General features: G+C 68.4%; 52 protein-coding genes and 1 pseudogene (1 of these 53 only partly in view). 28 read left to right on the top strand and 25 right to left on the bottom strand.

Features of this window, described 5'->3' with window-relative positions; translation table 11 throughout:
• Window positions 1-50: 50 nt before the first annotated feature.
• Window positions 51-1,661: an alpha/beta hydrolase gene (locus tag ACIBGM_RS05070; protein WP_396384540.1), complete on the top strand. Its 1,611-nt coding sequence runs from the start codon at window positions 51-53 to the stop codon at window positions 1,659-1,661.
• On the opposite strand, the gene ACIBGM_RS05065 is transcribed toward ACIBGM_RS05070, so the two are convergent.
• The 7 genes from ACIBGM_RS05065 to ACIBGM_RS05035 are packed head-to-tail and all read right to left on the bottom strand — an operon-like array spanning window position 1,658 to window position 11,072.
• Window positions 1,658-2,965, bottom strand: coding sequence for an aspartate aminotransferase family protein (locus ACIBGM_RS05065; protein WP_396384539.1), 1,308 nt, complete (start codon window positions 2,963-2,965; stop codon window positions 1,658-1,660). The genes ACIBGM_RS05070 and ACIBGM_RS05065 overlap by 4 nt on opposite strands.
• Before the next feature lie 19 nt (window positions 2,966-2,984).
• A complete protein-coding gene (locus ACIBGM_RS05060) occupies window positions 2,985-4,343 on the bottom strand; it encodes a hypothetical protein (RefSeq protein ID WP_396384538.1) in 1,359 nt (452 codons plus the stop codon).
• The gene (locus tag ACIBGM_RS05055; RefSeq protein ID WP_396384537.1) at window positions 4,340-5,128 is read right to left on the bottom strand and encodes an amidohydrolase family protein; all 789 of its coding nucleotides are present in this window, start codon (window positions 5,126-5,128) and stop codon (window positions 4,340-4,342) included. Before ACIBGM_RS05055 ends, ACIBGM_RS05060 begins: the two co-directional genes overlap by 4 nt.
• Entirely contained in the window at window positions 5,125-6,258 is a 1,134-nt protein-coding gene (locus ACIBGM_RS05050) for an amidohydrolase family protein (RefSeq protein ID WP_396384536.1), read from the bottom strand. Before ACIBGM_RS05050 ends, ACIBGM_RS05055 begins: the two co-directional genes overlap by 4 nt.
• Window positions 6,251-8,698 (bottom strand): heparinase II/III family protein, encoded by a 2,448-nt coding sequence (locus tag ACIBGM_RS05045; RefSeq protein WP_396384535.1) that lies wholly within the window; start codon window positions 8,696-8,698, stop codon window positions 6,251-6,253. Before ACIBGM_RS05045 ends, ACIBGM_RS05050 begins: the two co-directional genes overlap by 8 nt.
• The gene (locus ACIBGM_RS05040; RefSeq protein ID WP_396384534.1) at window positions 8,695-9,750 is read right to left on the bottom strand and encodes a Gfo/Idh/MocA family protein; all 1,056 of its coding nucleotides are present in this window, start codon (window positions 9,748-9,750) and stop codon (window positions 8,695-8,697) included. The genes ACIBGM_RS05045 and ACIBGM_RS05040 overlap by 4 nt, the downstream gene beginning before the upstream one ends.
• Window positions 9,747-11,072 carry a sugar ABC transporter substrate-binding protein gene (locus ACIBGM_RS05035; protein WP_360519678.1) on the bottom strand — a complete coding sequence of 442 codons (1,326 nt, stop codon included), beginning with the start codon at window positions 11,070-11,072 and terminating at the stop codon, window positions 9,747-9,749. The genes ACIBGM_RS05040 and ACIBGM_RS05035 overlap by 4 nt, the downstream gene beginning before the upstream one ends.
• Before the next feature lie 193 nt (window positions 11,073-11,265).
• On the opposite strand from ACIBGM_RS05035, the gene ACIBGM_RS05030 reads away from it, so the two are divergent.
• From ACIBGM_RS05030 to ACIBGM_RS05000, 7 genes are all read left to right on the top strand, one after another.
• Window positions 11,266-12,153, top strand: coding sequence for a carbohydrate ABC transporter permease (locus tag ACIBGM_RS05030; protein WP_396384533.1), 888 nt, complete (start codon window positions 11,266-11,268; stop codon window positions 12,151-12,153).
• Entirely contained in the window at window positions 12,153-13,013 is an 861-nt protein-coding gene (locus tag ACIBGM_RS05025; RefSeq protein WP_360519674.1) for a carbohydrate ABC transporter permease, read from the top strand. The genes ACIBGM_RS05030 and ACIBGM_RS05025 overlap by 1 nt, the downstream gene beginning before the upstream one ends.
• A 61-nt stretch (window positions 13,014-13,074) precedes the next feature.
• Complete coding sequence (locus ACIBGM_RS05020; protein WP_396384532.1) at window positions 13,075-14,601, top strand: hypothetical protein; 1,527 nt, start codon at window positions 13,075-13,077, stop codon at window positions 14,599-14,601.
• Window positions 14,598-15,419, top strand: a complete 822-nt coding sequence (locus tag ACIBGM_RS05015) for a fumarylacetoacetate hydrolase family protein (RefSeq protein ID WP_360519670.1) — start codon at window positions 14,598-14,600, stop codon at window positions 15,417-15,419. Before ACIBGM_RS05020 ends, ACIBGM_RS05015 begins: the two co-directional genes overlap by 4 nt.
• On the top strand, window positions 15,416-16,243 hold the full coding sequence (locus ACIBGM_RS05010) for a 6-phosphogluconolactonase (RefSeq protein ID WP_396384531.1): 828 nt from the start codon (window positions 15,416-15,418) through the stop codon (window positions 16,241-16,243). Before ACIBGM_RS05015 ends, ACIBGM_RS05010 begins: the two co-directional genes overlap by 4 nt.
• Window positions 16,236-16,979: a sugar isomerase domain-containing protein gene (locus ACIBGM_RS05005; protein WP_396384530.1), complete on the top strand. Its 744-nt coding sequence runs from the start codon at window positions 16,236-16,238 to the stop codon at window positions 16,977-16,979. The genes ACIBGM_RS05010 and ACIBGM_RS05005 overlap by 8 nt, the downstream gene beginning before the upstream one ends.
• Entirely contained in the window at window positions 16,970-18,076 is a 1,107-nt protein-coding gene (locus ACIBGM_RS05000) for an N-acetylglucosamine-6-phosphate deacetylase (RefSeq protein WP_396384529.1), read from the top strand. The genes ACIBGM_RS05005 and ACIBGM_RS05000 overlap by 10 nt, the downstream gene beginning before the upstream one ends.
• Window positions 18,077-18,086: 10 nt before the next feature.
• Here the strand turns inward: ACIBGM_RS05000 and ACIBGM_RS04995 are convergent.
• A pseudogene (locus ACIBGM_RS04995) lies at window positions 18,087-18,871 on the bottom strand (aldo/keto reductase).
• An 86-nt stretch (window positions 18,872-18,957) separates the two neighbouring features.
• Here ACIBGM_RS04995 and ACIBGM_RS04990 point away from each other — a divergent pair.
• Window positions 18,958-20,373, top strand: a complete 1,416-nt coding sequence (locus tag ACIBGM_RS04990) for a glycoside hydrolase family 6 protein (protein WP_396384528.1) — start codon at window positions 18,958-18,960, stop codon at window positions 20,371-20,373.
• 98 nt (window positions 20,374-20,471) lie between these two features.
• Here ACIBGM_RS04990 and ACIBGM_RS04985 read toward each other — a convergent pair whose 3' ends face one another.
• Window positions 20,472-21,326, bottom strand: a complete 855-nt coding sequence (locus ACIBGM_RS04985) for an SDR family oxidoreductase (RefSeq protein WP_360519660.1) — start codon at window positions 21,324-21,326, stop codon at window positions 20,472-20,474.
• Window positions 21,327-21,450: 124 nt separating this feature from the next.
• On the opposite strand from ACIBGM_RS04985, the gene ACIBGM_RS04980 reads away from it, so the two are divergent.
• A complete protein-coding gene (locus ACIBGM_RS04980) occupies window positions 21,451-22,353 on the top strand; it encodes an AraC family transcriptional regulator (protein WP_360519658.1) in 903 nt (300 codons plus the stop codon).
• On the opposite strand, the gene ACIBGM_RS04975 is transcribed toward ACIBGM_RS04980, so the two are convergent.
• A complete protein-coding gene (locus tag ACIBGM_RS04975) occupies window positions 22,340-23,389 on the bottom strand; it encodes a helix-turn-helix transcriptional regulator (RefSeq protein WP_360519656.1) in 1,050 nt (349 codons plus the stop codon). The two genes, ACIBGM_RS04980 and ACIBGM_RS04975, sit on opposite strands and share 14 nt — an antisense overlap.
• A 145-nt stretch (window positions 23,390-23,534) precedes the next feature.
• Between ACIBGM_RS04975 and ACIBGM_RS04970 the strand changes: the two genes are divergently transcribed.
• From ACIBGM_RS04970 to ACIBGM_RS04955, 4 genes are all read left to right on the top strand, one after another.
• Window positions 23,535-23,975: a cupin domain-containing protein gene (locus ACIBGM_RS04970; protein WP_360519654.1), complete on the top strand. Its 441-nt coding sequence runs from the start codon at window positions 23,535-23,537 to the stop codon at window positions 23,973-23,975.
• A complete protein-coding gene (locus ACIBGM_RS04965; protein WP_396384527.1) occupies window positions 23,972-24,346 on the top strand; it encodes a DUF1304 family protein in 375 nt (124 codons plus the stop codon). The genes ACIBGM_RS04970 and ACIBGM_RS04965 overlap by 4 nt, the downstream gene beginning before the upstream one ends.
• A gap of 151 nt (window positions 24,347-24,497) precedes the next feature.
• Entirely contained in the window at window positions 24,498-26,036 is a 1,539-nt protein-coding gene (locus tag ACIBGM_RS04960) for an alkaline phosphatase D family protein (protein WP_396384526.1), read from the top strand.
• Window positions 26,037-26,045: 9 nt separating this feature from the next.
• A complete protein-coding gene (locus ACIBGM_RS04955; RefSeq protein WP_360519648.1) occupies window positions 26,046-27,299 on the top strand; it encodes a hypothetical protein in 1,254 nt (417 codons plus the stop codon).
• A 78-nt stretch (window positions 27,300-27,377) separates the two neighbouring features.
• Here ACIBGM_RS04955 and ACIBGM_RS04950 read toward each other — a convergent pair whose 3' ends face one another.
• Window positions 27,378-27,980 (bottom strand): zf-HC2 domain-containing protein, encoded by a 603-nt coding sequence (locus ACIBGM_RS04950; RefSeq protein ID WP_360519646.1) that lies wholly within the window; start codon window positions 27,978-27,980, stop codon window positions 27,378-27,380.
• Window positions 27,977-28,480: a sigma-70 family RNA polymerase sigma factor gene (locus tag ACIBGM_RS04945; RefSeq protein WP_360519644.1), complete on the bottom strand. Its 504-nt coding sequence runs from the start codon at window positions 28,478-28,480 to the stop codon at window positions 27,977-27,979. The genes ACIBGM_RS04950 and ACIBGM_RS04945 overlap by 4 nt, the downstream gene beginning before the upstream one ends.
• Before the next feature lie 73 nt (window positions 28,481-28,553).
• Between ACIBGM_RS04945 and ACIBGM_RS04940 the strand changes: the two genes are divergently transcribed.
• Window positions 28,554-29,042 carry a hypothetical protein gene (locus ACIBGM_RS04940; protein WP_360519642.1) on the top strand — a complete coding sequence of 163 codons (489 nt, stop codon included), beginning with the start codon at window positions 28,554-28,556 and terminating at the stop codon, window positions 29,040-29,042.
• Here the strand turns inward: ACIBGM_RS04940 and ACIBGM_RS04935 are convergent.
• From ACIBGM_RS04935 to ACIBGM_RS04905, 7 genes are all read right to left on the bottom strand, one after another.
• Complete coding sequence (locus ACIBGM_RS04935; protein ID WP_360519640.1) at window positions 29,036-31,087, bottom strand: beta-galactosidase; 2,052 nt, start codon at window positions 31,085-31,087, stop codon at window positions 29,036-29,038. The two genes, ACIBGM_RS04940 and ACIBGM_RS04935, sit on opposite strands and share 7 nt — an antisense overlap.
• 24 nt (window positions 31,088-31,111) lie before the next feature.
• On the bottom strand, window positions 31,112-31,963 hold the full coding sequence (locus tag ACIBGM_RS04930) for a carbohydrate ABC transporter permease (protein WP_396384525.1): 852 nt from the start codon (window positions 31,961-31,963) through the stop codon (window positions 31,112-31,114).
• Window positions 31,960-32,901, bottom strand: a complete 942-nt coding sequence (locus ACIBGM_RS04925) for a carbohydrate ABC transporter permease (protein ID WP_396384524.1) — start codon at window positions 32,899-32,901, stop codon at window positions 31,960-31,962. Before ACIBGM_RS04925 ends, ACIBGM_RS04930 begins: the two co-directional genes overlap by 4 nt.
• Window positions 32,898-34,274, bottom strand: a complete 1,377-nt coding sequence (locus tag ACIBGM_RS04920) for a sugar ABC transporter substrate-binding protein (protein WP_360519634.1) — start codon at window positions 34,272-34,274, stop codon at window positions 32,898-32,900. The genes ACIBGM_RS04925 and ACIBGM_RS04920 overlap by 4 nt, the downstream gene beginning before the upstream one ends.
• A gap of 78 nt (window positions 34,275-34,352) precedes the next feature.
• Window positions 34,353-35,396 (bottom strand): LacI family DNA-binding transcriptional regulator, encoded by a 1,044-nt coding sequence (locus tag ACIBGM_RS04915; protein WP_360519632.1) that lies wholly within the window; start codon window positions 35,394-35,396, stop codon window positions 34,353-34,355.
• A gap of 97 nt (window positions 35,397-35,493) precedes the next feature.
• Window positions 35,494-36,039 (bottom strand): YbhB/YbcL family Raf kinase inhibitor-like protein, encoded by a 546-nt coding sequence (locus ACIBGM_RS04910; protein ID WP_396384523.1) that lies wholly within the window; start codon window positions 36,037-36,039, stop codon window positions 35,494-35,496.
• Window positions 36,040-36,142: 103 nt separating this feature from the next.
• A complete protein-coding gene (locus ACIBGM_RS04905; protein WP_396384522.1) occupies window positions 36,143-37,438 on the bottom strand; it encodes a phosphodiester glycosidase family protein in 1,296 nt (431 codons plus the stop codon).
• Between the two features lie 183 nt (window positions 37,439-37,621).
• Here ACIBGM_RS04905 and ACIBGM_RS04900 point away from each other — a divergent pair, with 183 nt between their 5' ends.
• Window positions 37,622-38,548 (top strand): AEC family transporter, encoded by a 927-nt coding sequence (locus ACIBGM_RS04900; protein ID WP_396384521.1) that lies wholly within the window; start codon window positions 37,622-37,624, stop codon window positions 38,546-38,548.
• Between the two features lie 126 nt (window positions 38,549-38,674).
• On the opposite strand, the gene ACIBGM_RS04895 is transcribed toward ACIBGM_RS04900, so the two are convergent.
• From ACIBGM_RS04895 to valS, 4 genes are all read right to left on the bottom strand, one after another.
• Window positions 38,675-39,739 (bottom strand): DUF1841 family protein, encoded by a 1,065-nt coding sequence (locus ACIBGM_RS04895; RefSeq protein ID WP_396384520.1) that lies wholly within the window; start codon window positions 39,737-39,739, stop codon window positions 38,675-38,677.
• Window positions 39,727-40,311, bottom strand: coding sequence for a hypothetical protein (locus tag ACIBGM_RS04890; protein ID WP_396384519.1), 585 nt, complete (start codon window positions 40,309-40,311; stop codon window positions 39,727-39,729). Before ACIBGM_RS04890 ends, ACIBGM_RS04895 begins: the two co-directional genes overlap by 13 nt.
• 70 nt (window positions 40,312-40,381) lie before the next feature.
• The gene (locus ACIBGM_RS04885) at window positions 40,382-41,308 is read right to left on the bottom strand and encodes a hypothetical protein (protein ID WP_396384518.1); all 927 of its coding nucleotides are present in this window, start codon (window positions 41,306-41,308) and stop codon (window positions 40,382-40,384) included.
• 144 nt (window positions 41,309-41,452) lie between these two features.
• Window positions 41,453-43,993, bottom strand: coding sequence for a valine--tRNA ligase (gene valS / locus ACIBGM_RS04880; protein WP_396384517.1), 2,541 nt, complete (start codon window positions 43,991-43,993; stop codon window positions 41,453-41,455).
• A 74-nt stretch (window positions 43,994-44,067) separates the two neighbouring features.
• Between valS and ACIBGM_RS04875 the strand changes: the two genes are divergently transcribed.
• From ACIBGM_RS04875 to ACIBGM_RS04825, 11 genes are all read left to right on the top strand, one after another.
• Complete coding sequence (locus ACIBGM_RS04875) at window positions 44,068-45,429, top strand: bifunctional folylpolyglutamate synthase/dihydrofolate synthase (protein WP_396384516.1); 1,362 nt, start codon at window positions 44,068-44,070, stop codon at window positions 45,427-45,429.
• Entirely contained in the window at window positions 45,426-45,752 is a 327-nt protein-coding gene (locus ACIBGM_RS04870; RefSeq protein WP_360519616.1) for a DUF4233 domain-containing protein, read from the top strand. Before ACIBGM_RS04875 ends, ACIBGM_RS04870 begins: the two co-directional genes overlap by 4 nt.
• 40 nt (window positions 45,753-45,792) lie before the next feature.
• Entirely contained in the window at window positions 45,793-46,203 is a 411-nt protein-coding gene (gene ndk, locus ACIBGM_RS04865) for a nucleoside-diphosphate kinase (RefSeq protein ID WP_360519614.1), read from the top strand.
• A gap of 158 nt (window positions 46,204-46,361) precedes the next feature.
• Window positions 46,362-47,390, top strand: a complete 1,029-nt coding sequence (locus ACIBGM_RS04860; protein ID WP_360519612.1) for a rod shape-determining protein — start codon at window positions 46,362-46,364, stop codon at window positions 47,388-47,390.
• A gap of 10 nt (window positions 47,391-47,400) precedes the next feature.
• On the top strand, window positions 47,401-48,366 hold the full coding sequence (gene mreC / locus ACIBGM_RS04855; RefSeq protein ID WP_396384515.1) for a rod shape-determining protein MreC: 966 nt from the start codon (window positions 47,401-47,403) through the stop codon (window positions 48,364-48,366).
• Window position 48,367: 1 nt separating this feature from the next.
• Window positions 48,368-48,910 carry a rod shape-determining protein MreD gene (gene mreD, locus ACIBGM_RS04850; protein ID WP_396384514.1) on the top strand — a complete coding sequence of 181 codons (543 nt, stop codon included), beginning with the start codon at window positions 48,368-48,370 and terminating at the stop codon, window positions 48,908-48,910.
• Window positions 48,907-50,967, top strand: a complete 2,061-nt coding sequence (gene mrdA, locus ACIBGM_RS04845) for a penicillin-binding protein 2 (RefSeq protein WP_360519606.1) — start codon at window positions 48,907-48,909, stop codon at window positions 50,965-50,967. Before mreD ends, mrdA begins: the two co-directional genes overlap by 4 nt.
• A 36-nt stretch (window positions 50,968-51,003) precedes the next feature.
• Window positions 51,004-52,170, top strand: a complete 1,167-nt coding sequence (gene rodA, locus ACIBGM_RS04840; RefSeq protein WP_360519604.1) for a rod shape-determining protein RodA — start codon at window positions 51,004-51,006, stop codon at window positions 52,168-52,170.
• Window positions 52,171-52,320: 150 nt separating this feature from the next.
• The gene (locus ACIBGM_RS04835) at window positions 52,321-53,088 is read left to right on the top strand and encodes a hypothetical protein (protein WP_360519602.1); all 768 of its coding nucleotides are present in this window, start codon (window positions 52,321-52,323) and stop codon (window positions 53,086-53,088) included.
• A gap of 161 nt (window positions 53,089-53,249) precedes the next feature.
• Entirely contained in the window at window positions 53,250-53,681 is a 432-nt protein-coding gene (locus ACIBGM_RS04830) for a carboxymuconolactone decarboxylase family protein (protein ID WP_360519600.1), read from the top strand.
• Window positions 53,630-54,517: a sigma-70 family RNA polymerase sigma factor gene (locus ACIBGM_RS04825; RefSeq protein WP_360519598.1), complete on the top strand. Its 888-nt coding sequence runs from the start codon at window positions 53,630-53,632 to the stop codon at window positions 54,515-54,517. Before ACIBGM_RS04830 ends, ACIBGM_RS04825 begins: the two co-directional genes overlap by 52 nt.
• Here the strand turns inward: ACIBGM_RS04825 and ACIBGM_RS04820 are convergent.
• Window positions 54,503-54,961 carry an Lrp/AsnC family transcriptional regulator gene (locus tag ACIBGM_RS04820; protein WP_360519596.1) on the bottom strand — a complete coding sequence of 153 codons (459 nt, stop codon included), beginning with the start codon at window positions 54,959-54,961 and terminating at the stop codon, window positions 54,503-54,505. The genes ACIBGM_RS04825 and ACIBGM_RS04820 overlap by 15 nt on opposite strands.
• A 79-nt stretch (window positions 54,962-55,040) precedes the next feature.
• Between ACIBGM_RS04820 and ACIBGM_RS04815 the strand changes: the two genes are divergently transcribed.
• Entirely contained in the window at window positions 55,041-55,451 is a 411-nt protein-coding gene (locus ACIBGM_RS04815) for a DUF2000 domain-containing protein (protein ID WP_360519594.1), read from the top strand.
• 18 nt (window positions 55,452-55,469) lie between these two features.
• Here the strand turns inward: ACIBGM_RS04815 and ACIBGM_RS04810 are convergent, their stop codons facing one another.
• Window positions 55,470-56,137: the 3' portion of an asparaginase gene (locus ACIBGM_RS04810; RefSeq protein ID WP_360519592.1), read on the bottom strand. Its footprint extends 286 nt past the window's final position; only the last 668 of its 954 coding nucleotides appear in the window; the start codon falls outside the window, past its right edge — the gene reads right to left on this strand; the stop codon is at window positions 55,470-55,472.

Here is a 56,137-nt window from a genome sequence, read left to right as displayed (position 1 = left end):
CTTCTGTTGGTGGACGCAACCGTAGTAGCGGTCCGCATACGGTCGATTGCGTGAAGCCGACAAGATTCCTTCGAAGACTGTTCGTTGCCGCCGCAGTCGGTGCGCTGATCGTGCCGACCACCACTGCAGTCGCCGCCCCGAGGAGCGTCGTACCGAAGATTGCCTGGGGGAGTTGTGGCGCTGAACTGCCGGCTTTCCAGTGCGCGTCCGTCGAGGTGCCGACGGACTACGACCGGCGCAATGGTCCGACCACGACGATTGCGCTGACCCGGTTGCCGGCGACCGACCCGGCGCGCAGGATCGGGACGCTGTTCACCAACCCGGGTGGTCCCGGTGGGTCCGGGGTGGACTTCGTCCAGCAAATGGGTCAGACGGCGTACCAGCCCGAGGTGCGGGCGCGGTTCGACATCCTCGGGTTCGACCCGCGCGGGGTCGGCAAGTCGGATCCGGTGACCTGCTTCCCGACGGCTGCCGAGGAGGCGGCTGCGTTCGCCGGGCAGCCGGCGTACCCGGTGACTGCCGAGGAGGAGCGCGCGTACACGGCGCTCAGTCTGAAGCTGGCGATCGGTTGCAAGACGACGTCGCCGGACCGGCTGGCGCACTACTCGACCGCGAACGTTGCCCGGGACATGGATCTGCTCCGTCAGGCGGTCGGTGACGACAAGCTCAGCTACGTCGGATACTCCTACGGGACCTATCTCGGTGCGACGTACGCGCGGCTGTTCCCGAACAAGATCCGGGCCTTCGTGCTCGACGGAACGCTGAGCCCGGAGTGGTACTCCGGCTCGAACGGCGACCGGCGGCCGCTCGGCGCCCGGCTCAAGCAGGGCGAGGGCGCGGCCGAGACGTTCGAGCAGTTCCTCGCCGAGTGCGAGAAGGCCGGGCCGAACGGGTGTGCGCTGGCCAAGCTCGGCGATCCGAAGACGGTGACCGAGGGCATGTTCGAGCGGTTGAAGAACCAGCCCGTCGTACTGACGCTGCCCGATGGCTCGACCGTCACGGTGACCTATCAGGTGGCGGTTCAGGCGAGCTTCTTCTCGATGTACAGCCCGTCCGACTGGCCGGCGCTGGCGGAGTCGCTGGCTCAGCTCGCGACTGCCTCCGAGAAGACGCGGGCCAAGTCGGCCACCCGTGCCTCGGAGCTGCTGGTGGAGTGGAATCGGCGCAAGGAGGAGTACGCGTCGATCGGCACCGCGTTGCAGCCGTGCGTCGAGGCTCGGCAGTCGGGTCGGCCGTTGGCTTATCCGCAGTACGCCGACGCCGCGGACAAGCGTGCACCGCACTTCGGGCGGATGCGGCTGTGGATCGGTCAGCCCTGTGAGTTCCTGGGCGTGCGGGATCATGACGCGTTCCTCGGTCCGTGGAAGCTCAGCACGAAGGCGCCGGTGATGGTGATCGGCACCCGGTACGACCCGGCGACGCCGTACGAGGCGACGCGTCCGTACGCCGACCTGTTCCGGAACGCCAGCATGGTCACGGTCGAGGGTTACGGCCACACAGTGCTCGGGAAGAGCACCTGCGCCGACAACCTGATCACCTCCTACCTCACCACGCTGAAGTCACCGGCCGACGGCTCGACCTGCGCGCAGGACCGCAAGCCGTTCGACCCGGCCCCGGCTTCGGCCAAGGCCAAGCTGCTGCAGGGACCGGGCCTGTACTAGAGGGACGCGAACACCGAGTCGGCGACCGCGATCGTTTCGTCGAGTTGGTCGTCGGTGTGCTCGGTGGACAGGAACCACAGCCCCCTCGGAACGATGTTGATCCCGGCCGCGAACAGGCCCGCGTGGAACTTCGCCATCGCGGGCCTGTCGCAGGCCGCGAAGTCCCGGTAGTCGGTGACCGCAGGCTGGTCGGTGATGTACGTCTGGAACACCGGCCCCGGACCGTCGACCAGCAGCGGTACGCCGTGCCGCCCGGCCGCCTCGCGCAGCCCGTCCATCAACCGACGGCCCGCAGCGATCAGCGGCGGGTAGATGGAGTCACGGTCGACGTCGAGATACTCGAGTACGGCGTCCGCCGCGGCCATCGCGACCGGGTGCGAATTGAAGGTCCCGGCGTGGGCCACGGAACCGTTCGCGATCGACCCCATCACTTCACGCAAACCGACCAACGCGGACACTTGCATCCCGCCCGCCATCGCCTTCCCGAACGCCGACAGATCGGGGACGACGCCCAGTAACTCCTGGGCACCACCGGGAGCGACTCGGAAGCCGGAGATGATCTCGTCGAAGATCAGCAACGCGCCATGCTGGTGAGTCAACTCCCTCAGGCCTTCGAGGTAGCCCGGCGCCGGGGTGATGCAGCCCGTGTTGCAGAGCAGGGGTTCGAGGATGACGGCGGCGATCTCGTCACCGTGCTGCTCGAACACCGCTGACACTGCTTCGAGATCGTTGTACGGCAACACGATCAGATCGTCCGCGCCGCCGCGCGGCTGGCCCGCCGTACCGCCGACTGCTGTGGGATGGCGTGCGTCACCGGCGAGCGCGAGGTCGGGATGCACGCTGTAGAGGACCGGGTCGAGCCAGCCGTGGTAGTTGCCCTCGAACTTCACGATCTTCGGGCGGCCGGTGTGCCCGCGCGCCAGTCTGATCGCGCCGTGCACCGCTTCGGACCCGACGCTGTTGAACCGCACGAGCTCGGCGGACGGCACCATCCGGCACAAGCGCTCGGCGACGACCGCTTCCAGCTCGTGCTGAGCGGCGTACGCGACGCCGCGGCTGACCTGGGCGGACACCGCCTCGGCGACGATCGGGGAGGAGTGGCCGAGCAGGTTGGGGCCTTGGCCGAGGACGTAGTCGAGGTACCGGTTGCCGTCCACGTCCCAGAGCTCGGCGCCGCGGGCGCGGTCGACGAACAGCGGTTTGTCCGCTCGGCGGGCGTCGCTGGACACTCCGCCGGCGATCACCTGCTTGGCGCGGTGGTACAGGCGATCCGTCTGTTCGTGGCCTCGGGCAACGGTCTGCACAGCTCCTCCTAGGGCGGGGTCAGTCGAGCTTCTCGGTGAGCAGCCGGAACTGCTGGCGGGGCCGGCCGCCGCCGGTCGAGCGGGCCGGCGGCACTGGCCAGGCCAGGCCGGCCTCGACCAGTTCCTTCAGCATCCGGCGGCCTGTCCGCGGGGTGACCTGCATGATGTCGGCGACGCTCTCGACGTCCACGACGATCTGCTGGCCGACGTCCGACGGGGTCGCTGCCGCGATCGAGCTCACGATCTCGTACGCGCGCTGGTCGACCGGCGAGATGAGATCGAGCGCGACTGCCGGAGCCGCCGATGTTGCGGGCGGCAGTTCGGTCCGGCCGGTCGTGCCGTCCAGGTAGACCGCGACCTTGCCTTCCCGGCTGACCGAATCCTCGACGGCCATCAGCGCGTTGGCCTCGGCAGCCCGCGCGGTCTGGCCTGCTCCGGCGCCGACCGCCACTGGCACACCGAGCTGCGCGGTCAATGCACCGAGGAACGGCGCGACGGTGAACTGCTCGGTCAACCGAACAAGCGAGCCGTGCGTGGTGGTGACGAGGAACAGCGTGTCGGAGCGACGCGCCACCGTCGCCCCCACCTGCCGCGCCTCGGACAACAACTTCTGATGGGTCAGTACGGCGAGCTCCTGCTGCCAGTAGTCGCCGGACTCGGCCCGCGACGACCCGGTCGGAATCAGCTGTACGGCGATCATCGCAAGCTGGTGTGCACCCATCCGCGTGCCCTGGCCGAGCAGCACCGCCGTCTCGAGCGCACCACGCACACTCGACCGGGTCGGCGCGATCCGCAGCACCGGAACGCCTTGTGCCCGGAGCTCGCGTTCGACGGAGAGGATCGTGGTCAGCGCCAGCGTCGTCCCGTCCTGCTCCCACTTCTCCCGGTGGAAGGCCGCGAATCCCGCCACCGACTCGGGTCCTTCGTACGGGATGTCGTAGACGTCGGCGGTGTCGAGGCCGATCTCGCCGTACGCCTCCTCGACGTCGTCGGCTGACAACGAGTCGATGCTCACCCGGCTGAGGTCGACGTCGTCGACAGTCAGCGATGCTCGGAGCAGGGCGGCGTACAGCGCGGCGCCGGTTAGCGGCAGGTGGGTTGACGGGACCGTCAGCCAGTGGCCTGCCGTGGCGAGGTCGAACACCCACGGTCCGGGGAATACGGCCGAGTCGATCCGGTCCCGCAGCTTGAGGTACCGCTCTTCGGCTTCGTTCTGGTCGTCGTACCCGCCGGTCACGAACTTCACGCCGTGCGGAGAGCGGTCGGCGAGCTGCTGCCCGACCTCTGCCATCGTCTTCACCAGCTTGCGCGGGCCGAACAGCCCGACGGTGACCGGTGGCAGCCGCTCACCAGCCGCGGAAAACGCTTCTTCACTCATTGCTCAACCTCTGGAAGTGGTCGCCACCGGAACAGTCTGCGGGCGTTCCCGCTCAGAACATCTTGACGTTGACCGTCGGTCAGCGGCGCACACACCACTCGGCCGAGAGACATCCGCTGGTCGATGAACGGGAAGTCGGAGCCGAACAGCACCCGCCGGCTGCCGACCCGCTCGACCATCTCCATGATCAGCGGCCCGGTCATCTGCGAGCCGCACACCTCCAGCCACAGCGACTCGTGCCGTACGGCGGCCTCGATCGACTCGTCCACCCCGGCCGGCGTGATCCCGGCGTGCCCGAGGATCACGGCCGCGCCCGGGTACCTCGTTGCGACCGCCTCGAACATGGGCGGAGCGTCGTACGCCGACTGGTGCTCGGAGTGGCTGAGCACCGGGCAGCCGGCCGCCTCGGCGAACTCCCACACCGGTGCGTATCGCGAGCCGGTCACGGGGTATCGGTGGAGTGTCGGGTGCACCTTGATCCCGACGAACCGGTCGTCGTCCGCGAGCCGCTTCAGCTCGCGCTCGGGGTCCTGCCAGGGGTTGATCACCGCGTAGGCCGCGATCCGGCCGGGGTGGGCGTCGACTGCGGCGAGGGCATGGGTGTTGCCGAGGTGGGCGTCCTGCTGGATGGCGCGGTTCGCCGCGACGACGGTGACCTCGGTCCCGGTGCGGTCCATCACGCCGACCATCGCGGCGGCGTCCGGCTCGGGGATGTAGAACAGCGAGTACGGCCCCAGATGCGCGTGGACGTCGATCACCCCCCGCTGCGGCCGCCGGCCGATCACGATGGCCCTCCGACCTGATCCGCCAGCGCGCTCCAGTCGCCCGCCCCGACGCCACGCGATCCGCCCCCTGCCCCGTCGCCCCCGCCTGCGCCCCGGCGATCCGCACCGCGCCCATCAGCACCGCGTCCATCGGCACCGCGTCCATCCGCATCGCGCCCGTCTGTGCCGCGGTCGTCTGCGCCGCGTCTGTCAGGGGCGCGTCTGCCTGCACCGCGTTCGTCTGCGCCGCGTCTGTCAGGGGCGCGTCTGCCTGCACCGCGTTCGTCTGCCCCCCGTCCGTCAGGGGAGCGTCCGTTTGCGCCGCGGGCGTCTGTGCCGCGTGCGACTGCGTCGTGGCCGTCTGTGTCGTGGTCGGCTGTGTTGCGGTGGTTTGTGGGGACGCCGAACAGGCGGGTTGCGGTGTTGGCGCCGATTTGGGTCACGGTGTCGTCGGTGAGGCCGGACCAGGCGAGGCGGATGATGCTCTCGCCTGGGTCGCGTAGTCCGAGCCCGGTCGCGAATAGGAGCCGGTCAGCCAGTTCGTGGCGCGCCAGCCACTCGATCGCCTGGTGACCGGCGAAGTCGACCTGGTCGACGTACAGGTTGCCGTGATCCCGCATCGCCGCCCACAGGTTGCGCAGTTGGCGGTAGCCGAGGCTGGAGAGCACGATCGGCAGGGTGGGGAATCGCGTGGCGATGTGGTCGAGGTGGTTCCAGTCGATCTCGGTGAGGTCGACGCACAAGGGCAGCCCGTGGGAGGCGAGGCCAGCGTAGAGATCGTGCATGGCGCTGTGCATGGGCGAGTATCCATGCGACCGCGGATACAACCGGAACGCCGCGACCCCGTCGGCTACCGCCTGTTCGACCAGACCGTCCAAGGAGTGCAGCTCACCTGGAGTTGGCGGTACCGCTGTCCAGCAAGCCAGTACGCCGCGGTCCGCCAGGCTGTGCGCGACCGCACTCGCCTCCGCGTTTCCGCCGATCGGATCGTGCAGCCAGGACGCCATCGAGCTGACGAGTGCACCCGACATCGCGTACTTGTCCAGGTGAGCCGCGATCGAATCTCGGTCGGTGGGCGGCAGCAGTGACGCCGGATGCGCACCGGTCACGATGCGGGCGTCGAACCACCCGCTGGTCACCTCGTCACACATGACGCACCCCCTCGATGGTCCAGCGGCCGGCGTACGGCAACGTCAGCTGCGCCCACCCCTCGTCGTCACTCTCGGCCGCAATCGGTACGCCGTCCAGCCGCAGCACGTCACCTGGCCGGACCCACAGCCCGCACCGTCCCGAGCTGGTCACCTCGAGCCGCAGTCCGCCGTCGACAACCGTCGCCTCGACATCCACCTCCGCCGCACTCCGCATCACCACCTGATCGCCGTCACGCAGCTCCCGCAGCCGCCAACCAGTTGCCCACGACAACTTCTCGTTGACTGTCCGAACCCAGCTGGACCCGTCGATCCGGTCAACCGTGCTCCCGTGATCAACCTCGAGCCTCGCTCCCACCTGTGTCACCCGAACCTCAGCCGCCTCAGCTCCCTCATGCGGAACAAGCACCGTTGTGAAGTCCCCGCAATCGCGCGTCAGCACCAGTGAGTGCAGCGGCCCGTACTCCGCCACCCCCTGGCCAACCGGCCGCCGGGCAACCCCCTCAACCAACTCGACGCCGGCTCCACCGGCCTGGTCGGGCCCGGGCACCTGGTGGGCGCCGGCCCGGTCGGCCGAGTCGACGCCGGCCCTGTCAGCCGAGTCGGCGCCGGTTCCACCGGTCTGGTCGGGCCCGGGCGCCTGGTGGGCGCTGGCCCGGTCGGCCGAGTCGACGCCGGCCGTGTCAGCCGAGTCGGCGCCGGTTCCACCGGTCTGGTCGGTCGCTGGCGGCTGGTGGGCGGCGGCTTCGATTAGTAGTAGGCCGGGGCCGTCTGGTGGTGAGGCGTCGTATGTGAGTGGGCCGAGCTGGCGCCAGGGATGCAGTGCTTGCCAGCAGGCGCGGAAGACGTGATCGTCGGCCGGAGCGCGGTCGGAGATCACCACGAAGGCCGGCTCCTCGCGGACCATCGCGATCGTGCGCGACTGCGGCAGGCCGTTCCCGTGGTGGCGGCCGTTGAACACCGCGACGTGCGCGGTGTCGACGAGCGGGTCGACAGTCACACCGCGATCAGTACCCAGCTCCCGATCGTCCACCAGCACGGTGTTGTGGCCCCGACCCGACTGGTACCAGGTCAGGTACTCCGGATCGTCATAGCTCGGCGGACCACCTGCCTCCCACAGCAGCGGCTGCCCCCAGCCCTCCAGGACCAGGTCGAGTACGGCGCGATGCGAATGCGACTCCAACTCGTGCTCGATGTGCGGACCGTAGTTGATCACCGCACGCAGTTCGCCACCGCGAAGGATCACGTAGCCGGAATCGGCGAGCACGGTGGACCGTGCGGGCTGCGGCACCGGCAGGTCAGGAGCCGTCGCAAGCGCGTCCATCCACCGCTGCTGCCTGGCCGTGTCCTCCCATGCCGGCAACATCGCCGCCTCGGTGGCGAACTGCGCAGGCGTCAGCCATTGCGCGGCGGTCCGCACCAACGCTGGGTTGTCGAGCACATAGCCGCCGCGGAGCAGACTCAATGCCGGCCACTCGATGTGGCTGTCCTGCAGGTGTGGAATCCAGCCCTCGGCAGATGCCAGCTCGCACAACCATTCGTGCATCGCCGTCAGCTTCGAATGCTCAGCGAACTGCGGATCGATCATTGCCGCGGTCTGCAACGCCGTCAGACACATCTTGTGATAGCCGGGGGAGCGCTCGTAGTGCCCGCCGTCGCCGTACACATCCAGCAGCAGGTGCTCGTGGATCCGCTCCCGTGCCCGCGACGCCCAGCTGTCCGCCTCGACCAGCTCAGGCAGTACGGCGCTGAGGTGCAGCAACTCGGTCGCGCACACGAGCTGCCAGTTCCCGTGCCGGAACACGTCGTGCTCGTCGTACGCCCATCGAGCTCCGCCGACCAGAGTCGCAACCAGTCGGCCCCACACCCGATCCGAGAGCGACGAGCTGGTCAGAACCTCCAACGTAGGCAGGAGATTCCGGCAGCGAGCCCACGTGCCGAGCGAGTACCAGATGACGTCCAGGCCCGGCCACTCGCCGGTCACCGAGTCACGCTGCGAGAACCAGTCGTCGAAGTGCTGCTCGAAGGCCGTGAGGTACCGATCGTCGCCCGTCAGCAACCACGCCTGGATCCCGGGAGACAGCCAGCCCAGGTAATGGAAACCGTACCGTCGGGACCGCCCCTCTTTGCGCCCGGTCACGTCCACACCCCTGAGCAACGGACTAGCCGCCGCAAGCACCTCATCCACCGCAGGCGAGGATCCAGTCTCATCGCTGCGACGGAACGAGACACCAGGCCCATCGACGCCCGACCGGAGCGCGTCGGCCCACTCCGGTAACGGCCAGGCGGGCCTCCGCATCCGCTGGGCCACGAACGCCCGGAGACTGCCGAGGTCGTCGACGCCGGTGGGGGCTCCAAACGCCTTGATCAGGTCGTCGGTGCCGATCCGGTTGATCCGGCCGTCGATGTGCCGCGGCTTCTCGGGACTCTTGATCGTCGTCATCCGTTCCCCGGGTCGGCGAGCATGGAGACCTCGACGGGTTGCCGGGTCTCGATCGAGGTGTGGGCGGCCTCGAGTACGGCTGTCACGTTCCGGCTGCTCTCGATGGTGATCAATGGTTGTGTGCCGGTGCGGCAGCAGTTGATCCAGTGCGCGATCGCGTCGGCGTACGCGCCGGCCGGGATGCCGTGCATCACCCGTTGCAGCATGTTCCTCGGGTAGGCGTAGCGATCAGGTGTCGCCAGTACGACGCTTTCCTTCTGCCGATCGAGTTGCACCACACCCTTGTCCGTGATCACCGAGACGTAGGAGTCCACCGTGGTCGGGAACGTGTTCGGGTAGATCCACGCGGACTCGAACGTGGCCACCGCGCCGCGGGAGTACTCAGCCTGGATCTGGATGGCGTCCGGGGTCTCGATGCCGAGCGAGCGCAGCTTCCCCCACCGGGCGGTCGCGTACACCCGTCGAACCTGGTCGCGCAGCAGCCACGACACCAGGTCGACGTCATGGCTGGACAGGAACCAGGCACAGGTGGTCCGGTCGGCCCAGGACAACATCTCGGTCGGCACGAAGATGGTGTCGTCCTTCCGAGCGTACGCGACCGCAGCCTCACCGAGGTCCGCCAGCAGTTCGTGGGCCTGTGCGTAGGCGGGAACCCAACGGTGGTTGAACAAACACATCGCCACGACACCGTGCGCGCGGATCGCCTTGACCGCAGCATCCGCCTCCGCGACGGATGTGGTCAGCGGCTTCTCCACCAGGATGTGCTTCCCGGCCTCGGCGGCCCGGACCATCATCTCGCCGTGCAGATGGTCCGGAGTGGTGAGGACGACGGCGTCCACGGCGTCGTCCTGCAGTAGCGCGTCGAGGTCCGGATAGATCGCCGGCTGTGGAGCGCCGCGGCCCTGGATCTCGTCGGCCAGCCGTTCGGCGCTGTCCGCCGAGCGGCTGGTGACGGCCGTGACCTCGACCTCGGGCAGACCGGACAGGGACAACGCGTTACCGCGTCCCATGATCCCGGCGCCGACGATGCCGATCCGGATGGTGCTGCTCATTTGCTGCCCTTCGCGAGCGTCTCGTTCCAGGCCTTCTCCGCCTCGTCCAGGGCAGCCTTGGCCGGCTTGGTGCCCGACATGTACGCCCGGATCTGGTCGTCGAACAACTTGCGCAGTTGCTCGTCATTCCCGGAGCCGAGGGAGGCGTCCACGCTGTTCTTGAACGTGCCCAGCAGGATCTTGCGGGCCTGGTCGGCCGGCGTGCTGCCGCTGATGTCGGTGAAGAACGGATCCGCCAGCGCCTTCAGCGACGACGGGTAGATCGGCACCAACTTGCACAGTGCGAGTTGCTGCTCGGGCGCGGTGACGAACCTCAGCCACGCGGCTGCGGCGGCCTGGTTGTCCGACTTTGCCGGGATGGTGACGATCTGCTGGCCGGACATGTAGTACTTCCCGTCCGCCCCGGTGACCGGCGGGCCGACCACGATCGAGCCGTAGACGGCCGGCGAGTTCTTCTCGATGTTCAGCAGGCTGCTGGACACGGCCGCGGGGTTGAACGCGATCTGCTTGTTCTCCAGCGACTGCGGGAGCTCACGCGGATTGGCGCCCAGGCTTCCGGGCGCGATCGCGCCGGCGTCGAAGAGCGGCTTGAACTTCTCCACCAGCGCGAGCGTCTCGGGAGTGTTGAACGCGGCCTTCTTCTTGTCCGGTGAGAGCAGTGGGATGCCGTTGGCCTGGACGACGGCGGAGTAGGCCATGAAGTTGGTCGCCGACTTGCCCGTGGCGTTCTTGTACGCGGTGGCCAGCGCGAGCGCGTCGTCGTACGTCTTCGGTGGTTTGGCTGGGTCGAAGCCGGCCTTGGCGAGCAGGTCCTTGTTGTAGAAGGCCAGCGACGTGCCGCCGTTGTACCAGGGGATGGCGACTCGTTTGCCGTCGACAACGAGTGGGTCGGAGAGGTTGGTCGCGTAGTCGGCCAGCTCTTCCTTGCTGAACAGGGAGTTCAGGTCGGCCAGCGAGCCGGCGAACAGTCCGGTGGTCGCGGACGTGATGTTGACCGCGTCCGGCACCTTGCCGCTGGCGAGCGCGGCGAGCAGCTTGGTGGTGATGTCCTGGCCGGGCACGTCGACCCACTTGATGGTGACGTCGGGGTGCTGCTTCTCGTAGGCGTCGATCCACTTCTGGATGTCCGGCCCGTAGTTCTTCTGCAGGTTGATGGTCCACCACTCGACCTCACCGGAGTACGCGTCGCCCGACTGCTCGGGCGCGTCTCCGGTGGCCGGGTTGCCGGACACACAGGCGCCCAGGGTCAGCGACAGCCCCAGGGCCATGGCGAGCGTGGGGACCAGCCGGCCCCGCAGCAGGGATCGTGTGCTTCGCGCCATGGCGAGCTCCTCGGATCGGCGGAATGTCCTAAACGGTGCTTCCAGACATCATGGTCGTCGAGCGAGCTCGCGATAGTCAACTCAGTGCTGTGGAAAAATTCCTTGGAGTTACGGCTGGCGACCGGCTGTCGATGTGAGCTACGGTCTTCTCCATCGCAAATCCGTAAGCCGGGTTTCAGACGCGAAGGGCGGCATGCCTATGTCGGGTCTCAGCGGCCGAGTCGTCGGCCAGCGCTGGTACACGCCGTACGTCTTCATGCTGCCCGGGCTGCTGCTGTACGTCGCGATGTTCGCCTGGCCGGCGCTGATCGCGGTCCAGCTCGCGTTCTCCGACTACGACATCGTCCACCCGATCCAGTGGTCGGGGCTCGACAACTTCGCCCGGCTTGTGGACGACCCGCGGGTCTGGCTCGCATTGCGGAACTCACTGCTGTTCGTGGTGATGTTCCTGCCGCTGACCGTGGTCGCGCCGCTGTTCCTGGCCATGCTGGTGAACGTCAGGCTGCGCGCGATCCAGACGTTCCGGATGCTCTACTACCTGCCGGTGATCACGTCGATGGTGGCCGTCGCGGTCGCCTGGAAGTACGTGTTCAACCGCGAGGGCGTCGTCAACTGGCTGCTCCAGCTGGCCGGGCTCGGACCGATCGACTTCCTGCTCGACCGGCACTGGGCGCTGCCGACCGTGGTCCTGCTGGAAGCCTGGAAGAACGCCGGCCTGTTCATGATGATCTACCTGGCCGGCCTGCAGGCGGTGCCGTCCGAGCAGCTGGAAGCGGCCACGATCGACGGTGCGAACGGGCGGCAACGGCTCTGGCACGTGATCGTGCCGTCCTTGCGGCCGACGTTCGCGGTCACCCTGATCCTCAGCATGCTCGAGGCGATGCGCGCCTTCGAGTCCGTCTACGTGCTGACTCGCGGCGGTCCGCTCGACTCCACTCTCACCCTCGGCTACTACATCTGGTCGAAGGCCTTCGAGGACTACGACATGGGCTACGCCAGCTCGGTAGGCCTGGTGCTGTGGGCGATCATGATCGTCCTCGCCGCGGTCAACCTGCTGGTGACCCGCAGGAAGGACGTCTGATGGCGGCCCGGCGACTGTACCGGCAGACGCTCCGACCGAGCCGGCAGACGGTACGGCGGATCGGGTTCTACATCCTGCTGATCGCCGTGGCCGCGCTGTTCATCGGCCCGTTCCTGATCCTGCTCAGCTCGGCGATCAAGCCGGCCACCCAGGACGTGTTCGGGTTCCCGCCGGACCTGATCCCGCGCCCACCGGTGCTGGACTGGTTCCGGGAGGCGTGGACGACGATCCCGTATGCCCGCTTCCTGGTGAACTCCCTGATCTATGTGGGGATCACGATCCCGGTCTACCTGGTCGTGTCGGCGCTGACGGCGTACCCGCTGGCCCGGATCGCGTTCCGCGGCCGCGGCCTGTTCTTCATGCTGTTCCTGTCGATCATGTTCCTGCCCGGTGAGCTGATGCTGATCCCGCGGTTCCTGGTGATGAGTCAGCTCGAGCTGACCGACACCTTCGCGTCGGTGATCCTGCCCGCGATCCTGTCCTCGCTCGGGATCTTCCTGCTCCGCCAGGCGTTCTCGCAGATCCCGGACGAGATCGTCGAGGCGGCCCGGGTGGACGGCGCGAACGAGTTCGCCATCTTCTGGCGGATCGCCGTGCCGATCGTCGCGCCGACGCTGGCGGTGCTCGCGATCCTCGGGTTCGTCTCGGTCTGGAACAGCTTCATCTGGCCGATGGTCGTGCTGACCAGCCAGTCCAAGTTCCCGATCGCACTCGGTATCGCCTACCTGAGCGGTGTGGCCGGCACCGATGTGCGCGGGCTGGCGGCCGGCACCGTGATCTCGCTGATCCCTGTCATCGCCGTATTCCTCCTGCTCCAGAAACGCATCCTCGACAGCATGGGCGGCGCCGTCAAAGGCTGACCGCCGTACCGCCGCCCACCTCCTCCCCCGCCCACCCCCTGTAAGCAAGTGAGGCCATCAGATGACCCCGCACATCACCAGACGCACACTGCTGCTGGGCTCCGCCGCCACCGGAGTCCTCGCCTGGACGGGCACGTCCGCCGTCCCCGCTTTCGCCGACGCCCTCGTCTACGACTCACCCGAGGCGTTCGACGCAGCCCAAGCCGCCTACCTCGCGACCAACGCCCAACACAACGAAGCCGGCCTCTACGCCTGGGGCGAGTCCTACTTCCTGCTCGGCCTGCTCAGGATGTACGAGGCGTACGGCGACCTGCGCTACCTGCAGACCTTCGAGCAACGGGCCGCCCACGTGCTGGCGACCACCGACGAAGGCAGGGGAGTCACCGACTACCTCGGCCGATCGGGCAAAGTCTGGCGCACCGCCGGCAACTACACGGCCGGGCACGGTGTGCTCCCCGACAGCAGCGGAACCGCCGCTATCCAACTCCGCTGGGCCGGCGCGCGGTCGGCCGAGTCCACCGCGGAGGTAGCCAACCCCTCCGGCGCCACCTTCGACCTGATCCTCCGCAACCCCGGCACAACCGCCGTCGTCACCCTGCGTGGCGTCTCGCTCGACCCATCGGCTGCGTCGTACGTCGTGACCGCGGTCAACAACGCCTACACAGCGGGGCTGCGCTGGACCGCCGTCGACCTGAGGACGTCGCCGGCGGCGGCCAACCCGCCAAGCCCGCGGACGATCACCTTCCAGCCGCAGTACTACGTGTTCGCCGTGCACACCGGGATGGTTGCGTTCCCGCTCGCGCGCTACGTGCGGATGGTGTTCAAGTCGCCGAGGCTGAGGCGTGCCGGGCGGATGCGGAAGGCCCTCCAGTTGCTGAGCGCGGTTCGCGAGTCCGTCGCGTTCCACGACTCCGAGTTCGTCGCCCGCGCGGACGGCTCCGGCGACTACGTCTGGCCGAAGGGCGCGCCCATTCCCTTCGACGGCACGATTCAGCCCTACAACCAGAGTCATGGGCTCGGTCAGGCGCTGGTGGAGCTGTACCGAGCGACGGGGGAACAGCGCTACCGCACCAAGGTCGAGCAGATGCTCAAGGCGTACCGGGTCGCCCTCACCCTCGGAGCCGACGGCGCCTACGTCTGGCCGTACTGGCCGCCGCACAGCGAGTTGTACGCCGGATACCCGAAGACCGCGGGTGTTTCGGAGTACACGCCGTCGTACCCGGCGTCCCGGCAGATCGAGGACATCAGTCATGCGGCGATCAGTCTCGAGTTCGTCCAAGCGGCCTACGAGGCGGGCATCGACGACGGTCTGGCGGCGGACGTCCAGCGGTTCACGGCGACGTTCACGAAGAAGGTGATCCGGTCGGCGACCGAGGTCTGGCTCCGCGTCGACGGTACGACGGACGCCGTACCGGCCAATGCGGTCCAATGTGCGCGTTGGGGTGCTTACGCTGAACACGATCCACTCGTCTACCAGCAGTCCCTGCGGGTGTACGACGCCGTACAGCTCGTGCCGTCGCAGGGGTCGCACGCACTCGGGATCGCGTACTTGAACTGGGCCAAACAAGGAGCTTGGAGGAAGCAGTGAAGTTTCTGCGTGTCCATACCGACGAGGGTCTGCGCGACGCCGTGCTGACCGACGACGGCCGGGTGGCGACGATGCCGGGGGAGGCCGAGGCGTTCGATCTGGCCCGCCTGCGGGAGCGTGGCGCTGCGGCCGTCGACGCGGTGCCGTTCGAGGACGTGCGCCTTGCCGCGCCGCTCAGTCCCGGCAAGATCGTGTGTGTCGGGTTGAACTACGCCGACCACGCGGCCGAGGGCGGTCAGGAGGCGCCTCCCGAGCCGATCCTCTTCATGAAAGCGCCCGACACCGTGGTCGGCGCGCACGACGACGTGGTCATCCCGCGCGGCAGCGAGAAGACGGACTGGGAGGTAGAGCTCGGGGTGGTGATCGGGCGTACGGCGTCCTACCTCGAGACCGACGCTGAAGCGCTCGAGCATGTCGCCGGCTACGTGCTGGTCAACGACGTCTCCGAGCGGCACTACCAGCTCGAGCGCGGCGGTCAGTGGGACAAGGGGAAGAACGCGCCGACGTTCTGCCCGCTCGGCCCGTGGCTCCTGACCGCCGACGAGGTCCGCGATCCGCAGACGATCAAGCTCGGCCTCGACGTGAACGGCGATGTGCTGCAGGACAGCTCGACCGCGGAGATGATCTTCGGAGTCGCGTACCTGGTCCGCTACATCTCCCAGTTCATGGCGCTCTACCCGGGCGACGTCATCAGCACCGGCACACCGGCCGGGGTCGGCGCCGGACAGAAGCCACCCCGCTACCTGAAGGAGGGCGATGTACTCCGGGTCTGGGCCGACGGGCTCGGCGAACAGCACACCAGGCTGACCTCTGCATGAAAGTCGAGACCTGGCCGGATCCTAGCGCCCTGGGAGCGGCCGCGGCAGCTGCTGCGGCGGAGTCTTTGCGGCGGACGATCGACGAGCAGGGCACGGCCCGGCTCGTGCTGGCGGCTGCGCCGAGTCAGCTGCACACGCTCGCGGCGTTGGCCGTTGCTGAAGGCATCGACTGGCGACGGGTCGAGGTGTTCCACATGGACGAGTACGTCGGATTGCCGCCGGACGCGGAGCAGAGGTTCGGCCGGTGGTTGCACCGGCACTTCGTCGAGCTGGTGCCCTCGGCTCCACCGGTGCAATCGACGGCCGAGCGGCCCGCCGAGCTCGTGGCTTCGACTCCATCGGCAAAGTCGGCAGCCGCGGGGCCCGCCGGCCGAGTGAGTCTGGCGGTGATCGATCCCGACGGTGGGGCGGAGCCGGCGGTGGAAGCGGCCCGATACGCAAAGCTGGTGTCGGCCGCGCCGGTCGACATCGTGCTGGCCGGGATCGGGGTTAACGGGCACCTGGCGTTCAACGATCCGCCGGCGGACTTCGCGACGACGGACATCGTCCAGGTGGTCGCCTTGGACAACACCAGTCGGACGCAGCAGGTCGACGAAGGTTTGTTCCGCGCGCTGGACGACGTACCGACACATGCGTGGACGTTGACTGTTCCGTTCCTGTTGTCGGCTCGGGAGATCTTCTGCATGGTGTCCGGGTCGGCGAAGAGGGAGGCGGTACGGCGGACGTTGGCCGGGCCGGTGGATCCCGCCGTACCGGCGACAGCGTTGCACACGCATCCGCGGACCCGGCTGTTCCTCGACCAGGAGGCGAATCCCGATGGGTGAGTACCTGACCGCGATCACGGAGCTCCTCGGGCGGATCGAGGTGGAGGAGAAGGACTCCATCAGCGCGGCGGCTGCGCTGATGGCTGATCAGGTTGCGGCTGATCGGCTGATCCAGGTGTACGGGCCCGGTGGGCACTCGAACCTTGCCGCGCAGGAGATCTTCTTCCGGGCCGGGGGACTGATGCACGTGTCGGCGCTTCTCGACGAGGGGACCTTGCTGTCGAACGGTGCGCTCCGGTCGATGGCGGTCGAGCGTACGCCGGGCTACGGTCGCATCGTGGTCGAGAACGCGGGGCTCGGGTCGGAAGATCTGCTGATCCTGGTCAACGCGTACGGGATCAATGCGGCGCTGATCGACGCGGCGTTGACGGCGAAGGAGCGGGGCGTTCGGACGATCGGGGTGAGTTCGCGGCAGCATGCTGAGCAGACCGCGACGACCCATCCCGCACGGCATCCGACTGCCGCCAATCTCCATGATCTGGTGGATGTTGCCGTGGACACCAAGGTGCCGATTGGGGACGCGGTGATCCAGGTGGGCGGGCTGGCGGAGCGGGTGGCTGCGGTGTCGACGTTCGCCAACGCGTTCACGCTGAATCTCATGGTGGTGCAGACGATCGAGCGACTGGTCGAGCTCGGCGTCGTGCCACCGGTCTGGCGTAGCGGAAACGCACCAGGGGGCGACGAGGCCAACGCGCAGTTCGTCGACCGCTTCCGGAACCGAGTGCCATGGCTCTAGTCGGCCGCGATCCCTGGTCCGGCCAACACCTGCACGTCGAACACGCCGACGGCCGCGTCAAGGCGATCCACCGCGAGTCCACGGACGGCGAATCCGACGACGGGGTGCCGTGGATTGGGCCGGGGTTGGTTGATCTTCAGGTCAATGGGTTTGGGGGGTTTGATCTGAATGGGGACGAGCTAGGCGTTGAGACGGTTGTCGGGTTGTGGGAGGTGCTGCGGCGGGTCGGGGTTACGACGTTTGTGCCGACCTTGATTTCCGGGAGTGTGGAGCGGGTTCAGTGGGCTGTGGGAGTGGTGGCGGAGGCGCGGCGGCGGTACGCCGAGGTGGGTGCGGCCATTCCGTTCGTGCATCTGGAAGGACCGCATATCTCGGATCAGGACGGGCCGCGTGGGTGTCATGACGCGCGGTTCGTGCGGCCGCCGGATCTCAGGGAGTTCGAGCGGTGTCAGCGGGACGGGCTTATCGGCCTGATCACGATGTCGCCGCACTGGCCGGGTAGCGCGGAGTTCATTGCGGCGGTGCGGGCTACCGGGACGCGGGTGGCCATCGGGCATACGCATGCCGACACCGCGCAGATTCGTGCTGCGGTGGACGCCGGGGCGCGGTTGTCCACCCATCTCGGGAACGGGGCGCACGCGCAGTTGCCACGGCATCCCAACTACCTCTGGGCGCAGCTCGCCGACGACCGACTGGCCGCCGGGTTCATCGCCGACGGGCACCACCTCCCACCGGAGACGTTCGTGGCGATGGTCCGCGCGAAAGGGCTCGAGCGCTCCTTCCTGGTGTCCGACTCGGTGGCGGTCGGTGGCCGACCGCCGGGGTGCTACGAGTCAGCCGTAGGCGGTGACGTGGAGCTCACCGAGGACGGGCGATTGCTTGTCCGCGGTACCCCGTACCTTGCCGGCGCGGCCGCTCCGCTGAAGGACGGGGTGGCCTGGACAGCCAAGATGTTCTCGTTGCCGGAGGCATTGACTATGGCGACCACGAACCCCGGCCGCATCGTCGGCGGTACGACGGGTCAGCTGCGACCGGGGACGCCGATGTCGAGTGTGGTCACCTTCCGCTGGAGGGACGGCAGGTTGGACTTCAGCTGAGCAAGCCGGTTCAGGCCGTCCGTTCGATGGTGTCGCCGAGAATCGTGTCGATGGCGTCGAGCAGGTCGGGATCGAGCTTGATGCCGGAAGCGGCCGCGGAGTCGGCCAGCTGTGCAGGCCGCGAGCCGCCGACGATCGCCGCCGAGATCCCGGGCTGCTGCAGCACCCACGCGATCGACAGTTGCGCGAGCGACAGGCCGGCATCGGCCGCGAGCGGCTTGAGTCGCTGGATCCGCTCGAGCAGGTCGTCGTACAAGAGTCGTTCGATGAACTCGGACCCGGTCGCATCGGTCGCTCGGGATCCGGTGGGCGGCGGCTGCCCGGGCATGTACTTGCCGGCCAGCACGCCTTGCGCCAACGGCTGGTATCCGCGGACCACTCGGACACCCCGACGTACAGGACCTTGGCCTGCCTGATCAGGTCGTCGAACGCCCGCAGTGTCTCCTCCAAAGGCGTGTCGTCGTCGTACCGATGCGCCTGGTACAGGTCGATGTAGTCGGTCCCCAGCCGTCGAAGCGTCACGTGCGCAGCCTCCATCATGTGCTTGCGCGACAGCCCGCGCTCGTTCGCGCCCGGGCCGGTCGGCCAGTACGACTTGGTGAGGATGTCGACCGACTCCCGCCCCCGCGGTGTCGAAGGTGGTGATCCCGGCGTCGAGGGCGCGCCGTAGGGCAGAATCTGGGAGCGCTTCCAGCCAAGAGTGTCGACACTTCGAAGGTGCACTGTGAATCCCTGAAAGTGAACTGAGTAACCCAGAGTGCGGTCTTGACGGCCGGCGTGAACAGTCGGCAGCATGCCTGTGACACCGCCATCGACGCGGTCAGATTGAAAGCGCTCCCGGACTGTCTTCCGCCCCTTCACGAGACAGGAGAGCAGCACTCATGAGATGGATCACCCGCGGCTTACTGGCGGCCGCGCTCGCCCTCGGCGTGGTCGTCCCGGCCACGACACCCGGCGCCGGCGCGGCGACCGAGCTCATCAAGAACGGCTCCTTCAGCAGCGGTACGACGAACTGGTGGAGCGCCAACGCCCCGATCAGCGTCGACGCCGGTCAGCTGAAGGCTGTCGTCCCCGGCGGTACCGCGGAGCGGTGGGACGCGATGCTCGGCCAGAAGGTCCCCGCCTTCCCGATCCACCAAGGCCACCGCTACGTCCTGTCCTTCGACGCCCGCGCCTCAGCGCCTCGCGAGATCCGGACAACGGTCCAGGTCAACACAGCGCCGTACACGTCGACGCTCGACAAGCTCCTGACCGTCGGCACGGAGACGCAGCGGTTCGCGTTCGGGTTCACCGGCTCGCTGGAGACCGCGCAGGCCGAGCTCACCTTCCAGCTCGGCGACCACGCCACCGGCTACACGATCTGGTTCGACAACGTCTCGCTGGTCGACAACTACGCCAACGTGGCCGGGAACCCGGTCTCGCTGACCAGCGGCTTCTACGTCGACCCGAAGTCCAACCCGAAGGACTGGGTGGACAAGAACCCGGGCGACACGGCGAACACCATCAACGCGGCGATCGCGTCCAAGCCGATGGCCCGCTGGTTCGGCAACTGGAACGCGAACATCGCCGACGCCGTCAACAAGCACGTCGGCCCCGCCGACGCTGCGGACAAGCTGCCGATCCTGGTCGCCTACAACATCCCGGACCGTGATGCCTGCGGTGAGCACTCCGGCGGCGGGGCCGGGACACCCGAGGCCTACCGCGAGTGGATCACGACCTTCGCCGCGGCCATCGGCAGCCGGCCGGCGCTGGTGATCCTGGAGCCTGACTCACTCGGCGACTTCCAGTGCATGGAAGGCGAGGAGGAAGCGACCCGCACCGCGATGCTGAGCTACGCGCTCCAGCAGTTCAAGGACTTCGCGCCGAACACCTGGGTCTACCTCGATGCCGCCAACTACGGCTGGGGTACGACGGGTGGCACGACCCCGCAGGCGATGGCCGAGCGGCTGACCAACGTCGGAGTCGCCAACGCGCACGGCTTCTCGGTCAACGTCTCGAACTACTACGACACCGCGAAGTCGGTTCAGTACGCGGGCTGGATCAACGATCACCTGGCCACGCAAAAGCCGTTCGTCGTCGACACCAGCCGCAACGGCAACGGCCACAACGGCGAGTGGTGCAACCCGCCGGACCGCAAGCTCGGTGCGACCACGCAGCTCGGTGGCGGGGCGGAGATGGTGCTGTGGGTGAAGGTGCCTGGTGACTCCGACGGCGACTGCGGTATCTCGGACCGGCCGGCCGGCCAGTTCGGTCCGGAGCTGGCGATGGCGTTGATCACCGGGGACAGCACCCCCTAGCTGACCGGGCCCGAGTGGGCCGTCCCGTCGGCTCGGGCCCGGTCGTTCGGCGCTGGTACGACGTACGGTGGACAGGCGCCCGTACGTCGTACCAGCTGCTACTGCTTCAAGGCGGCGGCGATGGTGTCCGCGATCGGCGTGGTCGGGCGGCCGATCAGGCGGCTGAGGTCGCTGCCGCGGCCGGCCAGTAGGCCGCGCTCGATCGCCGCGTCGACGTCGACCAGGATCCCCACCATCGGCTCCGGGACGCCGGCGCCGCTCAGGATGCCGAGCAGCACCTCACCCGGAACGTTGTTGTGGGCAACGTCCTTCCCGGTCTGCCGGGACAGCTCGGCGGCGTACTCGGCCAGCGTCCAGGACGTGTCGCCGTTCAGCTCGTAGGCCTTCTTCTCGTGGTCGTCACCAGTCAGTACGGCGGCTGCCGCGGCGGCGTAGTCGCGCCGGGACGCGGACGCGATCCGGCCGTCACCCGTCGCGCCGACGACACCGTGCTCGAGGTGGACGGGCAGCTGCTGGGTGTAGATCTCGGTGTACCAGCCGTTGCGCAGGAAGGTGTAGCTCAGGCCGGAGTCGAGAATGGCCTGCTCGGTCGCCTTGTGGTCCGCGGCCAGGTCGAAGTCGGCCTCGGGTCCGCCGAGGACGCCGGTGTAGGCGATCCGGGCGACGCCGGCCGCCTTCGCGGCGTCGATCACGGCGGTGTGCTGAGCGATTCGGCTACCGACCTCGCTGCTCGAAATGAGCAGCACGGTATCGCCGGCCTTGAACGCCGTGGCGAGACTGGCGGGGTCGTTGTAGTCGGCCATCCGGATCTCGACGCCACGGGCCGCGATGCCGGCGGCCTTCTCGGCGTTCCGCACCGCGGCGACGACCTGGTCGGCCGGGACGCGCTGCAGCAGTTCGTCGATGACGAGGTGGCCGAGCTGGCCGGTGGCGGCGGTGACGACGATGCTCATCCGTTCTCCTTTTGGTTGATCGTTGTATCACCAACAGCGTAGGAGCCAGGAGGAAGCGGTTCTATGTCTATCTAGCGCTGGTTTATGTCTGATCGTCTTGCGTGGGACGCGTATCATGAGAGGTATGGATGTTCTCGCTGATGTGCTGGCCGCGATGCGGTCCGGTCCGGCCACGTCCGGGCGGACCGAGGTGCGTGGCCCGTGGGGGCTGCGGTTCCCCGAAGCGCCGACAGCAGCTTTTCACGTGATTCACCAGGGGACGTCCTGGCTGCTGGCGCCAGACGAGTCACCGCTCGCACTCGGGCCCGGCGACGCGGTCCTGCTGCCGCGCGGACTCGAACACACCCTGGCGGATCACCCGGACTCGCCGGTCGTCGACTTCGATCCCGACGACATCCCGACCGGCGGCGACGGGGCCCGCTCGCTCCTGCTCTGTGGTGCGTACCGGCTCGATCGCCAGCGCCCGCACCCTGTTCTCACCAACCTGCCCGAGGTCGTTCACGTCCCGGCCGATCCAGGCCGGCACCGGACCCTGCACACCGCGATCGGGATCCTCGGCGAGGAGCTCGACGCGAACCGGCCGGGGGCGGCGGCCGTCGTACCGGCGCTGGTGGATGCGCTTCTGGTGCTGATCCTTCGTGCCTGGCTGGAGGACCGGCGGTGCCCGACCGAGGGCGGCTGGTCGCGGGCGCTGACCGACACCGCGGTCGCGCAGTCGCTCGAGTTGATTCACTCCAAGCCGGGCGCCAACTGGACCGTCGCGGATCTCGCTTCGGACGTCGGGCTGTCCCGCGCGGCCTTCGCCCGGCGCTTCACCGAAGCCGTAGGCGAGCCGCCGCTGACCTACCTGTCCCGCTGGCGGATGACGACGGCCGCGCGCCTGCTGCGCGACCACGATCGTCCGCTCGCCGCCGTGGCCAAGGAGATCGGGTACACCTCGGAGTTCGCGTTCGCCAAGGCGTTCAAGCGCGATTTCGGGATCGCCCCCGGCGCCTACCGCAAGCAGCCGGCACTCAGTGGTACGTGAGGTCGTCCGGTCGTAGCGTCGCCACCAGCTCGCCCCGGCTGCGGACACCGACCTTGGCGAACGCCGCCTTCAGATGGTCCTGCACTGTGTGCGGCGAGATCGACAGCCGGTCGGCGATCTCCGCGGTGGTGTGACCGGAGATCACCTCGAGGCAGATCTCCCGCTCCCGGCTGGTCAGTCCGTACGCAGCCAGCAGCATGCCGACCAGGTGACGGCCGGATGCCGGCTCGATCGTCACCACGACTTCGGACTGGTCGTCGTCGCTGATCAGCCGGCTGCCCTGCAGGACCACCCAGCCGCCGGTCGCGGTCTGCACCCGGGCCTGGAACGACCCGGTCGCAGCGGCCAGCGTCCCCGTCACCACAGCGCGCAGCAAGGTGGTGAACCGGCCGGGCGCGATCTCGTCCAGCGCGTCCTGCCAGGTCTGCGCGGCCGGCGTGACCGCGCGGGGCTCGCCACCCGGCCCGGTCACCACGATCGACGGTCCGACCCCTCCTCGATACCCGTGGGCATCGGTACGGACCGCCACTCTTGTCGCTGCGCCGATCGCCGGCGCCACCGACCCGAGGAACTCCATCTCGCGATCGGTGAAATCCGTCCCACCCCGGACGAACCCGGCCGCGCCCCAGCAGTCCCCGTCGACGACGAACGCCGCCCGCAGCTCGTACTCGATCCCGAGCGGTCGCCAGACCTCGTTGAGCCGCCGGTGCCGGACGACCTCACGGTATGGCAGGTCGGACAGCCGGGCCACCGGGTACGGCCGCTTGGCCAGCTCGGCGAACGAGTTCGGGTTGTCCGCGGCGTACTCGGTCTCGGCCAGCATCGGTTCGTACTCCGCTGGGATCTTCACCCTGCCGCTGGTCATCGAACTGATCACCAGCGTGCCGGGATCCATCGACATCCAGCAGGTCAGGTCGTCGCCGATGACCTGCTGCAGCACCTCGATCGCGGCCGCGTGCAGTTGGGCGACGCCCAGTCCTGACGTCGCCAGTGCCGCGATGTCGCGCCGCGCGGCTCGCGCCCGGCCCTCCCACATGGGCTCAGTATGCGCCGCCGCCGACCGCCCGCCTATCCCCGAAATGTGGGGAATCGGCGCCCGCCACGAGCCCAGCCGGACGGGATGGTTCCCGCTGCAGAGCCTTCCTACGGTCGGCTCAAACAACCCAGCAGGGGAGGACATCATGACTGAATCGGTGCACCTGAGCACAGCCGGCACGGGCGCGGAGTACGTCGCTCCGGACGCCACCGTCACGGTGAAGGTCGGCAGTGAGCACACCGGCGCGCAGTACGAGATCTTCGAGATCGACGCACCGCGCGGACCGGCCGCGCCGCCGCACAGCGAGACCTGGAGCAAGGCGTTCTATGTGCTGCAGGGCCGGATCCTGGTCCAGGCCGGCGATCAGGGCTACGACCTCGGCCCCGGCTCGTCGATCAGCATCCCGGCCGGAACGGTCAACACGTTCTCGGTGCTGACGCCGTCGGCGAAGTTCCTGGCCGTCAGCCAGACCGGGAAGATGGGCGACTTCTTCGCCGACCTGGCGTCCGTCGACCCGACCGACTACGCGGCGCTGGGCGAGGTGTCGAGCCGGCACGGGGTAACGCTCGCCGGAGCCCCGACGTGAGTACGGCGGCGCAGGTGCTGGCCATCGCGATCGCGGTGATGCTCACCGTGGTGTTCGTGATGGAGGCGATCCTCTACCGGAACCCGAGGCTGTACCCGATGTTCCTGACCAGGCCCGGCGACCTGGACGCGGTCCGGATGTGGACGGTCAACATGGGCTGGTACAACCTCACGACCGCGGCTGCCCTGGTGGCGGGCGTCGTACTCGTGCAGACCGATCATCTGCCGCAGGGCGAGGCCCTGATCGTCTTCACCGCCGCCCAGCACGTGTTCCTGGCCGTCGTCCTGGTGGTCTCGCAGCCCAAGCTCTGGCTCAACTCGCTGATGGAGGGGGTCCCTGCCGCGATTCTGCTCATCCTTGCCCTCAATTAGGCAGCTATGAACGGTAGGAAAGTTACACAAACTGTCTCACTATGGGTATCAAGCACCAAGCACGCACCACGCGCTCTCAAGGTTCCCCGGATGGCTCCGTTCGCTTCACCGTCCGGGGAGCCCACCGCCCTGAGTAGTGAAGGTGAGGCCCATGAGCCCAATCAGTCGCAGAACCCTTGTCTTCGGCGGACTTGCCGCCGCCGGAGTCAGCGCCCTCCCGGTCCGCTCCACCGTGATCGCAGCGACAGCGGCCGTTCCGTACCCGTTCCAGCTGGGCGTCGCGTCCGGCGAGCCGGATGCCAACAGCGTCGTGCTGTGGACCCGGCTGGCGCCATCGCCCCTCAATGCCGACGGTCAAGGCGGTATGGCGAACGCCAACGTCACCGTCGACTGGCAGGTGTCCACCACGGACACCTTCAGCACCCTCGTCGCGTCCGGCTCGGTCACCGCGGCGTACGCCGCCGCCCACTCGGTGCATGTCGTTGCCGGTGGCCTCAATCCCGACTCCGACTACTTCTACCGATTCCGTGCCCAGGGCCACCTCTCACCGGTCGGACGCACGCGTACGGCGCCCGCCGTCGGAACCAACGGGCGTGACCTGGTCATGGCGTTCTCCTCCTGCGCGCACTACGAGGAGGGCTACTACACCGTCTACCGCCGGATGGCCGAGGAGAACCCCGGTCTCATCTTGCACCTGGGCGACTACATCTACGAGTACGGCGCAGTGGCCGGCCGCACGCGGACACACGCGGGCACCACGGAGATCGTGACGCTGGCGGACTACCGTCGGCGGTTCGCGCAGTACAAGAGCGATCCGGATCTCCAGGCTGCGCACGCGGCCGCGCCGTGGATCGTCGTACCGGACGACCATGAGGTGGAGAACAACTACGCGAACATGGTTCGGGCGGACAGCACGCCGTCACTGACCACGGCGCAGTGGACGGCGCGGCGGACTGCGGCGTACCGGGCGTACTACGAAAACATGCCGCTGCGGCCTGCGCAGGCGAACAACGGCAACAGCATCCCGCTGTACCGTCGGCTGCGGTGGGGAAACCTCGCCACGTTCCACATGCTCGACACGCGGCAGTACCGCAACGACCAGGCGTGTGGTGACGGCTGGAAGGTGTGCTCGGACGCGGACCTGGCGTCGCGCAGCCTGCCCGGCAATGCGCAGGAGACCTGGCTCCTCGACGGACTCGCGCAGCACTACGGCACGTGGGACATCATCGGTCAGCAGGTGTTCTTCGCCCGGCGCTTCAACGCGAGCGGGGCCAGCATGGACTCGTGGGACGGCTACCGCGCGTCCCGGGCCCGGATCCAGCAGGGCTGGGTTGCCCGCGGCACCCGCAACCCGGTCGTCCTCACCGGTGACGTCCACCGGGCCTGGGCGAGCGACCTGAAGGCCGACTACAACAACGCGAGCTCGGCCACCATCGGCTCCGAGCTCGTCACCAGCTCGGTCACTTCCAGTGGCGACGGCGACGGCTCGACGACGATCCCTGACGTCGGGACCAACCCGTGGCTCAGGTTCTACAACAACCGGCGCGGCTACGTCCGTACGACGATCAGCCCGACCCAGCTGCGGGCCGACTTCCGCGCGGTCGCGAAGGTGTCGGAGCACGGCGCCGCCGCGTCGACGGTGAAGTCGTTCGTCATCGAAGAAGGCCAACCCGGCCTGCAGGCTGTGTGAGGGGGGACGATGAAGAAGACACTGGCCATCACCGCCCTGGCGGCATCGTCGCTCGTCTTGACCGCGTTGCCTGCGCAGGCCCACATCGCCACCCCGACCTGGTCGACGGCCAACAGCGTGTCGACGGGGGACCAGGACAATCCGGCGATTGCGACCAACCGCAACGGCTACACCGCTGTCGTGTGGGAGGACGACCGCGACACCGACGACGCGACGACCAACGTGCACAGCGAGATCTACCTACGGACGTTCCGCAACGGTACGGCGCTCTACGAGGTGAAACTGTCCGCCGGCGGAAGCAGCGGAGTCACGAACTGGCGGCATCTGCACCCGGACGTCGGGCTCGATGACAAGGGCAACGCGGTCGTCGTCTGGCAGGACGACCCGGACGGCAACGGCTACTACAACATCCCGTACCGCGTGGTGAACACGGCCGGCACGGTCACCGCCTCCGGCTCCGCCAACAGCAGCGCTGACGGTCAGCAGATCAACCCGCGCGTCTCTGTGGACCCGGACGGCGCGCCGACGGGTGGTGCTGTCGCGTTCAGCGTGGTGTGGGAGGACATCCAGGGCACTGCACCGGCGACCGTGAAGGCGGCCGGGTACACCGGTCCGACGACACGTGCCTGGGAAGTAACGGCGTCGACCACGACCGGGCAGCACCACAACCCGGACGTGGGCGTCTCCGCGTCGGGTGACGCGGTCGTGGTGTGGGACGACGACGGGGACGCCAACGCGTCGTACGAGATCGGGCTGATCCGGCTGGGCCGGACCAACGGTGCGGCCACGCTGTCGCGCCGGGTCGCGAACTCCAACACCACGGGCCAGCAGACGCACCCGGCGGTGGCGGCGAACTTCAACGGCGACTTCGCGGTCGCGTGGGAGTCCGACCACACCGGTACGGCGGGTGCGTGGACGCGGAGCTTCACCGCAACCGGTGCCGCGCGGTTCGCGGACGTGCAGGTGGCGGCCGGCGCGAAGGCGCCGTCGATCGGTATCGACGACGCGTCCCAGACCGTCGTTGGCTGGACTGTTCAGGCGGCCGACCTGAACGTCTGGGTCCGTGGGTTCGGTACCAACGGCACCGACACCGGCCGGCTGTCGGCACAGCAGCTCAACTCCCTGCCGGACCTTAGGCAGGAACAGATGACGGTCGCCGTCTCGCCGTACGCCCAAGTCGCCGTCGCCTACACCGACGACCACGACGGCAACACCTACGACCAGATCTACCTGGGCCAGGACTTCTCCAACAACAGTTGGTGAGTCAGTTGACCGCGAACCACAACACCGCGGCCCGGCGAAGAACACCGCCACGACCACTATTGCAATCATTGCAAGAGACTATCGCGTCGTCGGGGTGACAGTGCTGATCACGGTGTTGCCGGAGGTCACCACCTCGAGGCGGTCGATGTCGTCCAGGGGGATCGACGTGCTGGCGGGGACGTCGGCCTGGTAGGTGGCGGTTGTCGCCCACCAGCCGGCGATCTCCGTGGTGCCGTCGCGGCCGTGCACGATGAGCTTGCAGTGCTCGGCCGGTGGGAGTTCGGCCATCTGCAGCTTGATGTCGGTGCCCCACGGGTGACTGGTGAGCCGGGCGGTCACATCGATGCCGTCGGTTGCTGTCCAGGTGACGTGCTGTGGGTCGGCCATGGATTGCCAGCCGAAGATGCCGATGACTGCGGCGATCACCACTGCAGCGGCTGCGAGCAGGGTCCGGCGGCGCGGCGTACGCCGTACCGGCAGTTGGAGAGGTGGAGCGGGCTCGTCGGTTTCGATGTCTTCGAGCGGTACGGCGTGCAGTAGGCCCGGAAGGTGGGCGAACTGGAGGAGCGCCTCGCGGCACGAGTCGCAGGTGACAAGATGTCGCTCGGTGGCCCGGCGTTCCTCGACGCCCAGGGCGCCGAGCACGTACGCGCCGATCGCGATGGTCTCCGGACACGTCATGAGCCTGTCACTCCCTTCTCCTCCAGTGCGGCGCGCAAAGCGTGCAAGGCGTAGTAGCTCCGCGACTTGACCGTGCCGGGCGGGATCCCCAGGACGGTGGCCGCCTCCGCTACGGTGCGCCGCCGGTAGAACAGTTCGACGATCACCTGCCGGTGTTCGTGACTCAGCCCGCGCAGGACCTCGGCCACCTGCCACGCCTGCAGCACCCGGTCGATGTCGTCGCCGAGCGCAGCGAACTCGCGCCCGTCGATCGCCACCTCGGTCACCCGCGCAGCCCGCTTGCGCTGCCCGGAGATGACCAGGTTGCGTGCGACCGTGAACAACCAGCGTCCGGCCCGGTCCGGGTCGAGCTCGGCCGAGTGCGCCCAGGCGCGCGTCATCGTCTCCTGGACGATGTCCTCGGCGTACTGGTGGTCACCGCCCACCGAACGCAGGACGTAGCCGAACAGCGGTCGCCGGTACCTGTCGTACAGCGCGCGGATCACCGTCTCGTCATCCACACTCTTGAAATACGCAGCAGGGCCGTCAAAGGTTCAACTGAACCGTGGCGGCCCGCCGTGCGTACTTGCTCAGGTGAAGAACCTCAAATTGTTGCTTGGAGCAACGGCGGCGCTGGCCTTGCTCACAGCCTGTGGTGGCAGCGCCCGAGAGGCAGCCGGCAACCCGCCCGCCGGCGACGCCGTCTCGGTCCAGGAGGTCGACGGCCTCGGCCAGACCCTCGTCGACGCGTCCGGCAAGACCCTGTACTTCGCCGACCAGGAAGCCGACGGCACGATCAAGTGCACCGAGAGCTGCCTGTCGTTCTGGTTCCCGGCCGAAGGAACCGACAGTACGGCGAAGTCGGTCGACGGACTCGCCGTCGTCAAGCGTCCCGACAGCGGCGAGAGCCAGCTCACGTTCCAGGGCAAGCCGCTCTACACCTTCAAGCTGGACACCGGGGCGGGGCAGCACAAGGGCCACAACCTCGAGGATGCCTTCGGCAACACCACATTCACCTGGCGTGCCGCGACAACCGGTGCCGCCCCGACCCAAGCTCCAGCCGATCCGGGCTACGACTACTGACTCGGCTCCACCAGCACCCGCACGTCCCACGGGCCGAGGTCGAGCTTGTCGCTGACCGTGCTGTCGGCGAGTACGTCGTACAGCTTCGTCGGGATGTCGATGCTCACGCTGTCCCACGACCAGTTGTGGACGAACCGGAGCCGGCGACCGTCGGCGGCGGTCGCCGACGTCACGGTCACGCTGGACGGCAGATCGGTCCACGTTGTCGGGGCGATCCAGCGGAAGAGCGCGACTGCGAGCGGACCGTTCGGAACGGTGCCCACGTAGGTGATCCGGCCGTCGCCGTGCGCCCGCGTGGTGATCGCCGGCCACCGCCCGAAGTGTGGGTGTTCGTAGCCCGCCAGTACGTCGGCGCCGTCCACCCGGAGTCCGTCGGCCCACCGGGTTGCTGCCGCGTCGTCGCCGAGGTGCAGTGGCGAGTCGGCGGCGGCACGGACCGGCAGGTCCACACCGAGGTTGCTGTACTCGTCATACGAGACTCCGGCTGCTGCGGCGAGGCCGGCCGGCATGGTGGCTGTGCGAGCCCGTGCTTCGAGGTCGGCGTACCCGGTACGCGGTCCAATCACCAGGTGGCCGCCGCCGGCGGCGTATGCGACCAGCTTCTCCAGCAGCGCGTCGTCGGCGAGGTAGAGACCCGGAACGACCAGCACCGGGTCCGCAGAGCCGGTGAACTGGCTCGCGTGCTGGATGCGCACCTGGAGGCCGGCGTCGAATGCGCCGCGGTAGAAGGGATCGAAGAGGCCGTGGTACGAGCGGTCGTCCGGACTGCCGTCCGCGTGGGAGAGCGCCGGGTACTTCTGCATCAGCCACTTGCTCGGCAGCGAGTACAGCATCGTGACGTCGCTGTCCGGGATCAGATCGGCCACCAGCTCACCGGCGGCTTCCAGCTCGGCGCCCAGTTGAGCGATCTCGCGGTACGTCCGGCCTGGCTCGCCGTTGTGGGGGAGTACGCCACCCCAGTAGGTCTCTGCGCCGAAGTGCAGCGTGTGCCAGTGCCAGTACTCGATCATCTTCGCGCCACGCGAGACGAGTGCCCACGCTGCCTGCCGCCACTGGCCGTCGTACGCGGGCCGGTTGTCCCACGGGTAGCCGATCGACTGCGCGTTTGTCTCGGTCACGAGGAACGGCCGCTGCTGTGACGAGTACATGCGGTCCGCGCTCAGGTACAGCGCCCACGTGCCGCGAGTTGTCCAGTTCTGCTGCTCTGAGGACGTCTGTGGATGCAGCAGACCGTCCTGCATCGCGTAGTACGGATTGCCTGCCGTGACATCCAGTCGCCGTACCAGCTCGTTGTCGGCCATGGCGGGGCGCTCGTACGAGATGCAGGTGGTGACGAACTGGTCCGGCCGGGCGTACTCGCGGACGATGTCAGCCTGCCAGCCGATGAACTCGGTGGTCTGGTCGGCCTGGAACTGCCGCCACGCCACGTCGTACTGCGGCTGGTAGTTGCCGTCCGGTGTCCACAGGTCGGCCCAGTCCGACAGCCGGTGCGACCAGTAGACGAGCCCCCACTCGTCGTTGAGCGTCTGCACGTCGCCGTACTTGTGCCGCAGGCTGTCCACGAACCGCTGGAACACCCCGTGGTTGTGGAAGAGCTCGTTCCCCGGCTCGTTGTCGACCTGGAAGCCGATCACCGCCGGATGGCCGGCGTACCGGTCGGCGATCTTGCGGATCACCCGCTCGGCGTGGAAGCGGAAGCCGGGATGCGTGAAGTCCACCTCCTGCCGGGCGCCCCACGGGATCCGCTCACCCGTCCTCCGTTCACCCGCGATCTCCGGGTACAGCCGGACCAGCCACGGCGGGACGGCGTACGTCGGAGTCCCCAGCAGTACGGCGATGCCCCGCGCGTGAGCGCCGTCGAGGACGGGTTGCAGCCAGTCCAGGTCGAAGCGGCCGTTCTCGGGCTCCCAGGTCGACCAGACGGACTCGCCGACCCGGATCACCGAGAACCGGGCCGCGGCCATCAGGTCGAGGTCCTGCTCGAGCCGGTCGTGTGGTTGGTACTCGTGGTAGTACGCAGCCCCGAAGAGCACACGCTCTTGCACAGTTTCTCCAAGTATAGAAGGGATTCAGGCCTTGACGCCGCCGGCGGCCAGCCCGGACTGCCAGTACCGCTGCAGCAGCAGGAAGGCCACGATCAGTGGGATGATGGACAGGAAGGACCCGGTGATCACCAGGGACAGCACCGCTCCGGTCGTCCCGCCGCCGGCGCTGGCCTGCGACGACCACCCGGCCAGGCCTACGGTGATCGGGTACAGATCGGGGTTGTTGAGCATGATCAGCGGCAGGAAGTAGTTGTTCCAGGTCGCGACCAGCGTGAACAGCACGACGGTGACGATGCCCGGGGCAAGCATCCGGAGCGCGACCTGGAAGAAGATCCGGAACTCGCCCGCGCCGTCGATCCGGGCCGCCTCGATGATCCCGTCCGGCACCGCGTCCTGCGCGTAGATCCGCATCAGGAACAGGCCGAACGGGCTGACCAGCGACGGCAGGATGATCGCCCACGGCGTGTTCACCAGGCTGGCCTCGCTGAACAGCAGGTACGTCGGGATCGCGAGCGCCGTCGTCGGCACCATGATCGCGCCGAGGACCACCCCGAACAGCGCCGCGTTCCCGCGGAACCGGTACTTGGCGAAGCCGTACCCGCCGAGGGCGCAGAGCAACGCTGCTCCGCCGGCGCTGGCCACCGAGTAGAAGATCGTGTTCGCCATCCAGCGCGCGAACACCCCGCCGTCGGTCGTCACGGTGTCCCGGATGTTGGAGAACCACGCGAAGTCGCCGGTGAACCACAGCCCGAAACTCGAGAACAGGTCGCCGATCGTCTTGGTCGAGGCCACGAGCATCCAGAACAACGGCAGCAGGAAGTAGATCAGCAACGCCACCATGCCCAGGGTGAGCACGTTGCTTCGTCGTTCGGTCATGACCGGCTCCTCCGCGACGTGACGAACAGGACGGTGTACGACGCGACGACGATGACTGCGCCGAGGAGGAACGAGACCGCCGCGGCGTAGTTCACCTCTTGGCCGGTGAAGGCCAGCGTGTAGGCGTAGAGGTTCGGCGTGTAGGCGCTGTCGATGACGGCGGGCGCCAGTCGCTGCATCAGTTGCGGCTCGGCGAACAACTGGAAGCTGCCGATCACCGAGAAGATCAGGCACACCAGCAGTGCCGGCCGGAGCGCGGGGATCTTGATGCTCCACGCCGTACGGATCGCCCCGGCGCCGTCGACTGCTGCGGCTTCGTAGAGTTCGTGCGGGACGGCCCGGAGGGCGGCGTACAGGATGATCATGTTGTAGCCGGTGAACTCCCAGGTAACGATGTTCGCCAGCGATCCGAGCATCCAGCCGCTGCTGAGGAACTCAGGCGCCGGCAGGCTGAGGGCGTCGGTCAGCTGCGTGAACGGGCCGAAGTCGCGGCCGTAGAGGTAGCCCCACATCAGCGCGGCGACCACGCTCGGGACGGCGTACGGCAGGAAGATGCCGAGCCGGAAGACCTTCGCCATCCGGAGCAGGCCGCTGTCGATGGCCAGCGCCGCAACCAGTGCGATCACGAGCATGATCGGGACCTGGATCAGGAAGAACAGCCCGACCCGGCCGATCCCCTCCAGCAACCGCGGATCGGTCAGCGCCCGGGTGTAGTTCTCGAGTCCGGCGAACACCGTGCCGCCGATCAGCCGCTCCCGGAACAGGCTGAGGTACGCCGCGTACGCGAGCGGCAGCACCAGCATGGCCAGGAACACCACCATGAACGGCGCGACGAAGAGGTAGCCGGCGGAGGCGTGGCTGACACCACGCCTCCGTCGGCGGACCTCACCGCGGCTCGGTGCTCGGGACTCGAGCCTTTCGGTGACGTTGACGCTCATTGGCCGACCTTGAAGCCCTGGTTCTCTGCGTACGTCGTGGTGCGCTGCTGCCACTGATCGAGCGCGGCGCCGGTGTCGCTCTTGTTCGCGAACGACTTGCCGACCGTCTCGTCCCAGTCGTTGACGGCCTGGTCGAGGAACGGCGGCCACTCGAACTTCGTGTCGACCGTGTCACTGATCTCGGCGAACAGCTTGTTCACCGGCTGGCCGCCGTAGAAGGGCAGCGGGCGGTCGACGAAGGCCGGATCGGCCAGCAGTGCCTTGGTGACCGGGAAGAGGAACTGCTCGGTCGCGAACATCTTCGTCGACGCGGGATCGGTGTTGATGAACTCGGCCAGCTTCGCCGCGGCGATCGGGTTCTTGGTGCCCTGGACGACGGCCGTCGTCGAGCCACCCCAGTTGCCGGAGACGTTCTTGCCGGCCTCCCACTGCGGCAGCGGCGCCGCCCGCCACTTGCCCGCGGTCGCCTTCGCGCTGCCCTCCAGGAAGACCGGGCCCCAGGCGGCGGTCAGCCAGGTGGCGTACTTGCCGCGGTTCAGCGCCTGGTACCAGGCGTCGTTGAAGTCGGCGTCGGCGGAGACCACGCCTTCCTTGACCAGGCCGCCCCAGTAGTCGCCGAGCTTCTTGGAGCCCTCGCCGTTCAGGTCGACCTTCACCGAATCCGCGCCGGTGTTCTCGAACGGCTTGACGCCGGCCTGCCACAGCAGGCCGAACCAGACTCCGGCCTGGTTCTGCGCGAGGTTCGTCATGTAGACGTTCGGGTCCGCTGCGTGCAACTTGCGCGACGCCGCCGCGAACTCCTCCCACGTCTTCGGTACGGCGATGCCGTGCTTGTCGAAGATGTCCTTGCGGTACAGCATCCCCATCGGGCCGCTGTCCTGCGGGACGGCCCAGACCTGGCCCTCGGAACCGACCACCTGCTGCCAGGTCCAGGGCACGAACTGGTCCTTCAGCGACTCGGCGCCGTACGGCCGCAGGTCCATCAGGCTCTTGGTGAGCGAGAACGTCGGGATGTACTGGAACTCGATCTGGACGGCGTCCGGGAAGCCGCTGCCGGCCTTCAGCGCCGTGCGCAGCTTGGTGTACTGCGGCTCACCCTGGCCGGCGTTGACCACCTTGACCTTGATCGCCGGGTACTTCTTCTGGAACAGGGCGACCTCCTTCTGGATGTTCGGGACCCAGGTCCAGAAGGTGAGCTCGGTCGGGGTGGTCATCGCCTTGTCGATCTCGGCCTGGCTGACGGCCTGCGCCGGTGCGGCGCCGTTCGACGACGAGTCGTCGCCCCCTCCGCCGCAGGCGGCGAGGGCGAGCGCGGCGGTGAGTGCGAGTGCGGTGCCGGCGCGTCGCCGGCCCTTCTTCGGGAACGTGAACACTGCGAACAACTCCTCGGAAGTTGGCAAGGCGATGCCCAGGTAGGGGCGGACGAGCGCCCTACCTGCTGGGGACGTCGGTCAGGACGCGGGAGCGGTGGAGTGACGGATGACCAGCCGGAGCGGTGGTGACTCCGGCGCGGGGGAGCGGTCGCCGGTGGGCGACTCGATCTCCATGACCAGGTTCGCGATCCCGCGGGCGACGTGCGCGTCGAAGTCCTGCGGGACGGTGGTGAGCGGCGGGCTCAGGTAGGCGGCCGACGGGATGTCGTCGAAGCCGACGATGCTGACCTCGCCGGGGACGGAACGACCGGCCTCGGCGAGCGCGCGCAGCACCCCGATGGCCATGTCGTCGTTGGCGACGAAGATCGCGGTGACCTCGTCATCGGTGGCGAGTCGCTGACCGGCCTCGTAGCCCGAGGCGGGCAGCCAGTCGCCTTCGAGCACCGGTGGTTCCGGAGCACCCGCGGCGGCAAGGGCCTGCCGCCAGCCGTCGAGCCGTTCCCGGGCCGCCCACCAGCGCTGCGGCCCGGCGACGTGCCAGACGGTTCGGTGTCCGAGACCGAGCAGGTGCTCGGTCGCCAGCCGGCCGGCACTGGTGTTGTCGCCGCCGGTGTAGAGCGCGGAGCGGGCGGTGAGTCCGGGGAACTGCCCGAAACTCAGCACCGGGAGGTCGACCGCGATCGGCTGGTCGTCACCCTCGTCGATCGGCTCCGACAGGATGATGCCGTCGACCCCCTGCTCGAGCAGGTGCTCGACGGCGCCGGCGACGCCGCCGGTATCGCCCTCGAGCGTGTTGACGATGCTCAGCGAGTAGCCGGTGCTGCGCAGCGTCCTTTCGATCGCGACCAGCTGGGTCGACGGGCCGAAGAGCGCCGTACCGAGGCAGACCACTCCGATCCGCCGGTTGCGGCCCTCGTTGAGCGCCCGGGCGGCGTTGTTACGGCGGTAGCCGAGCTCACGCATGGCGGCCTGGACGCGGAGGCGGACCTCCTCCTTCACGTACGGCTCGCCGTTCAGGACCCGGGAGACGGTCTTCTGCGAGACACCCGCCAGCCGGGCGACATCCGTGCTGCCGGGACGGCGGCCGCGACCGCCGTTCGGTGCCGGTTTCGCCTCGCTCATGGGCCCTCACCTTATGCCGGGCAGTCGTTCTGACTGCGTAGTCAGAATGTGTCTACGTAGTCAGAAACGTCAATCCCCAGTTACGGGAATGTGACTTCTAGCGCTGGTACAGACCGGTGAGGCGGCCGCGGGCCAGGGTTCGCGCGTCGATGGCGGCGAGGGCCTCGTCGAGCTTCGTGCCGTCGGGGAGGCCGGTCGCCTCGGAGAGGGCGTAGACGGTGAAGCGGTAGTGGTGGGCGCCGCTCGGCGGGCAGGGGCCGAAGTACGTCGGTCTGCCCGCCGAGTTCTTCGCCTGCTTGGCGCCTGGTGGCACCTGTCCCTCGGGGATGGTGGTGGTGATCGGCTCCAGGTCGAGCAGCACCCAGTGGGTGAAGGTCCCGCGGGGCGCGTCCGGGTCGTCGACCACGAGGGCGAGCGAGCCCGTCTCGGGCGGGACACCCTTCCAGGCCAGCGGCGGGGACACGTCGTCCCCGTCGCAGGTGAACTTCCTCGGGATCTTCCCGCCGTCCTGGAACGCTCTGCTCGTCACCGAGATGCTGCCGGGTGCGGTCATGGCCGGCTCCTTCCCGGACTCCGGCTGCGTGCCGCTGCAGCCGGCCATCCCCAGGCCGGTCAGGAGCAGGGGCAGCAACCGCAGTCGCACACTTCAGAGTCGCACGACTGCTCGGTGGTTGCTGCCCCTGTACTGCTCAGCGTTCCTTGTACTGCTCAGCGTTCCTTGTACTGCTCAGCGTTCCCTGTACTGCTCAGCGTTCGGGGACGAAGACGATCGCGTCGCCGACCGCCCGCTCGGCGCCGCCGGCGCCACTCGGGTGGTTGACGAGCGTCCCGTCGCCGAGCGCCATCGCGGTCGAGCCGCCGCCGTCCAGGTTGATCGCGTCGTGCAGGCCGAGCGCGTCCGCGACCGCGGCCGTCTCGTCCATCGTGGTGCCGACGCTGGTGGTCTGCCGGCCGTCGATCGTGGCCAGCAGGATCTTGCCGTCCTGCGTCGTACCGGCGATCGTCCGCGGGTTGCGGTCGAAGAAGCTGCCGGTGCCGTCCGGTACGACGATCTCGCCGCCGGAGGTGAGCTGGTAGCGGCCGGTCACGCCGTACAGGCCGCTGCGCAGCGGCACGTCGTCGCCGTTCTGGTTCGTCAGTTTGATGTCGCGGTTGAGGCATCCGTTCGCCACGGCGGCGAGGAGCGCGACGGTGTCCTTGCCCGTCGCCTGCAGCGAGGTCTGCCCGGGCGCGAGAGCCGTGCCGCGCGTCGTGGCGGTCCGGACGACGCAGCCGTACCGGTTGAGCACCACCTCGACACCCGCTCCGGCCGGCGTCGCGGCCGCGAACTCCTTGGTGAACAGGACGACGTCACCCGGCTGGGTGCACGCCGTCTGATCGGGCAACGTCGCACAGGCGGCCGGAATCACCGGCGGGTGGTTGACGAACTCCAGTGGCAACCGCACGTCGGTGTTGCGGTTCACCACGCTGCCGGTCCAGCGCAGGTGGCCGGTCAGCACCTTGTTGCTGTTGGCATCGATCAGCAGGTTGGCCTCGGCCGGGTCGGTCAGCGGCTCGCTCAGCAGCTTGCCGTCGAAGATGCCCAGGCCGACCTGCTCGCCCGGGTACAGCTGGCTGGCGGTGAAGGTGAAGAACGACGCGTTCACGCCGGCCACGGCGCCGGCGGTGCGGACCAGGTCGGAGGTCTTCTCCACCTTCGCCAGGTCCGGTCCGTACGTCGCCTTCAGCCGGCCCTTGGACATGGCCGGGTCGATGGTGAGGACGTTGACGACCCATGGGCCGCGGGTCGTGGTGTTGATCTGGTCAGGCGCCGCGGGCTCGGTGCCGCGGACGATCTTGGTCAGCGTGACGCCCTTGGCCAGCACCTGGCTGGTCCGGGTCTCGGCCAGGTCCTGGTCGCCGAGGGGCAGCGCCTGGGAGAGCTGCTGCTCGGCTGCACTGCTGTCGGCGAACGCCGTGGGGGCGGCGCTCAGCGTGGCCACGGTCGCGAGCACGGAAGCTGCGGTCACCGCGGCGCGGGGGAGTCGCGCGAAGGTTGTCATACCGGCCATCCTGTTCGTCGCTGGTGGAATCTTTCCGATCAAGTCGCTAACTCGTCAGCATCTGACAGGTTAAGGGTTGGTGCCGGGGCGGGGGAGATCTCAGTGACTGAGTTGTCAGCGAGGCCAGGGGTCGATTCGGATAGGATCGCGGCCGTGTCGATGTCGCCGAATGCCTGACCTGCTGTGTCTGCAGTCGTTGGCGCCTTCGTCGCACTGGTCTCGGTCGCCGTCCTCGGGTACGTCGTCGGGATGCTCGGCGTACTGCGTGCACAGGACGAGTTGGTGCTGTCGCGGCTGGCGTTCTTCGTGGCGACGCCGGCTCTGCTGTTCACCACGGTTGCGCGGGCGGACCTGCACTCGATCTTCTCGGCGGTGCTGGTCACGAACGTGGTCAGCCTGTTCGTGGTGCAGCTGATCTTCCTGCTGGTGGCCGTGGTGATCTGGCGACGGACCCGGTCCGAGGCGACGATCGGCGTACTGGCGTCGTCGTACGTGAACGCGGGCAACCTGGGTGTGCCAGTTGCTGCTTATGTGCTTGGTGATGGTGCGTTGGTTGCGCCGATCGTGTTGTTCCAGTTGCTGGTGATGGCGCCGATCGCGTTCGCCGTACTCGACGGGGATCGGCAAGGGTCGGGGCGGCGGGTGTCGCTGCGGACCGTGCTGATGCGGCCGTTGCGCAATCCGCTGACGGTCGCGTCACTGCTTGGCTTGGCGGTGGCTTCGATCGATGTGGAATTGCCGACGCTGTTGATGCGGCCGATCGATCTGCTTGCTGCCGCGGCTGTGCCGGTCGGGCTGATCGCTTACGGGCTCAGCTTGAGCGGGGGTACGCGTGACTCGATCACGTTGCGGCGGGACGTCGTGCTGGCTGTGCTGCTGAAGACAGTGGCGACACCGTTGGTCGCGTACGCCGTCGCCCGGTGGATGCTCGACCTGCGAGGCGCCGCGCTGCTAGCGCCGACGCTGCTCGCCGCGTTGCCCACTGCCCAGAACGTCTACGTCTACGCCGTCCACTACCGCAGCAGCCGCACCCTCGCCCGAAGCGCCGTCCTCCTGAGCACCCTCCTCTCCATCCCCCTGATGACCCTCATCACCGGCCTCCTGGGCTGACGTCGTGCATTTCGACAGGACGTATATGACTGCTGCGGGCTGCTCCCCGCGTGAACCGACTGAGGGATTGCGCTCGGGCAACGCACACCTCCTGTCGAAAATGCACACAGCCGGCTTGACGCGGCATCAGCGGCCGAGATTGTCGAGTTCTGCGCGGTAGGCCGTGACGTCGACCGGTTTCTGGTCGGTGAGAGCGGTGTAGAGGTGGGTCATGACCGCGTGGCCGATGGCGTGCAGGATGTCGTGGCGATCGTGACCCGCGTCGAGGAGCCGGCGCGCGGCCGCCCAGACCTCTGGGGGATCGTTGTCCCACAACTGGTTGGCGACGATGTCGTGCATCGCCAGGTGCAGGCGTGGATTCACGCCGTCGATCTCGCCTTCGAACGCCGGATCCGCGAGAGCCGCGTGGTACTCGGGATGCTCGCCCTCGATCAGGATCGACCGCTCGTCCGGATCGTTGGGATCCAGCCGCGGGAAATCCTCGTCACCGATCCTGGTGCCGAAGTACGGCATCGCGAATCGTCGCCGGTCGAGCGCGTCTTGCAGTTCCCCCACGCTCTCTGTGTCCGGCAGACCCCTGAGCAGTGCTTTGGCGGGCGACGAGGCATCGGCTTCGTCGTACGCGCTGCCGAACTCCTCCGCGCAGATCCGCGCCGCCCGCTGCAACTCGTCGAGGGCGGCGGGAGGCAGGCCTTGGCGACGTGCGGACCAGCGGACCCAGGCGCTCATCAGCTCCGGCAACAGAGTGCGGTCGCCGGGATCGAGGACGACCTTCCGCGGCACCCAGCCGAGCAGGAAGATCTCGGTCTTGGCCGGGCTGACGCGCAGAAGCTTGCCGTCGTCGTAGTCCGCGCCGTAGTCGACGATCAGTCGAGCGCAGTACTCCGGGTCGCCCACCGAGGGGAGGTCCGCGGCTTCCGGTGAGGCCAGAAACTCCTGAACGATCTCGGCTCGTTCGCCGTCGCCGGGCTCTGCGGACTCCGTCGGCTCCGGCGGTTCGGGAAGCACCTTCAGGCGAGAGAGCGCGAGCGCTCTCAGCTCAACGAACTCGTCGGAGACCTCGGGCTGCCAGGTGCTGTCGGTGGCGGCGAACGCGCTTTCCAGCAGACCTCTCGCCTCGCCCGGATCGATCTGCTTCAGGTACATGGTCTGACTGGCATCGGCCGCGCCCTCGCGCATCAACTCGAGCATGCTCTCGAATCCTCGGCGAGCAGGATGTCTTTCGCCCAGCCACCGAGATGGTTGAAGTCGACCAGCACCGAGAGCCCATGACGACGGCCGGCACGCTCAAAGGAACACAGCACGCTGGCTCCGTCGCCATACACGTCACGCAGGGCCCAGCACCCGTTGGCGGTGATCTGATCGAGCGTGGCTGACCAGGACGGTTCCGGAGCACCACGGGCAACCAGACCGTCGGCCACATCCCGGGCGCGTGCGGCGAGGTCTGCGGTCGGCGCCAACGACGCGGCCGCGCGAGCCAGGGCCACCGCTCCAGGGCGTGCGGTACGGCGTTCCGCGGCGTCGAGGAGATCCTCGATCGGCGCGTGGTCGGCACTTGTCTCGCCGGCCTGCCAGCCATCGCCGGAGACCATCGAGATCAGCACTTCCGCGTCGAGCGGATCCCCACCGCGAGCGATCTGGTCGAGGCCGGCGAAGACCTCGCGATAGGTCGCGTCCAGTTCGGACACTGCTGAGCGGCGTCCGCTGGAGCGAGTGTTGTGGACCTTCTTGCTCGCCTTCTTCCGGCCGCGGCTCTTGGGCATGCTCGAGTCTTGCAGAGCCAGGTGCTGAGGACGAGGTCGGGGCTATGACGCCGTAGACGGTTGCTGAGGTCTACTTCATTGCGTTGAAGGCTTCTTCGGCTACTGGGGCGACTGCGTCGACGGTGACGTCCTCGTTGGCCGACTGGGCGATCACGGTGAGGGTGTTCGAGCCGCGGTAGCACTGGGTCGGGAGGTTGCCGGACGACTCGACGCAGGTGGCGCGGCCGACCTTCTTGATCTTCTCGGGGGTCGCGCCGGAGTCCGCGACTGTCTTGTCGATGTCGACCTTGCCGCGCAGCGCGATCACCACGAACATCCGGTCGCCGTCGAGGTTCCCGTACGCCTCGACCGTTGCCTGCTTGCCGTCGTTGATCCGGCTGAGCGCCTCGCGGGTCTGGTCCAACTGCAGCTGGTTGCGGATCTCCTGGTCGGTGATCCGGTCCAGGCCCGCCAGCTGTCCGGGCGGCGTGATCCCGCGGGCGGTGTTCAGCCGGTTCATGGGCCCAAGGCCCCACACGTACCCCAGCACCGCCAGCACGAGCAGCACCACCACAGCCCCGCCCACAGTCAACCAGGGCCCCCGCTTCAACCCCCGCAACCGCGACTTCTTCCCACCCGCACCCTTCGCCCCAGCCGCCTTACCCTCAGCTGCCGTGGCCCCAGCCGCCTTGCCGTCAGCTGCCGTGGTCTCGGCCGTCTTGCCTTCAGCCGCCTTACCGTCAGCCGTCTGGCTGTCAGCTGTCTTGCTGTCAGCCGGCTTGGGGTCAGCGGTCTTGCCTTCTGCAGGCTTCCCGGCGGCTGCTGTGGCGTCAGCCGCCGGCTTCCCGTTGGATGCCGCGTCCTCGACCTTCGCGAGCTCCAAGGTGTCCTCGACGCCGCTCGCACCAGCTGCCGGCTTCTCCTCCGCGGTAGCCGTTTCCTCAGCCGGCTTACCTGCTGAGTCGGCCACTGCACCGGTTGCCGGGGTGGGGCGGTCCGGGGTGGTCGGGTCGCTCATGGGGGCTCCTCGGGACTGTGGTCGCGCGGTTCGACCCTGATGGTTCCACATCGGCACAAAGGCGGTTCCGCAGCGTAGTCGTTCAAGTTGAAACGGTAGCGCCCGCCTCCCCGGAAGGAGGCGGGCGCCAGCGTGAAACGAACCTCAGAGGGTCGCGACGACCGTCACCGAGTCGGAGTCGTCCGGGCTCCAGACGATCTCACCGGTGATCCGGCCGGCCGCACGCAGGTCGGGCTCGGCCCGCTCGGCCAGCGCCAGCCGGGCCGCCGGCCCGCTGACCTCGACCTTGCTGACCTCGGTCTTCATCGAGACCTGAGCCTCCGACTTCGCCCCGCGGATCCCGGCCAGAACCTCCGAGACCGCGTCCAGCACCTCAGGCTCCTGCGCCGCGACCGCGAGGTCGACGTCCGGCTCCGGCCACCGCGTGACGTGGATCGAACCCTCCTGCCACCACGACCAGACCTCCTCGGTCGCGAACGGCAGGTACGGCGCGAGCAGCCGCAGCTGGACCGACAACGCAACCGCCAGCGCAGCCTTCGCGGACGACGCGGCCGCCTCACCCTGGCCGCCGTACGCCCGCTCCTTCACCAGCTCGACGTAGTCGTCGCAGAACGTCCAGAAGAACCGCTCGCTGACCTCGAGCGCGCCGGTGTAGTCGTACCGGTCGAAGGCGGCGGTGGCGTCCGCGACCACGGACCGCAGCCGCTGCAGCATCGCCAGGTCGACCGGCTCGGTGACCGCCGCGGCGTCGACCGTCGTCGCCCCGAACCCGAGCACGAACTTCGACGCGTTCAGGACCTTGATCGCCAGCCGCCGGCCGACCTTCATCTGCGACTCGTCGAACGGCGAGTCCAGCCCCGGCCGCGCCATCGCCGCCCGCCACCGGACCGCGTCCGACCCGAACTTGTTCAGGATCTCGTCCGGGATGATCGCGTTGCCCTTGGACTTGCTCAGCTTCTTGCGGTCCGGGTCGACGACGAAGCCGGAGATCATCGACCGCGCCCAGGGGAGCGTGCCGTTCTCGAAGTGGGCCCGGACGACGCGGGAGAACAGCCAGGTCCGGATGATCTCGTGGGCGTGCGTGTTCAGGTCCATCGGGAAGGTACGGCGGAACAGGTCGTCGTCCCGCTCCCAGCCGCAGACGATGTGCGGGGACAGCGACGAGGTCGCCCAGGTGTCCATCACATCGGGGTCGGCCTCGAAGCCGCCCGGCTTGCCGCGCTGGGACTCGTCGTACCCGCGCGGGGCCTGGGAGGTCGGGTCGATCGGCAGCTCGGCCTCGCTCGGCATCAGCGGGTGGTCGTAGTCCGGCTCGCCTTCGGCGTCGATCGGGTACCAGACCGGGAACGGGACGCCGAAGAAGCGCTGGCGGGAGATCAGCCAGTCGCCGTTCAGCCCCTCGACCCAGTTCAGGTAGCGGTGCCGCATGTGCTCCGGGACCCAGGCCAGCTCGTTGCCGCGGTCGACGAACTCCTGCTTCAGCCCCGCGTCCCGGCCGCCGTTGGTGATGTACCACTGCCGGGTGGAGACGATCTCCAGCGGCTTGTCGCCCTTCTCGAAGAAGTTCGCCATCCGCTGGGTCTGCTTGGGCTCGCCATCCAGGTCGCCGCTCTCGCGCAGCGCGTCGACGATCAGCTCCCGCGCGCTGAACACGGTCTTGCCGGCCAGCTCGCCGTACAGCTCGGAACCCTCGAGCCACTCGGGCGTCTCCCGCAGCAACCGGCCGTCGCGGCCGATGACGGTGCGGACCGGCAGCTGCAGCTCGCGCCACCATTGAACGTCGGTCAGGTCACCGAACGTGCAGCACATCGCGATGCCCGCGCCCTTGTCCGGCTCGGCCGCCTCGTGCGGCAGGACCGGCAGCTCGACGCCGAACAGCGGGGACTTCACGGTCTTGCCGAACAAGCCCTGGTACCGCTCGTCGTCGGGGTGCGCGATCAGCGCGACACAGGCCGGGATCAGCTCCGGCCGGGTGGTCTCGATGTACACCGGGCCGTGCGGAGCGTGGAACGCGATCCGGTGGAAAAAGCCCGGGTAGTTGCGCGCTTCGAGCTCGGCCTGCGCGACCGCGGTCTGGAACGTGACGTCCCACATCGTCGGCGCCTCGGCCAGGTACGCCTCGCCGCGGGCGAAGTTGCGCAGGAAGGCGCGCTGCGACGTCCGGCGGGAGTCCTCGGAGATCGTCGTGTAGAGGTACGACCAGTCGACGCTCAGGCCGACCCGGCGCCACATCGCCTCGAACGCCTGCTCATCGATGTGGGTCAGCTCACCGCACAGGTCGACGAAGTTCTGCCGGCTGATCGGGACCTGCTTCTTCGGGTCCGGCTTGGCCGGCGGGGTGAAGTCCGGGTCGTAGGGCAGCGACGGGTCGCACTTGACGCCGTAGAAGTTCTGCACCCGGCGCTCGGTGGGCAGGCCGTTGTCGTCCCAGCCGATCGGGTAGAAGACCTTCTTCCCGCGCATCCGCTGGTAGCGCGCGACCAGGTCGGTGTGGGTGTAGCTGAAGATGTGCCCGACGTGCAGCGACCCGGAGACGGTCGGCGGCGGCGTGTCGATGGAGAACACCTCGGCGCGCTCGGCCGTGCGATCGAAGGCGTAGGTCTGCTGCTCCCTCCATACCGCAGCCCACTTCTCCTCGAGGCCTTCGAGGGTGGGCTTGTCTGGAACACGGGACGTCTGGCTCATGCGCACAATCGTAGTGGTTGTCAAGGGGTGCTTCCGACCGGTTATCCACAGCGCTCACTAGACTCGGTGTCCTGATGAGCGACCTCTCCTATGCCGAGGTATCGGCGCGGCTCCAGCAACGATGGCCGGAGCACAAGATCGAACCCACGCTGGATCGGGTCCGGCGGCTCGTGGAGCTGCTCGGCGATCCGCAGAAGGCGTACCCCGTCGTGCACCTGACCGGGACCAACGGAAAGACCTCCACCGCGCGGATGGTGGACGCCCTGGTCCGCGAGGCCGGACTGCGGACCGGCCGGTTCACCAGCCCGCACCTGGAGTCGGTCCGGGAGCGGATCACGCTGGACGGCGAGCCGATCAGCGAGCAGCGCTTCGTCGACGCGTACGCCGAGCTCGCGCCGTACCTGGACGTGGTCGACGCCGAGCAGGAGCACCCGCTGTCGTTCTTCGAGGTGATGACCGCGATGGCGTTCGCCGTCTTCGCCGACGCCCCGGTGGACGTGGCGATCATCGAGGTCGGCCTGGGCGGAACCTGGGACTCGACCAACGTCGCCGACGGCGCGGTCTCGGTGATCACCCCGGTCGCGGTCGACCACGCGCACATCCTGGGCGCGGATCCGGTCACGATCGCGCAGGACAAGGCCGGCATCATCAAGCCCGGCGGTACGACGGTGATGTCGCAGCAGAGCCTGGACGTGTTCGAGGTGCTGATCCGCAAGGCCGCCGAGGTGGGCTCGCAGGTCGCCCGCGAGGGGATCGAGTTCGGCGTCGTCAGCCGCTCGCTCGCGGTCGGTGGCCAGCTGATCTCGCTGAAGGGCCTGGGCGGCGAGTACGACGACATCTTCCTGCCCCTGCACGGTGAGTACCAGGCGCACAACGCCGCCACCGCGGTCGCGGCCGTGGAAGCGCTCTTCGGCGCCGGCCCGCAGGCGGAGGGCCGGGTCACCACCGAGCTGCTCCAGGCCGCCTTCGCCGAGGTGACCAGCCCGGGCCGGATGGAGGTGGTCCGGACCAGCCCGACGATCATCGTGGACGCCGCGCACAACCCGCACGGCGCCGAGGCAACCGCGGCCACGGTCTCCGAGGCCTTCGCCTTCCAGCCGCTGATCGGCGTACTGGGCTGCATGAAGGACAAGGATGTGTACGGCCTCCTGGAGGCGTACGAGCCGATCATGGAGACGGTCGTCTGCACCCGGAACAGCTTCGTCGAGCGGTCGATGCCGGCCGAGGAACTGGGTGAGCTGGCCGCCGAGGTGTTCGGCGAGGACCGGGTCCTGGTCCGGCCGCACCTGATCGACGCGATCGACGACGCGATCCGGCTGGCCGAGGAGAACGCGGTCGCTCTCGGTACCGGCGGTGTGCTGATCACCGGGTCCGTGATCACTGCGGGTGAGGCCCGCGCTCTGCTGGTCCGCAAGTCCAAGCAGGACGAGCAATGAGGTCCCTGGCGTCGATCGTGCTCGGGTTCGAGTCCCTGGTGCTCGCGCTGGTGACGCCGGTGATGATCTCGATCGCCGGCGTCCGGCCTGCGATCGCGCTGTCGGTCTGCCTCGGCCTCGCCGTACTGGCTCTGCTGGCGACCGGCCTGCTGCGCAACCGGGTCGGGTACGCGCTCGGCTGGGTGGTCCAGGTCGGCGCGGTCGGGCTCGGCTTCGTCGTACCGGTGATGTTCGTGCTCGGCCTGTTCTTCGCCGGCTTCTGGGTCGCCGCCATCGTTCTCGGCCGCCGGATCGAGGAAGCGAAGCGGGCGCACACCGGTTAGGCTCAGCGCGCCTGACCTACTTCGAGAGAGAGTCTGACTGATGTCGCAGCGCACCCTGGTCCTGCTGAAGCCCGACACGGTACGCCGTGGCCTGGTCGGGGAGGTGCTCGGCCGGTTCGAGGCCAAGGGGCTCCGGATCGTCGCGATGGACCTGCGCGCGATCGACGGCGACCTGGCCGACCAGCACTACGCGGAGCACGTCGAGCGCGACTTCTACCCGCCGCTGCGCGCCTTCGTCACCAGCGGCCCACTGGTCGCCCTGGTGCTCGAGGGTGACGAGGCGATCGAGGTCGTCCGGGCCCTGAACGGCGCCACCGACGGCCGCAAGGCCGCCCCCGGCACCATCCGCGGCGACCTGTCGCTGTCCAACCGGGAGAACCTCGTGCACGGCTCCGACTCCGAGGAGTCGGCCGCCCGCGAGATCAAGATCTGGTTCCCCGACCTGCCCTGATCACCACGTTCCGGCCGCTCCCCCGGCAGTCTCCACAGGTGCTCGGTCGGATACGATGCGTATGCGACCTGGTGATCCGGAGCCGGGCCCGTGTCGATGCGTCGGCGACGGTGGTCGCGCGTTTAGCCTGAAAACCGGATCGAGCGGAAGGCGCCTCGATGGCGAACAGCATGCTCGGCCGCGACATGGCGGTCGACCTCGGTACGGCGAACACCCTGGTCTACGTGCGTGGCCGCGGGGTGGTTCTGAACGAGCCGTCGGTGGTCGCGACCCGGACCGACGAGCCGCGCGAGGCGGTCGCGTTCGGGCACGAGGCCAAGAAGATGATCGGCCGGACGCCGGGCAACATCACCGCGATCCGCCCGCTCAAGGACGGTGTGATCGCGGACTTCGACGCCGCCGAGCAGATGCTGCGCTACTTCATCCAGCGGGTGCACCGGCGCCGGTACTTCGCCAAGCCGCGGATCGTGGTCTGCGTGCCGTCCGGGATCACCGCGGTCGAGCAGCGCGCGGTCCGCGACGCCGGGTACATGGCCGGCGCCCGGAAGGTCTACATCATCGAGGAGCCGATGGCGGCCGCGCTCGGCTCCAACCTCGAGGTCCGCGACGCCACCGGCAACATGGTGGTCGACATCGGCGGCGGGACGACGGAGGTCGCGGTCATCTCGTTCGGCGGCATCGTCACCAGCCAGTCGATCCGGGTGGCCGGTGACGCGATCGACAAGGCGGTCGTGAACTACTGCAAGAAGGAGTACTCGCTGCTGCTCGGCGAGGCCACCTCCGAGCAGATCAAGATGACGATCGGGTCGGCGTTCCCGACCACCGACGGGCCGGACAGCGAGATCCGCGGCCGGGACATGGTCTCGGGGCTGCCGCGGACCGTGAAGGTGTCGTCGGCGAGCATGCGGCAGGCGATCGAGGAGCCGATCACGGCGATCATCGACGCGGTCAAGGCCACCCTGGACAAGACCCCGCCCGAGCTGGCCGGTGACATCGTCGACCGCGGCATCGTGCTGACCGGCGGCGGCGCGCTGCTGAAGGGCATGGACGAGCGGCTGCGGCACGAGACCGGCATCCCGATCCACGTCGCGGAGAACCCGCTGGACGCGGTCGTGCTCGGCGCCGGCAAGTGTGTCGACAACATCGAGACCCTCAACCGCATCCTGGTCACCGACAACCGCCGCTGAGGATCCACCGATGCTCAAAGACCTCGGCACTCCGACGGCGCGGAGCGCCTTCCGCTCGGCCGGAGAGGCGCCGCTGCGCTCGGCCGGCACCCCCAGCTCGGTTCGCCGGCGGCGAACCGTGCTGGTGCTGGTGATCCTGGCCTGCTTCACGTTGATCGTGCTCGACGCCCGGCGCTCGGCCGGCTCGCCGGTGGATCCGCTGCGCGAGGCCGCGGCGGGTGTCTTCGGCCCGCTGGAGTCGACCGCGAGCTCGGCCCGGCAGCCTGTGGACAACCTCCGCGACCGGTTCGCGGAAATGGATAGGTTGAAGGCCGAGAACGAAAAACTGAAGAGTGAGAACGAGAAGCTCCACCAGGATCTGAACACCACCGACTACGCCCGTGGCCGGGCGGCCGAGCTGGACCGGCTGCTCAAGCTCGCGCCGGCGTACACGATCACCCCGGCCCGGGTGATCGGGATCGGCAGTGCGCAGAGCTTCAACCACACGGTCACCCTCGACGCCGGTACGGCGGACGGCGTGCGCGTCGACATGACCGTGCTGAACGGGGACGGCCTGGTCGGCCGGGTGGTGCGCACCACCCAGGCCACCGCGACCGTGCTGCTGATCGGCGACCGCAGCTCGACCGTCGGCGGCCGGCTGAACTCCTCGATGGCGCTCGGCTTCGTCTCCGGGCGGGGCGAGGTGGGCGGCACCCTCGACTACAAGCTGGTCGACCTCAAGGCCAGGCCGAAGGTCGGGGACCGGATCGTCACCTGGGGCTCGAGCGGCAACGCGCCGTACGTGCCGGGCGTGCCGATCGGCGTGGTCACCTCGGTGACGCCGAACCAGGGAGCGCTCGGGTCCACGGCGATCGTCAAGCCGTACGTCGATCCGACCCGGATCGACACCGTGGGTGTGGTGACCGGTCCGCTGGCCCGCACACCGCGCACACCACTGAAACCGACGACGACACCGACACAGGGAAAGGGGAACTGACGTGATTGCCTTGCGGATCGGGTTGGCAGCCCTGTTCCTGATGGTTGCCGTCACCGTGCAGACGTCCGTGCTGTCGAACATCGCGGTCGCCGGGGTCACCTGTGACCTGGTGCTGATCGTCGTGATCGCGCTGGCGTTGTCACGTGGGCCGGAGTGGGGTGCGATCGCCGGGTTCGCGGGCGGTCTGCTGCTGGACGTCGTACCGCCGGCCGATCACACGGCCGGGCGGTGGGCGTTGGCGCTGGCGATCGCCGGGTACGTGGCCGGGCTGATCCGGCGGGAGACGTCGACCGGGCCGATCGGGCCGGTCGGTCCGTTGATCGTCGCGGCGACCGTCGTGCTCGGGGCCACGCTGTCGTTGTTCATCTACTGCGCCACCGGGTCGCTGCTGCACGATCCCTCGGTCGACTGGGGCGAGTTCGGCGTCCGGCTCGGCATCGCCGCCGGGTACGACGTGGTCGGCGCGATCGTCGTGATCCCGTTGGTGATGTGGGTGATGGGCCGCTTCGTCGCCGCCAGAGAACGCCGCCGGGTGCTGTCATGAGTTTTGACGGCTTCGAAGCCCCACTCAAAGCTCGATTGCGGTTGTTCGTGATCGGGGTGCTGGTTTTCTCCTTGTTCTGCACGTTGTTCGCGCGGCTCTGGTACATGCAGGTGATGTCCAACGAGGACTACACGCAGGCCGCGACCCAGCAGCACACCCGCCAGGTGCTGGTGCCGGCGCCGCGCGGCACGATCGTGGACTCGAAGGGCCGCACACTGGTCGGCAACCGGGTGTCGCTGGTCATCACGGTCGACCGCTCGGTGATGGCGAAACTGCCCGAAAGCCAGCAGAACGTGGTGATCGCCCGCCTGGCGAAGGTGCTCGGCCAGAAGCCGAGGGACCTCAAGGCCCGGACGATGCTGTGCGGCGAGCCCGGCGCGTCGAAGCCACCGGCCTGCTGGAACGGCACGCCGTACCAGCCGATCCCGGTCGCGAAGGACGTCAGCGAGCAGGTCGCGATCGAGGTGATGGAGCGCCGCGAGGACTTCCCGGGCGTCGCCGCCGAGTCGCAGGCGCTGCGGGCGTACCCGGCGCCGTTCAAGGTGAACGCGGCCCACATCCTCGGCTACCTGTCACCGATCACCACCGAGGAGCTCGACGACATCGAGAAGTCCGGCGGCGACTCGGTTCCGCACCGCTCCGACCTGGTCGGGCGTGCCGGTGTGGAGCGCACCTACGACAAGCTCCTCCGCGGTGCGCCGGGAGTGAAGGACGTCATCGTCGACGCGGTCGGGTACACCACCGGCGTCCAGAAGCAGACCGCGCCGGTGCCGGGCGCGACCCTGGTGACCACGATCGACGCGCGGATCCAGGCGTCGGTCGAAGCCCAGCTGCGGAACGCGATCCTGACCGCGCGGAAGCAGTACGACAAGATCACCAAACGCAAGTACGTCGCCGACTCCGGGGCCGCGGTGGTGATGGACACCAAGACCGGCCGGATCGTGGCGATGGCCAGCTACCCGACGTACGACCCGGGCGTCTGGGTCGGCGGCATCACCCAGCGCGAGCTGGACGCGTTGTACTCGTCGAAGTCCGGCACTCCGCTGGTCTCCCGCGCGCTGCAAGGACAGCTGGCGCCTGGGTCGACGTTCAAGCCGATCACGACCGCGGCGGCGATGAGTGCCGGGTACAGCACCAAGACCCGGCTCGACTGCTCGTCGTACTTCGAGGTCGGCAACCGCCGGTTCAAGAACTACGAGTCCGCGTCGTACGGGATGATCGGGTTCGACCAGGCGCTGTCGCTGTCGTGTGACACGTTCTTCTACCGGATCGCGTACGCGCTCTGGCTGAAGGAGGGCGGCAACTCCAGCGACGTGAACACCCGGGACCCGCTGGTCGAGATGGCGCAGAAGTTCGGCCTCGGCAAGCCGACCGGCGTCGACCTGCCCGGCGAGGTCAGCGGCCGGATCGCGGACCGCAAGTGGAAGAAGGAGTACTACGACTCGCAGAAGGACTACTACTGCAAGCTCGCCGACAACCCGCCGGCCGGGACGTCGGCGTTCCTGAAGCAGTTCTCCCGCGAGTTCTGCGCCGACGGCTACCGCTACCGCGCCGGTGACGCGGTGAACTTCGCGATCGGCCAGGGCGACACCACGGTCACGCCGCTGCAGCTGGCGACGGTCTACTCGGCGCTGTCCAACGGCGGCACGCTGTACGAGCCGCGCGTCGTGCAGTCCTGGGTCGGCGCGAACGGCAAGGCGCACGAGATCAAGCCGACCGTGAAGGCGAAGCTGCCGGTGTCCGCCGCCAACCTGCGCTACATCGACCGGTCCCTGAAGGAGACGGTCAAGACCGGAACGGCGGCCTGGAAGTTCAACGGCTTCCCGGTCGACCAGGTGCAGATCCGGGCCAAGACCGGGACGGCGGAGGTCTACGGCAAGCAGACCACGTCGTGGCTGGCGTCGTACACCGACCGCTATGCCGTGGTGATGATGATCAGCCAGGCCGGGACGGGTTCGGGCGCCGGTGGTGACGCGGTCCGGAAGATCTACGAGACCCTCTACAACATCAAGCCGACGCCGCCCCCCGCCGAGCAGCAGAAGCCGAGCAATGAGTGACGCCGGGTCAGGTCGAGCCGCGAGGAGGTCGCGGTCATGGCGCTGCTGACTCCGATCCGGACGCGGCCGCGGATGGACCGGCGGTCGACGGTGTGGCACGTGGACTGGGTGCTCGTGCTGGGCGTGGTCGCGTTGTCCACGATCGGCGCGATGCTGATCTGGTCCGCAACCCACGGCCGGACCTCGCTCACCGACGGGAACCAGTACGCCTTCCTGCTCCGGCACGCACTGAACTTCGCCATCGGCTCGGTGCTCGCGATCCTTGCCGCCGTCACCGACCACCGCCGGGTCCGCCTCCTCGCCCCGGTCCTGTACGCCGCTTCGATCGTCGGCCTGATCCTGGTCCTGGTGCCCGGGGTCGGCGCGGTGATCAACGGTTCGCGGTCGTGGATCCAGCTGCCCTGGTTGTCGATTCAGCCGAGTGAGTTCGCCAAGCTCGCGGTGATCGTCGGGATGGCGCTGCTGATCGCGGAGAAGGGCGAGACCGACCACCGCGAGACAGCCCGGACGATCGACGTCGCGCAGGCGATCGCGGTCGCCGCCGTACCCGTGGTGCTGGTGATGCTGCAGCCCGACCTCGGCACGGTGATGGTGCTCGGCTCGATCGTGTTCGGGATCATCGCGGTGTCCGGGGTGCCGAAGCGATGGATGCTCGGGCTGGTCACCGCCGGCGTGGTGGTCGCGGCGCTGGCGATCAAGCTGCAGGTGCTGAAGGAGTACCAGCTGGCGCGGTTCATCGCGTTCGCTGATCCGTCGCAGGACCCGCAGGGCATCGGCTACAACGTGAACCAGGCGCGGATCGCGATCGGCAACGGTGGCGTGTTCGGCCAGGGGCTGTTCCACGGTGGGCAGACGCAGAACGCGTTCGTGCCCGAGCAGCACACCGACTTCGTGTTCACGGTCGCGGGGGAGGAGCTCGGGCTGATCGGCGCGGGCGCGATCATCGTGCTGTTCGCGATCGTCCTGTTCCGCGGGTTGCGGATCGCGATCAACGCCCGGGACGCCTTCGGCCGGCTGGTCGCGACCGGCATCGTGTGCTGGTTCGCCTTCCAGGCCTTCGAGAACATCGGCATGACGCTCGGCATCATGCCCGTGACCGGCCTGCCGCTGCCGTTCGTCTCCTACGGCGGTTCGTCGATGTTCGCCTGCCTGCTGGCCATTGGTCTACTCCAGAACATCCACCTCCGCTCACACCGCTTCTAGTGTCCTGAGTCGAAAAGTTCCGACGCAGGACAACAGCGCCACGCCCGCGGCCGGGGTCCGGCGGAACGACCTGACATGTCAGGTACGCTGCTGCCTGCTCGGCCACCGGTGGGCCCGCCCGGCCCTCCAGTTTCTGGAAGGCCCTCCTCCATGACTTTGCTGAACGCGCGCCTCCGGCGCGGCGGCTTCGTGTCGTTTCCGCTCCTGCTCGTCACCGCCCTCAGCCTGTCGCTCACCGCCTGCGGTGGTGACGACAAGGACGACGCGGCCGCCCAGTCCACACCTGCCCCGAGTACGCCGGCCACGACCGCCGCACCGGACACGCCGACGGCGACCGGCACGGTGAAGCGCACTTCGGCCGAGCTCGCCAAGGCGCTGCTCGAGCAGGCGGACCTTCCGGCCGGCTACCAGCCGGAGAAGGACGACCCGGCCGGCGACGCCGAGAAGCCGTTCTCGTCGGCGAGCAGCAAGTGCAAGACGCTGGTCAAGTTCCTCAACGCCACCGAGGCGCCGGGCGCGAAGGCCACCACGCACCGGTCGTTCTCGGCCGGCCAGGAAGGCACCTTCATCGACTTCGGTCTCGATGCGATGGGCAACAGTGCCGAGGTCGCCTACCTGCAGCACGCGTACAAGAAGGCGGTCACCTCCTGCTCGAAGGTGACGATGAAGATCGGCCAGGGCAGCTACTCGATGGAGGTCGAGGAGATCGAGGCGCCGCAGTTCGGCACCGATCCGTTCGCCTTCCGCCTCACCGCGACGTCGGGTTCGCGCCGCGGCCTGGAGTTCACCGCAGCCACCACGGGCGTCGAGGACGTCGTCGTCACGGTGACCCTGCTCGCCGGCCAGGAGGGTGAGCTCGAGGGTGCGACCGAGGCCGCCGTCTCCAAGGCGCAGCAGGTGCTCAAGAAGGGCGCGTGAGCGGGGTCTATTAGGGCGCGTGAGGCGGGTCAAGCAGGGGCGCATGAGGCGGGTCAAGCAGGGGCGCATGAGGCGGGTCTAGTAGGACGCGTGAGCGGGGTCACATCCGCAACTGTCACGCCGGGCCGTCGCGAGACCGTCGTGCGGGCATGGAACAACGAATGGATCTCAGCAAGGTCGTGCCGGCCGGCTTCCGGGCCGTGTTCGGCCTGGAGAAGTACGTGCAGGGCGCGCTCGACCACTCGGTGCTCGCCCTGATCAAGGTGCGCGCCTCGATGGTCAACGAGTGCGCGTTCTGCGTGGACATGCACACCACCGACGCCCTCAAGGACGGCGAGAGCTCGCAACGCCTGTTCGGCCTGGCGGCGTGGCGCGAGTCCTCCTTCTACGACGAGCGCGAGCGTGCGGCTCTTGCCCTCACGGATGCGGTCACGCGCCTCGGACAGGGCGGCGTACCGGATGAGGTGTGGGACGGCGCGGTCGAGCAGTTCGGGACGGAGGGCGCCGCGAACGTGCTCCTTGCGATTGGCACCATCAACCTGTGGAACCGTCTGACGATCACGAGCAGGAAGCAGCCGGTGCTCGCCGCTTGACCGGCGCCCTGGACGAGTACCAGTCGGCGCGCGGGATGCTCGCGAGCCTCGCCTACCGGCTGCTCGGGAGCTGGCAGGACGCCGAGGATGTGCTGCAGGAGGCGTACCTGCGGTGGTCCGGCGTCGATCGGGCCACCGTGCACGAGCCGCGTCGCTACCTCACGAGGGTGGTGACGCGGCTCGGCGTCGACGTACTGCGGACGCGGCAGGCGCGCCGGGAGAGCTACGTCGGGGAGTGGCTGCCGGAACCGGCGCCGTCGGACCCGTTCAGCTCGGTCGACACCTCGGACCTGTCGATCGCTGTACTGCACCTGATGGAGCGGCTCACTCCGCCGCAGCGAGCGGTCTACGTGCTGCGGACCGCGTTCATGCTCCCGTACGACGAGATCGCGGAGATCCTGGAGCGGTCGGCAGAGGATTGTCGACAACTGCACAATCGGGCGATCAAGGCGCTGGACCGGGAGCGGCCGAGGTTCGAGCCGACGCCCGGTGAGCAGCGGAGGTTGTTGCTCGACTTCGTCGCGGCTGCGCGCGACGGTGATCTGCCCCGCCTCGAGGCGATGCTCAAGGAGTCGGTGACCGAGTGGAGCGACGGCGGTGGCAAGCCCCGGATCGCCCGGAAGCCGGTTGTCGGACGCGAGCAGGTCGCACAGTTCTTCGCCCGGGTCTACGCGCGCGACGACGTCAGCGTCGTACCGCTCGACCTCGTCACCGGGCCGGCGCTGGACGTCCGGGTCCCGGGGCTTCGGCATGTCCTGCATCTGGAGTTCGACGGCAACCAGGTCGCAGCCGTACGGATCCAGGCGAACCCGGAGAAGCTGTCAGCGCTCGGGTAGGGGCATCACCGTCGTACGGCGATGGTGCTCGAAGACGACCGAGCTGCGGATGTCGGCAATCTCCTGCCGCTTGGCCAGCGCCAGGACCAGATCCCGGAGCGCCTGGGTGTCCTTGACGGCCACGTGGGCCAGGAAGTCGGACGCGCCGGAGACCATGAACATTGCGAGCGTCTCGGGCAGTTGGTTGACGTAGTCCTGGAACGCGGTCGCCACCGCCATCGCCTGCGGCCGGAGCTTGATCGAGATGATCGCCTGGGTGGAGCGGTCGATCGCCCGCAGGTCGACCTCGGCGTGGTAGCCGCTGATCACCCCGCGATCGCGGAGTCCGCGGATGCGCTCCAGGCAGGTGGACGGGGCGATGCCGAGCTCGGCGGCCATGTCCCGGTTGGTCCGGCGCGCGTCGTTCTGCAGGATCCGCAGCAGCGCCGTATCAAGTTCGTCCATGACAGGAAGTTTGGCAGACATGCCGAACGATGTTCGCTCGGGCATCCACAATGCTGGCCAAGCGGCTAGCTTGATGCCCGTGCTGACGAACAAGCTGGTCGTGGTCATCGCGGCCGAGGCGCCGGTCGGCGTCGCCCTGAACACGGCCGCGTTGCTCGGCGTCGCGCTCGGCCACCACCACCAGGACGTGGTCGGCCCGGACACCGAGGACGCCTCGGGAAACCCACACACGGGGATGTGCGCGTATCCGATTCCGGTCCTGCGCGCCTCCGCGGAGCAACTGCACGAGCTCCGGGCCCAGGCCGCGGCCCGGGACGGCGTGACCGTGCACGACATGAACCAGATCGCCCAGCGGGCGCGGACCTACGAGCAGATGTCGGCGACGTTGAGCGGCACCAAGGCCGAGGACGTCGAGTACTTAGGCCTCGGCCTGTTCGGCCCCCGCGCCGCGATCGACTCGCTCACCGGCGCGCTCGCTCTCTATCGCTAGCCAGAGCTGCAGCCCAAGTTAAAGCCGTAGCTCGATGCGGCCGACGGGTTGGCCGCCGCCGAGGACGGGGACCTCGAGCAGGTCAGCGGCCGCCGACACGTCCACGCTGCACTTGCTCAGCAGCATCAGCCCGAGCGCCGTCGTGGCCCGCGGACTACCGTCGATCACCTTGACCGCAACCGCGTGACCGTCCGGAGTGGCCATCGCGATGACCCCTTCGGCGCCGCCCTTGGCGATGACGCCGGGCAGGTGCTGCATCACGAGAGTGTTCTGGTGACCGCGACCGCCGACGAACTCCGGGTACGAGCGCATCGCCTCTGCCACAGCGTGTTCCGGCGTACCGGATGGCGCTGTGGCGAGGCGGCTGAAGCTGAGCGCCAGGCCGCGAAGCGGTACGCCGACCAGCGGTGCGCCGCAACCGTCCACGGTGACGACTCCGGTCGTTGCCCCGGTCAACCGTTCGATCTCGGCGATGATCGTCTTCTGCACCCTGCTGGACGGATCCAGGTAGCCGGCCGGGTCGTCGGCAGCCGTCAGCATCGCCGCGTGCTTGCCCGAGCAGTTCATCAGGACCCGGGACGGACCGATGCCTGCAGCAACCAATCGGTTCCGGGTGTCGGTGTCCTCGGGCAGGTCCGGCGGGCAGCCCAGCGCTCCACGGTCGAGGCCGGCGCGCGCCAGCATCC

This window comes from Kribbella sp. NPDC050470 (assembly GCF_044458365.1).
GTDB lineage: Bacteria > Actinomycetota > Actinomycetes > Propionibacteriales > Kribbellaceae > Kribbella.
Note: the sequence above shows the minus strand (reverse complement) of the source record. Positions and strands in the feature narration are given on the sequence as shown.

Bases quoted from the DNA above. Each gene is read 5' to 3' on its own strand.
- ACIBGM_RS05060 (WP_396384538.1), bottom strand. From the start codon at position 4,343: ATGAGTGAAGAAGCGTTTTCCGCGGCTGGTGAGCGGCTGCCACCGGTC.
- ACIBGM_RS05050 (WP_396384536.1), bottom strand. From the start codon at position 6,258: ATGTGTGACGAGGTGACCAGCGGGTGGTTCGACGCCCGCATCGTGACC.
- ACIBGM_RS05045 (WP_396384535.1), bottom strand. From the start codon at position 8,698: ATGACGACGATCAAGAGTCCCGAGAAGCCGCGGCACATCGACGGCCGG.
- ACIBGM_RS05040 (WP_396384534.1), bottom strand. From the start codon at position 9,750: ATGAGCAGCACCATCCGGATCGGCATCGTCGGCGCCGGGATCATGGGA.
- ACIBGM_RS05035 (WP_360519678.1), bottom strand. From the start codon at position 11,072: ATGGCGCGAAGCACACGATCCCTGCTGCGGGGCCGGCTGGTCCCCACG.
- ACIBGM_RS05030 (WP_396384533.1), top strand. From the start codon at position 11,266: ATGCCTATGTCGGGTCTCAGCGGCCGAGTCGTCGGCCAGCGCTGGTAC.
- ACIBGM_RS05025 (WP_360519674.1), top strand. From the start codon at position 12,153: ATGGCGGCCCGGCGACTGTACCGGCAGACGCTCCGACCGAGCCGGCAG.
- ACIBGM_RS05020 (WP_396384532.1), top strand. From the start codon at position 13,075: ATGACCCCGCACATCACCAGACGCACACTGCTGCTGGGCTCCGCCGCC.
- ACIBGM_RS05010 (WP_396384531.1), top strand. From the start codon at position 15,416: ATGAAAGTCGAGACCTGGCCGGATCCTAGCGCCCTGGGAGCGGCCGCG.
- ACIBGM_RS05005 (WP_396384530.1), top strand. From the start codon at position 16,236: ATGGGTGAGTACCTGACCGCGATCACGGAGCTCCTCGGGCGGATCGAG.
- ACIBGM_RS05000 (WP_396384529.1), top strand. From the start codon at position 16,970: ATGGCTCTAGTCGGCCGCGATCCCTGGTCCGGCCAACACCTGCACGTC.
- ACIBGM_RS04990 (WP_396384528.1), top strand. From the start codon at position 18,958: ATGAGATGGATCACCCGCGGCTTACTGGCGGCCGCGCTCGCCCTCGGC.
- ACIBGM_RS04985 (WP_360519660.1), bottom strand. From the start codon at position 21,326: ATGAGCATCGTCGTCACCGCCGCCACCGGCCAGCTCGGCCACCTCGTC.
- ACIBGM_RS04980 (WP_360519658.1), top strand. From the start codon at position 21,451: ATGGATGTTCTCGCTGATGTGCTGGCCGCGATGCGGTCCGGTCCGGCC.
- ACIBGM_RS04975 (WP_360519656.1), bottom strand. From the start codon at position 23,389: ATGTGGGAGGGCCGGGCGCGAGCCGCGCGGCGCGACATCGCGGCACTG.
- ACIBGM_RS04970 (WP_360519654.1), top strand. From the start codon at position 23,535: ATGACTGAATCGGTGCACCTGAGCACAGCCGGCACGGGCGCGGAGTAC.
- ACIBGM_RS04960 (WP_396384526.1), top strand. From the start codon at position 24,498: ATGAGCCCAATCAGTCGCAGAACCCTTGTCTTCGGCGGACTTGCCGCC.
- ACIBGM_RS04955 (WP_360519648.1), top strand. From the start codon at position 26,046: ATGAAGAAGACACTGGCCATCACCGCCCTGGCGGCATCGTCGCTCGTC.
- ACIBGM_RS04950 (WP_360519646.1), bottom strand. From the start codon at position 27,980: ATGACGTGTCCGGAGACCATCGCGATCGGCGCGTACGTGCTCGGCGCC.
- ACIBGM_RS04930 (WP_396384525.1), bottom strand. From the start codon at position 31,963: ATGACCGAACGACGAAGCAACGTGCTCACCCTGGGCATGGTGGCGTTG.
- ACIBGM_RS04925 (WP_396384524.1), bottom strand. From the start codon at position 32,901: ATGAGCGTCAACGTCACCGAAAGGCTCGAGTCCCGAGCACCGAGCCGC.
- ACIBGM_RS04915 (WP_360519632.1), bottom strand. From the start codon at position 35,396: ATGAGCGAGGCGAAACCGGCACCGAACGGCGGTCGCGGCCGCCGTCCC.
- ACIBGM_RS04905 (WP_396384522.1), bottom strand. From the start codon at position 37,438: ATGACAACCTTCGCGCGACTCCCCCGCGCCGCGGTGACCGCAGCTTCC.
- ACIBGM_RS04895 (WP_396384520.1), bottom strand. From the start codon at position 39,739: ATGCTCGAGTTGATGCGCGAGGGCGCGGCCGATGCCAGTCAGACCATG.
- ACIBGM_RS04890 (WP_396384519.1), bottom strand. From the start codon at position 40,311: ATGCCCAAGAGCCGCGGCCGGAAGAAGGCGAGCAAGAAGGTCCACAAC.
- ACIBGM_RS04885 (WP_396384518.1), bottom strand. From the start codon at position 41,308: ATGAGCGACCCGACCACCCCGGACCGCCCCACCCCGGCAACCGGTGCA.
- valS (WP_396384517.1), bottom strand. From the start codon at position 43,993: ATGAGCCAGACGTCCCGTGTTCCAGACAAGCCCACCCTCGAAGGCCTC.
- ACIBGM_RS04875 (WP_396384516.1), top strand. From the start codon at position 44,068: ATGAGCGACCTCTCCTATGCCGAGGTATCGGCGCGGCTCCAGCAACGA.
- ACIBGM_RS04870 (WP_360519616.1), top strand. From the start codon at position 45,426: ATGAGGTCCCTGGCGTCGATCGTGCTCGGGTTCGAGTCCCTGGTGCTC.
- ndk (WP_360519614.1), top strand. From the start codon at position 45,793: ATGTCGCAGCGCACCCTGGTCCTGCTGAAGCCCGACACGGTACGCCGT.
- ACIBGM_RS04860 (WP_360519612.1), top strand. From the start codon at position 46,362: ATGGCGAACAGCATGCTCGGCCGCGACATGGCGGTCGACCTCGGTACG.
- mreC (WP_396384515.1), top strand. From the start codon at position 47,401: ATGCTCAAAGACCTCGGCACTCCGACGGCGCGGAGCGCCTTCCGCTCG.
- mrdA (WP_360519606.1), top strand. From the start codon at position 48,907: ATGAGTTTTGACGGCTTCGAAGCCCCACTCAAAGCTCGATTGCGGTTG.
- rodA (WP_360519604.1), top strand. From the start codon at position 51,004: ATGGCGCTGCTGACTCCGATCCGGACGCGGCCGCGGATGGACCGGCGG.
- ACIBGM_RS04835 (WP_360519602.1), top strand. From the start codon at position 52,321: ATGACTTTGCTGAACGCGCGCCTCCGGCGCGGCGGCTTCGTGTCGTTT.
- ACIBGM_RS04830 (WP_360519600.1), top strand. From the start codon at position 53,250: ATGGATCTCAGCAAGGTCGTGCCGGCCGGCTTCCGGGCCGTGTTCGGC.
- ACIBGM_RS04820 (WP_360519596.1), bottom strand. From the start codon at position 54,961: ATGGACGAACTTGATACGGCGCTGCTGCGGATCCTGCAGAACGACGCG.